At 41.4% G+C, this 57,671-nt stretch carries 61 protein-coding genes and 1 riboswitch (2 of these 62 only partly in view); of the genes, 22 read left to right on the top strand and 39 right to left on the bottom strand.

Annotation, left to right across the window (positions count from 1 at the left end; translation table 11 throughout):
- The 20 genes from parE to DFO72_RS06700 form a co-directional block, all read right to left on the bottom strand.
- Window positions 1–905, bottom strand: partial view of a DNA topoisomerase IV subunit B gene (gene parE / locus DFO72_RS06605; RefSeq protein WP_113880833.1) — the 5' end (the start) only. The gene continues 1,078 nt to the left of window position 1, outside the view; only the first 905 of its 1,983 coding nucleotides appear in the window; it begins with the start codon at window positions 903–905; the stop codon falls past the left edge of the window.
- Window positions 906–1,221: 316 nt separating this feature from the next.
- On the bottom strand, window positions 1,222–1,635 hold the full coding sequence (locus tag DFO72_RS06610; protein ID WP_113880832.1) for a CoA-binding protein: 414 nt from the start codon (window positions 1,633–1,635) through the stop codon (window positions 1,222–1,224).
- Window positions 1,636–1,706: 71 nt separating this feature from the next.
- The gene (locus DFO72_RS06615; RefSeq protein WP_113880831.1) at window positions 1,707–2,567 is read right to left on the bottom strand and encodes a GNAT family N-acetyltransferase; all 861 of its coding nucleotides are present in this window, start codon (window positions 2,565–2,567) and stop codon (window positions 1,707–1,709) included.
- Between the two features lie 68 nt (window positions 2,568–2,635).
- Window positions 2,636–3,973 carry a 5'-deoxyadenosine deaminase gene (locus DFO72_RS06620; RefSeq protein WP_113880830.1) on the bottom strand — a complete coding sequence of 446 codons (1,338 nt, stop codon included), beginning with the start codon at window positions 3,971–3,973 and terminating at the stop codon, window positions 2,636–2,638.
- A complete protein-coding gene (locus DFO72_RS06625) occupies window positions 3,970–5,142 on the bottom strand; it encodes a M20 family metallopeptidase (RefSeq protein ID WP_134177219.1) in 1,173 nt (390 codons plus the stop codon). The genes DFO72_RS06620 and DFO72_RS06625 overlap by 4 nt, the downstream gene beginning before the upstream one ends.
- The gene (locus DFO72_RS06630; RefSeq protein ID WP_134177221.1) at window positions 5,142–5,765 is read right to left on the bottom strand and encodes a DUF1989 domain-containing protein; all 624 of its coding nucleotides are present in this window, start codon (window positions 5,763–5,765) and stop codon (window positions 5,142–5,144) included. The genes DFO72_RS06625 and DFO72_RS06630 overlap by 1 nt, the downstream gene beginning before the upstream one ends.
- Before the next feature lie 20 nt (window positions 5,766–5,785).
- Window positions 5,786–6,469: a cyclase family protein gene (locus DFO72_RS06635; protein ID WP_134177223.1), complete on the bottom strand. Its 684-nt coding sequence runs from the start codon at window positions 6,467–6,469 to the stop codon at window positions 5,786–5,788.
- Window positions 6,470–6,534: 65 nt separating this feature from the next.
- Window positions 6,535–8,346: an adenine deaminase gene (gene ade, locus DFO72_RS06640; RefSeq protein ID WP_113880829.1), complete on the bottom strand. Its 1,812-nt coding sequence runs from the start codon at window positions 8,344–8,346 to the stop codon at window positions 6,535–6,537.
- A gap of 3 nt (window positions 8,347–8,349) precedes the next feature.
- Complete coding sequence (locus DFO72_RS06645; protein ID WP_113880828.1) at window positions 8,350–8,625, bottom strand: EutN/CcmL family microcompartment protein; 276 nt, start codon at window positions 8,623–8,625, stop codon at window positions 8,350–8,352.
- Window positions 8,626–8,638: 13 nt separating this feature from the next.
- Entirely contained in the window at window positions 8,639–9,346 is a 708-nt protein-coding gene (locus DFO72_RS06650; protein WP_243856078.1) for a hypothetical protein, read from the bottom strand.
- 26 nt (window positions 9,347–9,372) lie between these two features.
- A complete protein-coding gene (locus tag DFO72_RS06655) occupies window positions 9,373–9,657 on the bottom strand; it encodes a BMC domain-containing protein (RefSeq protein WP_009334686.1) in 285 nt (94 codons plus the stop codon).
- Window positions 9,658–9,677: 20 nt separating this feature from the next.
- A complete protein-coding gene (locus tag DFO72_RS06660) occupies window positions 9,678–10,094 on the bottom strand; it encodes a BMC domain-containing protein (RefSeq protein WP_113880826.1) in 417 nt (138 codons plus the stop codon).
- 104 nt (window positions 10,095–10,198) lie between these two features.
- On the bottom strand, window positions 10,199–11,158 hold the full coding sequence (locus tag DFO72_RS06665) for a hypothetical protein (RefSeq protein ID WP_113880825.1): 960 nt from the start codon (window positions 11,156–11,158) through the stop codon (window positions 10,199–10,201).
- A gap of 16 nt (window positions 11,159–11,174) precedes the next feature.
- The gene (locus DFO72_RS06670) at window positions 11,175–11,438 is read right to left on the bottom strand and encodes a BMC domain-containing protein (RefSeq protein WP_113880824.1); all 264 of its coding nucleotides are present in this window, start codon (window positions 11,436–11,438) and stop codon (window positions 11,175–11,177) included.
- 25 nt (window positions 11,439–11,463) lie between these two features.
- Window positions 11,464–12,801 (bottom strand): UbiD family decarboxylase, encoded by a 1,338-nt coding sequence (locus tag DFO72_RS06675; protein ID WP_113880823.1) that lies wholly within the window; start codon window positions 12,799–12,801, stop codon window positions 11,464–11,466.
- Entirely contained in the window at window positions 12,798–13,382 is a 585-nt protein-coding gene (locus DFO72_RS06680; RefSeq protein ID WP_243856079.1) for a UbiX family flavin prenyltransferase, read from the bottom strand. The genes DFO72_RS06675 and DFO72_RS06680 overlap by 4 nt, the downstream gene beginning before the upstream one ends.
- On the bottom strand, window positions 13,375–13,965 hold the full coding sequence (locus tag DFO72_RS06685; RefSeq protein WP_113880821.1) for a cysteine hydrolase family protein: 591 nt from the start codon (window positions 13,963–13,965) through the stop codon (window positions 13,375–13,377). The genes DFO72_RS06680 and DFO72_RS06685 overlap by 8 nt, the downstream gene beginning before the upstream one ends.
- 27 nt (window positions 13,966–13,992) lie before the next feature.
- Entirely contained in the window at window positions 13,993–15,453 is a 1,461-nt protein-coding gene (allB, locus tag DFO72_RS06690; RefSeq protein WP_113880820.1) for an allantoinase AllB, read from the bottom strand.
- A gap of 71 nt (window positions 15,454–15,524) precedes the next feature.
- Window positions 15,525–16,853 (bottom strand): nucleobase:cation symporter-2 family protein, encoded by a 1,329-nt coding sequence (locus tag DFO72_RS06695; protein WP_113880819.1) that lies wholly within the window; start codon window positions 16,851–16,853, stop codon window positions 15,525–15,527.
- A 254-nt stretch (window positions 16,854–17,107) separates the two neighbouring features.
- Window positions 17,108–17,458, bottom strand: coding sequence for a Na-translocating system protein MpsC family protein (locus DFO72_RS06700; RefSeq protein WP_113880818.1), 351 nt, complete (start codon window positions 17,456–17,458; stop codon window positions 17,108–17,110).
- Window positions 17,459–17,622: 164 nt separating this feature from the next.
- Window positions 17,623–17,720, top strand: a riboswitch (purine riboswitch).
- A 179-nt stretch (window positions 17,721–17,899) separates the two neighbouring features.
- On the opposite strand from DFO72_RS06700, the gene DFO72_RS06705 reads away from it, so the two are divergent.
- The 8 genes from DFO72_RS06705 (at window position 17,900) to ade (DFO72_RS06740) (ending at window position 26,521) form a co-directional block, all read left to right on the top strand.
- Window positions 17,900–18,388 (top strand): (2Fe-2S)-binding protein, encoded by a 489-nt coding sequence (locus DFO72_RS06705; protein WP_113880817.1) that lies wholly within the window; start codon window positions 17,900–17,902, stop codon window positions 18,386–18,388.
- A 3-nt stretch (window positions 18,389–18,391) separates the two neighbouring features.
- Entirely contained in the window at window positions 18,392–18,976 is a 585-nt protein-coding gene (locus DFO72_RS06710) for a nucleotidyltransferase family protein (protein ID WP_113880816.1), read from the top strand.
- A 16-nt stretch (window positions 18,977–18,992) separates the two neighbouring features.
- Entirely contained in the window at window positions 18,993–19,868 is an 876-nt protein-coding gene (locus tag DFO72_RS06715) for an FAD binding domain-containing protein (RefSeq protein WP_113880815.1), read from the top strand.
- The gene (locus tag DFO72_RS06720) at window positions 19,865–22,153 is read left to right on the top strand and encodes a xanthine dehydrogenase family protein molybdopterin-binding subunit (protein ID WP_113880814.1); all 2,289 of its coding nucleotides are present in this window, start codon (window positions 19,865–19,867) and stop codon (window positions 22,151–22,153) included. The genes DFO72_RS06715 and DFO72_RS06720 overlap by 4 nt, the downstream gene beginning before the upstream one ends.
- Window positions 22,154–22,161: 8 nt before the next feature.
- A complete protein-coding gene (locus DFO72_RS06725; RefSeq protein ID WP_113880813.1) occupies window positions 22,162–22,995 on the top strand; it encodes an XdhC family protein in 834 nt (277 codons plus the stop codon).
- Window positions 22,974–23,288: an XdhC family protein gene (locus tag DFO72_RS06730; protein ID WP_113880812.1), complete on the top strand. Its 315-nt coding sequence runs from the start codon at window positions 22,974–22,976 to the stop codon at window positions 23,286–23,288. Before DFO72_RS06725 ends, DFO72_RS06730 begins: the two co-directional genes overlap by 22 nt.
- Before the next feature lie 89 nt (window positions 23,289–23,377).
- On the top strand, window positions 23,378–24,745 hold the full coding sequence (locus tag DFO72_RS06735; RefSeq protein ID WP_113880811.1) for an NCS2 family permease: 1,368 nt from the start codon (window positions 23,378–23,380) through the stop codon (window positions 24,743–24,745).
- A 39-nt stretch (window positions 24,746–24,784) separates the two neighbouring features.
- The gene (ade, locus tag DFO72_RS06740; RefSeq protein ID WP_113880810.1) at window positions 24,785–26,521 is read left to right on the top strand and encodes an adenine deaminase; all 1,737 of its coding nucleotides are present in this window, start codon (window positions 24,785–24,787) and stop codon (window positions 26,519–26,521) included.
- Window positions 26,522–26,556: 35 nt separating this feature from the next.
- On the opposite strand, the gene DFO72_RS06745 is transcribed toward ade (DFO72_RS06740), so the two are convergent.
- The 3 genes from DFO72_RS06745 to DFO72_RS06755 all read right to left on the bottom strand — a co-directional run bounded on the left by DFO72_RS06745 (window position 26,557) and on the right by DFO72_RS06755 (window position 30,302).
- Window positions 26,557–28,278, bottom strand: a complete 1,722-nt coding sequence (locus DFO72_RS06745; RefSeq protein WP_113880809.1) for a glycosyl hydrolase family 18 protein — start codon at window positions 28,276–28,278, stop codon at window positions 26,557–26,559.
- A gap of 127 nt (window positions 28,279–28,405) precedes the next feature.
- Window positions 28,406–29,851 (bottom strand): phospholipase D family protein, encoded by a 1,446-nt coding sequence (locus DFO72_RS06750; protein ID WP_243856080.1) that lies wholly within the window; start codon window positions 29,849–29,851, stop codon window positions 28,406–28,408.
- 127 nt (window positions 29,852–29,978) lie between these two features.
- On the bottom strand, window positions 29,979–30,302 hold the full coding sequence (locus DFO72_RS06755) for a DUF3243 domain-containing protein (RefSeq protein WP_113880807.1): 324 nt from the start codon (window positions 30,300–30,302) through the stop codon (window positions 29,979–29,981).
- 197 nt (window positions 30,303–30,499) lie between these two features.
- Here DFO72_RS06755 and plsY point away from each other — a divergent pair, with 197 nt between their 5' ends.
- From plsY to DFO72_RS06775, 4 genes are all read left to right on the top strand, one after another.
- Window positions 30,500–31,084, top strand: coding sequence for a glycerol-3-phosphate 1-O-acyltransferase PlsY (gene plsY / locus DFO72_RS06760; protein ID WP_113880806.1), 585 nt, complete (start codon window positions 30,500–30,502; stop codon window positions 31,082–31,084).
- Window positions 31,085–31,358: 274 nt separating this feature from the next.
- Window positions 31,359–32,441 carry a sensor histidine kinase gene (locus DFO72_RS06765; RefSeq protein WP_113880805.1) on the top strand — a complete coding sequence of 361 codons (1,083 nt, stop codon included), beginning with the start codon at window positions 31,359–31,361 and terminating at the stop codon, window positions 32,439–32,441.
- 146 nt (window positions 32,442–32,587) lie between these two features.
- Window positions 32,588–33,748, top strand: a complete 1,161-nt coding sequence (locus DFO72_RS06770; protein WP_113880804.1) for a CapA family protein — start codon at window positions 32,588–32,590, stop codon at window positions 33,746–33,748.
- A gap of 67 nt (window positions 33,749–33,815) precedes the next feature.
- A complete protein-coding gene (locus DFO72_RS06775) occupies window positions 33,816–34,628 on the top strand; it encodes a CPBP family intramembrane glutamic endopeptidase (RefSeq protein WP_113880803.1) in 813 nt (270 codons plus the stop codon).
- 87 nt (window positions 34,629–34,715) lie between these two features.
- Here the strand turns inward: DFO72_RS06775 and DFO72_RS06780 are convergent, their stop codons facing one another.
- Window positions 34,716–34,976, bottom strand: coding sequence for a hypothetical protein (locus tag DFO72_RS06780; protein ID WP_113880802.1), 261 nt, complete (start codon window positions 34,974–34,976; stop codon window positions 34,716–34,718).
- 98 nt (window positions 34,977–35,074) lie between these two features.
- Here DFO72_RS06780 and DFO72_RS06785 point away from each other — a divergent pair, with 98 nt between their 5' ends.
- The gene (locus tag DFO72_RS06785) at window positions 35,075–35,368 is read left to right on the top strand and encodes a HesB/YadR/YfhF family protein (RefSeq protein WP_113880801.1); all 294 of its coding nucleotides are present in this window, start codon (window positions 35,075–35,077) and stop codon (window positions 35,366–35,368) included.
- A 94-nt stretch (window positions 35,369–35,462) separates the two neighbouring features.
- Here the strand turns inward: DFO72_RS06785 and DFO72_RS06790 are convergent, their stop codons facing one another.
- From DFO72_RS06790 to acnA, 9 genes are all read right to left on the bottom strand, one after another.
- Window positions 35,463–35,762, bottom strand: a complete 300-nt coding sequence (locus tag DFO72_RS06790; protein ID WP_113880800.1) for a hypothetical protein — start codon at window positions 35,760–35,762, stop codon at window positions 35,463–35,465.
- 33 nt (window positions 35,763–35,795) lie between these two features.
- Window positions 35,796–36,233 (bottom strand): acyl-CoA thioesterase, encoded by a 438-nt coding sequence (locus DFO72_RS06795; protein WP_009334715.1) that lies wholly within the window; start codon window positions 36,231–36,233, stop codon window positions 35,796–35,798.
- Between the two features lie 2 nt (window positions 36,234–36,235).
- A complete protein-coding gene (locus DFO72_RS06800) occupies window positions 36,236–38,548 on the bottom strand; it encodes an AAA family ATPase (protein ID WP_113880799.1) in 2,313 nt (770 codons plus the stop codon).
- A 136-nt stretch (window positions 38,549–38,684) separates the two neighbouring features.
- Window positions 38,685–38,933 carry a small acid-soluble spore protein Tlp gene (gene tlp / locus DFO72_RS06805; protein ID WP_113880798.1) on the bottom strand — a complete coding sequence of 83 codons (249 nt, stop codon included), beginning with the start codon at window positions 38,931–38,933 and terminating at the stop codon, window positions 38,685–38,687.
- 150 nt (window positions 38,934–39,083) lie between these two features.
- Window positions 39,084–39,227, bottom strand: coding sequence for an acid-soluble spore protein N (locus DFO72_RS06810; protein WP_009334718.1), 144 nt, complete (start codon window positions 39,225–39,227; stop codon window positions 39,084–39,086).
- Between the two features lie 62 nt (window positions 39,228–39,289).
- Window positions 39,290–39,421, bottom strand: coding sequence for an FbpB family small basic protein (locus DFO72_RS06815; RefSeq protein ID WP_026041570.1), 132 nt, complete (start codon window positions 39,419–39,421; stop codon window positions 39,290–39,292).
- A gap of 234 nt (window positions 39,422–39,655) precedes the next feature.
- Window positions 39,656–40,177, bottom strand: coding sequence for a peroxiredoxin family protein (locus DFO72_RS06820; protein ID WP_113880797.1), 522 nt, complete (start codon window positions 40,175–40,177; stop codon window positions 39,656–39,658).
- Between the two features lie 54 nt (window positions 40,178–40,231).
- Window positions 40,232–40,648, bottom strand: coding sequence for a hypothetical protein (locus tag DFO72_RS06825; protein WP_113880796.1), 417 nt, complete (start codon window positions 40,646–40,648; stop codon window positions 40,232–40,234).
- A 101-nt stretch (window positions 40,649–40,749) separates the two neighbouring features.
- The gene (gene acnA / locus DFO72_RS06830) at window positions 40,750–43,458 is read right to left on the bottom strand and encodes an aconitate hydratase AcnA (protein WP_113880795.1); all 2,709 of its coding nucleotides are present in this window, start codon (window positions 43,456–43,458) and stop codon (window positions 40,750–40,752) included.
- Between the two features lie 353 nt (window positions 43,459–43,811).
- Between acnA and sspO the strand changes: the two genes are divergently transcribed.
- Window positions 43,812–43,961, top strand: a complete 150-nt coding sequence (sspO, locus tag DFO72_RS06835) for a small acid-soluble spore protein O (RefSeq protein ID WP_113880794.1) — start codon at window positions 43,812–43,814, stop codon at window positions 43,959–43,961.
- Between the two features lie 149 nt (window positions 43,962–44,110).
- Here sspO and DFO72_RS06840 read toward each other — a convergent pair whose 3' ends face one another.
- Window positions 44,111–44,368: a hypothetical protein gene (locus tag DFO72_RS06840; protein WP_113880793.1), complete on the bottom strand. Its 258-nt coding sequence runs from the start codon at window positions 44,366–44,368 to the stop codon at window positions 44,111–44,113.
- 262 nt (window positions 44,369–44,630) lie between these two features.
- Here DFO72_RS06840 and DFO72_RS06845 point away from each other — a divergent pair, with 262 nt between their 5' ends.
- Window positions 44,631–44,777 (top strand): small acid-soluble spore protein P, encoded by a 147-nt coding sequence (locus DFO72_RS06845; protein ID WP_009334725.1) that lies wholly within the window; start codon window positions 44,631–44,633, stop codon window positions 44,775–44,777.
- A gap of 44 nt (window positions 44,778–44,821) precedes the next feature.
- On the opposite strand, the gene selA is transcribed toward DFO72_RS06845, so the two are convergent.
- Window positions 44,822–46,225, bottom strand: coding sequence for an L-seryl-tRNA(Sec) selenium transferase (gene selA / locus DFO72_RS06850; protein ID WP_113880792.1), 1,404 nt, complete (start codon window positions 46,223–46,225; stop codon window positions 44,822–44,824).
- Window positions 46,226–46,318: 93 nt separating this feature from the next.
- On the opposite strand from selA, the gene DFO72_RS06855 reads away from it, so the two are divergent.
- Window positions 46,319–46,720 (top strand): Hsp20/alpha crystallin family protein, encoded by a 402-nt coding sequence (locus DFO72_RS06855; RefSeq protein WP_113880791.1) that lies wholly within the window; start codon window positions 46,319–46,321, stop codon window positions 46,718–46,720.
- Window positions 46,721–46,966: 246 nt separating this feature from the next.
- On the opposite strand, the gene DFO72_RS06860 is transcribed toward DFO72_RS06855, so the two are convergent.
- Entirely contained in the window at window positions 46,967–47,200 is a 234-nt protein-coding gene (locus DFO72_RS06860) for an Rdx family protein (RefSeq protein WP_347876530.1), read from the bottom strand.
- Window positions 47,201–47,332: 132 nt separating this feature from the next.
- Between DFO72_RS06860 and DFO72_RS06865 the strand changes: the two genes are divergently transcribed.
- On the top strand, window positions 47,333–48,076 hold the full coding sequence (locus tag DFO72_RS06865) for an arylamine N-acetyltransferase family protein (protein WP_113880789.1): 744 nt from the start codon (window positions 47,333–47,335) through the stop codon (window positions 48,074–48,076).
- A 33-nt stretch (window positions 48,077–48,109) separates the two neighbouring features.
- On the opposite strand, the gene DFO72_RS06870 is transcribed toward DFO72_RS06865, so the two are convergent.
- Window positions 48,110–49,054 carry an L-threonine 3-dehydrogenase gene (locus tag DFO72_RS06870; RefSeq protein ID WP_113880788.1) on the bottom strand — a complete coding sequence of 315 codons (945 nt, stop codon included), beginning with the start codon at window positions 49,052–49,054 and terminating at the stop codon, window positions 48,110–48,112.
- Between the two features lie 56 nt (window positions 49,055–49,110).
- Window positions 49,111–50,301 (bottom strand): glycine C-acetyltransferase, encoded by a 1,191-nt coding sequence (locus tag DFO72_RS06875; RefSeq protein ID WP_113880787.1) that lies wholly within the window; start codon window positions 50,299–50,301, stop codon window positions 49,111–49,113.
- A 349-nt stretch (window positions 50,302–50,650) separates the two neighbouring features.
- On the opposite strand from DFO72_RS06875, the gene arcA reads away from it, so the two are divergent.
- The 5 genes from arcA to DFO72_RS06895 all read left to right on the top strand — a co-directional run bounded on the left by arcA (window position 50,651) and on the right by DFO72_RS06895 (window position 56,966).
- Window positions 50,651–51,886 (top strand): arginine deiminase, encoded by a 1,236-nt coding sequence (arcA, locus tag DFO72_RS06880; protein WP_113880786.1) that lies wholly within the window; start codon window positions 50,651–50,653, stop codon window positions 51,884–51,886.
- A gap of 292 nt (window positions 51,887–52,178) precedes the next feature.
- Window positions 52,179–53,636, top strand: coding sequence for a catalase KatA (gene katA, locus DFO72_RS06885; protein ID WP_113880785.1), 1,458 nt, complete (start codon window positions 52,179–52,181; stop codon window positions 53,634–53,636).
- Window positions 53,637–53,888: 252 nt separating this feature from the next.
- Window positions 53,889–54,065, top strand: coding sequence for a hypothetical protein (locus DFO72_RS30645; protein WP_166672432.1), 177 nt, complete (start codon window positions 53,889–53,891; stop codon window positions 54,063–54,065).
- A 195-nt stretch (window positions 54,066–54,260) separates the two neighbouring features.
- The gene (locus tag DFO72_RS06890) at window positions 54,261–55,814 is read left to right on the top strand and encodes an ABC-F family ATP-binding cassette domain-containing protein (protein ID WP_113880784.1); all 1,554 of its coding nucleotides are present in this window, start codon (window positions 54,261–54,263) and stop codon (window positions 55,812–55,814) included.
- 297 nt (window positions 55,815–56,111) lie between these two features.
- Complete coding sequence (locus DFO72_RS06895; protein ID WP_113880783.1) at window positions 56,112–56,966, top strand: DegV family protein; 855 nt, start codon at window positions 56,112–56,114, stop codon at window positions 56,964–56,966.
- Between the two features lie 41 nt (window positions 56,967–57,007).
- On the opposite strand, the gene DFO72_RS06900 is transcribed toward DFO72_RS06895, so the two are convergent.
- On the bottom strand, window positions 57,008–57,671 hold the 3' portion of the coding sequence (locus DFO72_RS06900) for a homogentisate 1,2-dioxygenase (RefSeq protein ID WP_113880782.1). 491 nt of this gene lie beyond the right edge of the window; the window shows 664 of its 1,155 coding nt (coding positions 492–1,155); its start codon lies off the right edge, out of view — the gene reads right to left on this strand; its stop codon occupies window positions 57,008–57,010.

Genomic DNA, 57,671 nt, shown 5'->3' on the forward strand with positions numbered 1-57,671 from the left:
ACTTTGCGGGCATATTCATTAAAAGCCCTTGTCATCGCTGTTTTAGACCCAGCCTCATGCGTACCGCCGTCTTTTGTGCGGACGTTGTTGACGAATGAAAGGACATTTTCCGAGTATCCATCATTGAATTGAAAAGCAAAGTCCACTTCAATTCCATTGCTCTCACCTTCAAAGCTTACTACAGGGTGAAGAACATCCTTTTCTTCATTTAAATATTCAACAAATGCTTCTATGCCATTTTCATAATGAAAAACGTCATGAAAGTCATTACGTTCATCTATGATTTCTATTTTCATTCCTTTTAGTAGGAATGCAGACTCACGAAGCCGCTCGCAGAGTGTTTCGTAATTATACGTGGTAGTCGAAAAAATTGACGGATCTGGCTTAAAGTGGATGGTTGTCCCTGATTGATTTGTTTTGCCCACCTTTTCAAGCGTTGTAACCGGCTTTCCGCCCAGCTCGAAACGCTGTTCATACACAAAGCCATCACGTTTAATTTTCACAACAAGCCACTCGGAGAGGGCGTTGACTACGGACGCACCAACACCATGCAGCCCGCCGCTTGTCTTGTAGCCTCCCTGGCCAAACTTTCCCCCAGCATGAAGGACAGTTAATATGACTTCTGGAGTCGGCTTGCCCATTCTGTGCATACCTGTAGGCATACCGCGTCCTTTATCTTGAACACTAATTGAATTATCTTTATGTATTTTGACAATGATATGATCCCCGTAACCTGCCAGCGCTTCATCGACAGCGTTATCGACAATCTCATATACAAGATGGTGCAAACCCCTTGCATCCGTACTTCCAATGTACATCCCAGGGCGTTTTCTAACAGCTTCAAGCCCTTCGAGTACCTGTATGGCATCATCATTGTAGTCAAAAGCTTCCTGATTTCTTGCCACGAACATACCCCTTTCATTTCCTGCAAAAACACTTGCCGTCAAAATCTCGGCAATAAGAACACCCAGTATGAGAATTCGGCTTTTTAGCCCATTTTCCTTTGATACCTCAAGGATAGAACAGATGTTCTCTATTCATATTTTACCATATAATTTAGGATGGTCTATGCTTTATTTTATCTATTTATTTGGTTTTGGCAAATAAGATCTTGGGATTTTAAAGATTTATCCTGATTATTTCCGTTAGGCAAACCCTTTATTTATAGGGATTCTATAAAAAATAAAAAACATGAGATCTTAAGCAGACCTCATGCTGAATTTACTTCGTTAGTGCATGTTCAACTTTAATGCAGCGGTCCATGATGACAGTGAAGCCTTTTTCTTTTAGAAAATCATATGCTTCCTGGTTCGCCACTCCTAGCTGAGCCCAGAAGATATCAGCATCCATTTCAGCAAACTCCCGCGCAATTTCCGGAAGAAACTCAGAGCGCCTGAATACATTGACGATATCTACATGTCCCTCGATCTCTTTAAGACTTCCTACAGCCTTTACACCAAGTACCTCATCAATAGCCGGATTAACCGGTATAATTTCATAACCGGCTTTCTGCATCGCCTCTGACACCATATAGGATGTACGTTCAGGATTTCCGCTTAACCCCACAACAGCAATCCGCTTTGCCTTTTTTAACAGTACACCCATTTCGTCCCTGCTTGGATTTTCAATAGCCATTTTGTTCCCTCCAATTTTTCTGGTTAATTATATTTTACCTAAAAACGTAAAAGCGCACTAACTTATTGCTCTTATTCCCAAATATTCAGCTTATAAAAACTCAATGCCCTTTCAACTTTAAATCCTGCTTTTTTATAAAGAAAAAGGGCTTTCTCGTTTGTTGTTCCCACACAAAGCTTAATGCTTGCGGCTCCAGCATTCACAAAAAGATCATGAACCGCCATATCAAGAAATTTCCGTCCAATGCCCTTATTGCGTTTACTGGAGTTCACACCAATGATTTCAATGCTTCCTTCTTTTTCTTCACGATTGTATTCTGCATATAAATAGCCATTTAATCCATCCGCATCACCAGATGCATAAACTTTGTGATCATCATTCACTCTTCCGATAATCTCTTTTCCTGAATAATATGTATGGGGAAACACGGTATCATGCAAATGGATAAACTCACTATGGCAGCGAGGAGGCAATAAACTGACATCTCTTAAATCAATACTGGGATATCCTTTCAGTTCCATGAATGTATGAGCAGATTGCAGCTTGAACCCGTTCCTTGAAGCAAATTCGGCAGCAGTATGGTTGGCTATATCCGCAAACAGAAAATAAGAATGCAGGTTTCCTTCAAAGTAATGAAGGGCTTTTTCCCATAAAAGTCTCATAATTTCATTTTCCTGAACAAAAGGTCCCCATAATTCTGCTGTGCCTTTATTAAGATCAGCATCTACTCCCAAAAAACCTGCAATCGCACCATCCTCCCAGACAATAAATGCAGCTGATTCGGCATCACTATTCATTTCTTCCAGACTATGAAGAATATCATCTTGGCTGGTCCCCAAATACCCTATATGGCACTGGGGCAAAGAGTTCAATCTTGCAATAAACTCGGATGCCTGCACTAGATTTGCATGATTCAAATTGCCAGCTTTCACATCATCACATCCCTTTCAATATTTTACCATAATAAAACGGCTGATTAGCTCTCAGCCGTTTTAGAAGATTAATAAACGGCTGTCTCTAATCTTTTGAGCAGCCTCTTTATGCTGATGTTCGCTTCTCTTAACACCATTTCTTTATCAACCGTTTTTAGCTTCCTATTTTCCATGACGATTTTCCCGTTTACAATGGTTGTTTCTACGTCTGCGCGAGTGGCTGAATAGACAATCCTGGAGATGGTGTCGATACCAAATGACGGATACACATGAAAATCATTCAGATTAAGAATAGCAAGGTCTGCCTTCTTGCCGGGCTCAAGGCTTCCGATTTCCTTCTCCATTCCAACTGCTTTAGCTCCGCCGATCGTAGCCATTCTGAAGACTGTTCTGGCATCCATTGCTGTTGGTCCATGTACAGGCTTCTGAATGATTGCAGCCAATCTCATTTCATTGAACATATCCAGATTGTTATTGCATGGAGCACCATCAGCACCCAGGCTGACAAAAGCCTGCTGATCCAATAAGGAAGGAATTTCTGCTACACCTGATGCCAGCTTTAAATTTGATCCCGGACAATGGCTGACCTTTACACCACGTTCTTTGATGATCTTTCTTTCTTCTTCATCAAGCCAAACACAATGCGCAAGAATCAGCCTTTCATTGGCAAGCCCAATGCTGTCCAGGTAAACTACATTCCGCATGCCTAATTCTCTTTCGACAAGCAGAATTTCATTTGCATTTTCCGATGCGTGCGTATGGACCCTTACATTGTACTGTGCAGAAAGATCCCTGACACTTGTCAGCAATTCCTCTGTGCAGGAAACGACAAAACGGGGACAGAAGGCATATTGTATTCGTCCATTATCGTGATTATGCCATTTTTCAAGCAGATCTACGCTTTGCTGGATGGACTTTAAGGTATTTTCTCTTAACGGAACCGGCACCTCTTCCCCCTTATCCATCATGACCTTTCCGGCAAGTGCCCGTATGCCGCTTTCGGAAATTGCCTGAAATGCAAATTCGGTATGATTGACTGTCTCCATGTCCACCACAGTTGTTGTTCCGCTTTGCAGCAATTCGCCAATCCCCAGCATGGCAGAATAGTAGATGGATTCTTCATCATGAGAGGCCTCTAGCGGCCAGATTTTCTGCTTCAGCCAATCAAGCAGTTCAAGATCATCAGCCTGCCCTCGGAATAAGGTCTGGCATAGATGAATATGTGTCTGGATAAATCCGGGTATAATTGTTTTTCCTGATGCATCCACTACTTTATCAGCTTTATGTGCTAAGTTTTGGCCAATTTCAGCGATGCGGTCATCCACAATATAAAGGTCGCCGAAGAAGATTTCTTCAGCTGTGTTCATCGTGATGATTTCAGCATTTTTTATCAGAATACTGCTCAATTTTCCCCTCTCCCTTGCACAGAACTTGGTTCTCCGGGCTCCAGCTTTCCATAGGTCATGATAAGCTGCCTGTAAAATTGAATGGAGCGCTGATAAGCCTCCAGACTAACCCACTCGTTTGGCTGATGGGCAAGCTTTTCGTCACCCGGGCCGTAAATCAAGGTAGGAATTTCACTCCTTGGATTAAGAACAGCACCATCTGTGTAGTAGGACACCCCGTAATGGTTTGCTGCCGATTCGCCCCTGATCATTTGCGCTATTTGAATAATGTCCTCAGCAGGATCCGTTAAAATAGATGGACGATCAAGAATGGTTTCAATACTGTATTTATAAATTTCTCCTTGATCCATCAGCAGATCAAGCTTGGATTTTAGCATGTTTTTAAAACTGGAATGGGATTGAGGAGGGACGGTTCTTATATCTGCTCTGATGCTGCATTTATCTGGAATGACATTGGTCTGCACTCCGCCTTCAATCATGGTAACAGCCAGACTGCTTTGTCCGAGGGGCTCCTTTTCTGTTTTCCATTCAATTTTCATTTCATCCAATAGCCGGACTATTTTAATCATATGATCTACTGCATTTATTCCCTGTTCCGGCATTGAACCGTGAGATGTTTTTCCATACGCTGTTATTTCAAGCCAAAGTGCCCCCTTATGGCCAATCACAATTTTTTCATTTGTTGGTTCTGCAATGATTAATGCATCGATTTTTCTGCAGTCATTCTCTTTTATAAAAGCCCTTGCCCCGCAGCTGTCGACTTCCTCCCCGGCTGTTGCCAAAAATGTAACGCCAGCAGGGGGTACAGTACTCGTGAGATAAAGCTCTTCCAAAGCGAGGAACATCGCTGCAAGACCGCTTTTCATATCAGAAGCTCCTCTGCCATATATGCGCCCACCTGCGATTTCTCCTGAAAATGGAGAGTAAATCCATTCTCCCGTTCCAGGAGAAACGGTATCCATATGGCCGCATAAGACGAGCTGTTTACCGCTTTTTCCCGGAAGCGTAACTTCAAAATTGCTTCGAGTCTCATCAAGCATTGTCACTTTAAACGGCAGACCATTTTGTTTGCATCTGTTAATAAATGCTTCAGTCACTAAATGTTCGTTTCCGGGCGGATTAGAGCTGTCGATTTGAAGCAGCTGCTGAAGAAACTGAATATCATTCATTAATCCGCCTCCACAATTTGCATTTTAATAGGGGTCACTTTAAACCCATTAACCGGTGCCATGTCCTGGGAACAGGTTGTACAGGCAATTACAACATCGCACAATGCTTTCAGCCTTATGTAATCACCAGGCTTGGAAAGAGGCTCGGTAATGACATAATCACCGGCATCATCAAGGACATTATTCATAAATATATTGATGGGATCCGGAATGACAGGAGGGTGGATATCATACTTTTTCAAAGCAGCCGCAATATTATCATGGCAATTGGGGTGATCCTCCTTGCCAAAATCAACTTTATAGCGGTAATAATCACAAGCAGGAAAGAAAAAATCATGTTTTCCAACAGTGTCTTCCACCACCTGCATCAGCGGGCGGCGGCGGTTGCTGTAAAGCCAATCTCCCGTTTTAAGCCGAATGCTGCTTAATGAGGCACGCATATGAACAGGGGAAACATGTTCCTCAGGATCTTTATAGTTAAAACAGACAAAATCCCCCACTTGTTTTCCTTCCATATCAATAATAATGAGCTCTTCTCCTTTGTGAATCAGAGCACTTCTTCCTTCATAAGGGGGGATAATAATTTCGTCCCTGATCATCCCCCTGTTAAAAACCTCTTTCATTTGATCACCAACCTTTGTTGTTATTCAATGAAAACGGCAACAGCACGCACTGGAGATCCCGTTCCCTTTCGAATCCTGAGCGGCAGTCCGAAATATAGAAATCGCATTCCTGCAATTTGATCGAGATTACAGAGATTTTCCGTATTGGTTATCCCATACTCCCTGCAAATGAGGTGCCCGGAGTATTTGGGATCATCCGGATGGTCAATGGCCGGGGCATCGATGCCTATATTGACCGCACCTTTTTCAGCCAGCCATTTTGCTGCTTGATAATTTAGGCCCGTATAGGTTGTGAGCCATTTCTCTGTACCATAAGAGCGATTATAGTGGCCGGTATAGAGGAGAACGATATCGCCTTTTTCAATAAATTGTTGTGATTTCCGCAATGCCGTCTCGAGATCACGGTCTGTAATATATCGATCAGGCTGGATGTGGGACACATCCAGGCAAACTGCGGGCCCGTAAAAATATTCAAGCGGCATTTCATCGATGTATTTGCCGCTTGGATCATATTCATAGGTTGCATCGCTATGGGTTGGCCCATGTTCATTGATTAATAGATTATTGGTTGCAAACATAAATCCTACTTGCTTTTCACTTTCTTCGTGAGAGATATTTGGGAAAATCATTGTTTTTTGATGAAGGGGAAAAACAGGCATCCCCTGATAAATTTCCTGTGTTAAATCGACTAATTTAACTCCCATGGTGTTCCTCCTTGCCTGCAAATTCTTTTACTATATGAAAAGCGGCAGGGAACGCCGCTTTTAGTTCAATTAATAATGGTCGGAATGACCTCAAACTTATCTACATCGATTAGGCCCATATCTGTAATTTTCCACTTAGGGCTTGTTACCAGTGACCAGAATGATAAATGCATAAACGGAACTTCCATGCCGCAGCCAAGAACATCTTTGGCAAGCTGCGATAATTCGTCTACCTTTTCACTCATTTCTTTTCCGGTTAATTCGTCTGTCATTAAACCGCCAATCCTTAATGGCAGGTCACCGACTACTTTGCTATCCTTTATCATCGCTATACCGCCATCCATTGCAATTACACGGTTCACCGCAGTTACCATATCTTCGTAGTTTGTCCCAGTTACGATGATATTGTGTGTATCATGGGCGACGCTTTCTGCAATGGCACCGCTTTTCAAATCAAAGCCATGCAGGAAAGTCTTGCCGATTTTTCCTGTTCTGCCGTGGCGTTCTACAACCAGTAGCGGCAGCACGTCCTTCTTAAGGCAAGGCAGCACAATTCCGTCTTTGACATTCAGAGTGAACTCACTTCCGCCAGTTAAGTTCTGAAAAGGTATAGCTTCAATTGCCCTTACTTTTGCTCGGCTGCCTGATGCCTCAATACCCAGCTCCTTTAGTGTTACAGGTTTTCTCTTCACTGACTTTTTCACACTTTCCGGATATATGTAAGGAGCAATATCTATGGTTAATTCGCCTTTTTCTGCTGCTTTTTTTCCTGCAAGATATACCTGGTCAACGGTCATATTATTCAGATCGCTGATTACGACAACATCAGCCCGTTTTCCTGGTGCAATTACCCCTACATCTTTAAAGCCAAAATGGGAAGCCGGATTTATGGTCGCCATTTGGATGGCTTCTACAGGATCAATGCCTACAGCAATAGTTCTGCGGACAATATCATTCATATGTCCGTAATTTAACAGATCAGCAGGCACCATATCGTCTGATACAAGGATTGCACGGCGGGAATCGAGTCCATCCTCTGTTATGGCACGAATACAGTCTGCCATATTTCTTTGGGAGGAGCCTTCACGCATGAACACACTTACACCATTCCGCAGCTTTTCGACTGTTTCTTCTTTCGTCGTAGTCTCATGGCAGGACACATGGTTCCCGCCACTGATAATATGGGCTGCAAGCTCTTTGCCAAACAAGCCTGGTGCATTCCCTTCAACCGTTTTTCCAATGCTGTTAGCATAGGAAACTGCGGCAACAAGGTCGTCTATTAATTCCGGGGCATGCTCATATACCGGCCTGATATTGCTGAAGCTTTGGATCTCTCCAATTCCCTGCACATTTGGGTCAGCCAATAGCTCTTTCATATCCTTGGAGGTCACATCAAATCCGGAGGTTTCAAGTCCGGGAGCATCAGGCACCGCGCAGGGAACCGTGAAAAGAATCCGGTTAGGAAGTGTCTTTGCTTCTTCAATCATCGCCTGCATCCCGTGAACCCCCAAGACATTCCCAATTTCATGCGGATCTCCGATCAGAGTGGTGGTTCCAGTCGGAATGGAAAGCTTGGAGAATTCCGTACATGTCAGCATTGCACTTTCAAAATGCATATGAGAATCAATAAACCCGGGACATACGAATTTCCCTTGTATGTCTTCCACTTTCGTTTTTGGCCCGATTAAGTCTTTTGCATCTCCAGCCATTAAAATATATTCGCCTTTCATCGCAACATCTGCTTTATAAATCTCCCGGGTGATGACATTGATGAAGTATCCGCCTTTTAGGACTACATCAGCAAACTGGCTGGAATCAAGCAGCACGTCAATAAGCTTGCGGTATTGCACTGCCTTTTTTATGTCTTTTGCATCCATTTATTAACCCCCTGTTTCTCCTTCTATACTGTCAATAATTCCGATAATGGCTGCATCTATAGGAGCATCTTTATTTTGGACGGCTCTTGATGCCATGCTTCCAGTCACATATATGACCTTTTCTCCTATTCCGGCACCAACAGTATCAACGGTTATAATGGGGTTCGGTAACAGCGATCCATCCAATCCTAAAGGCTGGGTAATTAATAATTTTGTGCCAACCAGATTATCATCTTTTCTAGTGGCAGTTACACGACCAACCACTATTCCCATTTGCATAAAGATCTTCCCCTTAAAGTAAAATGATTTCGATCTTCAGTTCCTTTGCTGTATCTCTTGCAAGAGGGGTAATGATAGCCCCTTTTGGAACAGCTATTTCATCAAGCATATTCAAATGGGCAAACCGGACTGATTCATCGGTAATAACCGTTTTCTTCAAATGCTGAACAGCAAAGTCTGCTTGTTCATTGAAATCTATTAATCTGATTCCGAGCATCTTCAGCTCTGCCATATGCTGACCGAGCTTTCTTTTTAACAAGTCCGGGCCTTTATCCATTCCTTTCAGTTTCCAATATTGGCTGAAAGGATCACCTCCAGACTTTAAAGCCGTGACCCGTTTTCCCTTTAATAAGCCCTTAAGGATGATCTGCACCAATGGTCTTTTTTCGTTAAGGGACAATATGTCTGTTATTAAAGAAAAAGATAGTATAGGCAAAAAGATTTCATCGAAATGATCAATTGACTGGTCATGAACCGCTGCAGGAGAGATCCAATCGTCATTTCCAGTCAGAAAAACTAACTCCTGAAGCGGAAATTGTTTAAGCATTTCTTTCTCAGCAGCCATTCTTAGTGTAATATCTTCCTTTGTTAACTTTTTCAAGTAAGAAAATCCTGGTTCCATTCCTATCATATGAGAGGTCAAAAGAGCCAGGATGTGAGGTTTTCTGTCTCTGCAGCTGTCATTTCGCAGGTAAAGCTCCTGCAGAGTGTTTTTTGCCATAACACTCTGCTTTTTGCTGCTCATGCTTATTCACCGATATTTTTTGATAATAGTGCTCTTTCAACTTCGCTGTGCGGCCTTGGAATGACATGTACCGAAATGAGTTCTCCTACTCTGCTGGCCGCTTCCGCTCCTGCATCGGTGGCAGCTTTAACCGCTCCGACGTCCCCTCTGACCATGACCGTTACAAGACCAAATCCCACTTTTTCATATCCGCAGATCTCCACATTAGCTGCTTTAACCATTGCATCCGCTGCCTCTACTGCGCCTACCAGACCTTTTGTCTCGATTAATCCCAATGCTTCACCCATTGTGTGTTTCCTCCTTAAATTTACTGTACTGATGGTTTATCTGTATCGTTATCCTTAAGGTTATTGCTTTCTTTCTTTTGCTTTTTTCTTTTCGGCTCCGTTTCAAGTTTCTTATCCCCCTCAGCCTCAGTACCAGGATGTATATCTTCCAGTTTAAAATTCGGAAGCAGTTTTCCCGCTAATTCACTGTGTGCACGAGGGATAACATGAGCAGAAATTACTTTTCCAATTCTCTCTGCAGCACTCACACCAGCATCGACAGCAGACTTCACAGCCGCTACATCCCCGTTGAAATGGATGGTCACGCCCAGATAGCCCTCCACTCCTATTACTTTTTCAATTCCTACAATTTCTACGTCTGCTGCTTTTACGGCTGCATCTGCTGCAGAAACTGCTGTTGAATAACCAACGGTTTCAATCAAACCTAATGCTTGCAACTGAAAAATCCTCCTCCTGTAAAATTGACAAAGCTTCTCTCCGTGCCTATAAGATGCTTTCGGGATGAATAGTGCTGATCTGTGACAGCGATTCTGGCTGACACCTATTTAATTCTGCCGAATTCCTTATAAAGCTGATCAGAAATGCGAGATACCTCATCATAGTTTCCATGAAGCAGCAAATATTTCTTCTCTATTAAAAAATTAAATTGTTCAGAAGTGCTTTTTTTCATGTAACGGTCAAGGAGCAAAATAGCCGAATAGTAGTCGATTCCCTCAATGACAGCTACACCGCCTATTGAAGAGTTCAGCCCCAATTGCTTTGTAAGCCATGGACTGGGGGATTTTTCTCTATAGATTTGAGCAGTTTTAAAGGATTTTTGGGAAAGTTTTTTAAAGAAGCTCTTTAAAGCGCTTAATAGTGATCTATGATCCTTTTCATATAGCTCCAGCGAAAAGGATTGCCCGCTGTTTTTGTCCCATGTCAGGCAATATCTTAATGAAGGAAACTCTCTTAAAAGGTCATTCAGCATAAATAACTGGCCGGGCGTGCATTTTTCTGAAGTGATTACGCCGATTGAGGCTGTTTTTAATTCCCGCTGAAAAGAGCTTTCAAGAGCAGGATGAAGGTCTGAGAAAAGCCAGACTTTTACACCCTCCGGCGTTTGTCCGATAAGCTGGCTTTCTCTTGCATTTCGATCAGGTCTTATATCAGCAAAGCCAGTCTTAGAAGAAACCGGCTGTTTCCCCTGTACCAGGGATAGGGTTTGAAGCTGTGCAATTTTTTCCTTAGCTGAAGCCTTGGGAGAAGCAAGAGAATCGGTTTGCCTACTAAGGTTTGGATGTAAATCGCCAGTCTTAACCGGTACGGCATGATGCACTGAAATTCTTTTATTCATTTTTTCCTTCTGGTAATTAGGCCGGCTAATGCCTTGTATAGTCCTCTTCGTTTCCTGCTGACTGCTTGGAGGGGACTGATTGGAAACTCTATTAATGGGGTTTACCTTTGACTTGCCGTAAGGCTTCATCACTTCTTCTACAACACTTTTAATAAAGTCAGACACACATTATGCACCTCCATTAAAGAATTTTGCGAAGTTCTGAATGAGGGCGGGGAATAACATTAGCCGAAACCAGTTCTCCTCCAGTCATTGTGTGAGCAGTCTTCCCAACCTCAACAGCTGCGGCCACTGCTGCGACATCACCCTCGATAATGACGGTGACAAGGCCGGATCCGACCCTCTTTAAATCAACTAAACTGACATTTGCTGCTTTTGCCATTGAGTCCAGCGCTTCAATAGCCGCTGTCAACCCTCTTGTTTCAATCAAGCCGATTGCCTTCATTTTTGACCTCCTTTACTGCAGAAGCTTAAAGATAGTCTTCCAGATTCACTTCAATGGGGATTGAAGTCCTTTTAAATAACTCTTCTTTTCCAAGCGGATAGGTTGCATCGATGCCCATCTTATCACTGACTCCTTTTAAATGATGGGAAGACTCAAGCGGCGATCCCTTTGCACCTTGTACGATAAATATGTCATCACCTGCCTGCACTCTTGTAGCTATGGCCCATTCAACATCGTCCGAATCAAAAATATCGACATCATCATTCACAACAACCACATGCTTTAAATCCTTATCGCTTGCAAAAGCTGCGAGTGCTGCCTGTTTGCCGTCACCATCATGCTTCTTCTCAATTTGAATGACTGCATGATAACGAGCCACCCCGCCCATCGGGATATGTACAGCTTTTATATTTGGAACCACTTGCCGGACGGTGCTTAAAAGTGTGGCTTCCCTTACAAGCGCCATTGGCAGCCTTTCTTCATAGCTTGATGGAAAAATAGTCTGTGAGATAGCATGATCACGGTATGTAACCGCTGAAAACTCTACAACCGGCTGAGGCGTCCTGGTGCCATAATAACCTGCCAGTTCGCCAAACGGCCCTTCCAGTTCTCTTTCATATGGAAGCATTCTGCCTTCCAAAACGATTTCCGCCTCAGCCAGTACTTCCAGATCGACCGTTTTGCATTGAACAACATCAAGGGACTGGCCGAGCAGTGCACCTGCTACATCCAATTTGTCGGTATGATACAAATGTGTACTAATCTGAGAACTTAATACAACAGCCGGTACCACGCCAAACATAACAGCCACTTCCATCGGTTCGCCCATGCTTTCATAATGGGCATATTGCTCCATCAGCTCAGGGGAGGTTATGAGAATATTCGTTCGATTCCCGCCAAGATATTGCATTCTGCGTATGGAGGTATATCTTTTCCTCCCAGATAAATCTTTAACTACCAATATTCCTGAAACATAATAAGCACCTGAGTCTTCCGCATGATAGGTTGGAATAGGAAACAAGTCTGCAAGATCGAATTCCCCGGTCACCAGATTCTCCTGAACAGGGCCAGTTTGCCTTAACGTGGTTGGAATGGGGTTAACAATTGAGTTGATGATTCTAGGAATAAGTTCGGCAGATTGGATTCCCATGCTGTCAGCCATCAGCTCTCTGTCACCTCCCAAACCGGCTGCCATGGAAGATTGATAGCCTTTAATTTTTTCAAATAAAAAAGGCTCTCTTCCATGTTTGGCATTTATCACTGCCCCCAGCTCGTGCATAGGATCCACCTCTTTTTTCACCCGATGAAGAAGTCCCCTGCTCTCCCATCTATCCAGCAATGCCCTCATTGTTACAGGGTTCATGCCTTTTCCCCCCATCTCTCCAGCAGCTCATGGTCAATATCCATCATGTCCAAGATCCTTGCCACCATAAAGTTGGCCAGCTCCCATATTTCCGTAGGCTTATGATAAAAGCCTGGTGATGCAGGCATTATACATGCTCCACTCTCAGCAAGAAGAGTCATATTGCGCAGATGAATCAAATTAAAAGGTGCTTCCCGAGGAACAATAATGAACTTTCGATTCTCCTTCAAGACAACACTGGCAGCCCTGCTTAATAGCGTATCGCCGACCCCATTTGCAATAGCTCCCAATGTATTCATTGAACATGGCACGATAACCATTCCGTCTGTCTTAAAGGATCCGCTGGCAACCGCAGCGAAAAGATTCCGGTTGCTGTGGATAGTGGCATACCCCTTCAGCTCGTCCATCTTGACCCCGCATTCAAATTGCATTACTTTTTCTCCCATTTCCGTAGCAATTAAATGCGTTTCGATCTCTAATTGATGAAGAGCGCGGATCAATGTATAAGCATACAATGATCCGCTTGCTCCGGTAATGCCCACTAAAATACGCTTTTTCCTTTCCGCAGAGGAGTTAGACAACCGATTCGTCTTGGGAGAATTTCTTTTTAGCCAGCTTTTTGTAACTTTCTGTTGATAATATATCTCCGAAGATATCCATGTCTCTTAAACCTGATACATGCATATCGTCATCCTGAGAAGCGGTGGCATCTGAAATGCAAATGACATTGTAGCCATGATACAAAGCATCAGAAGCAGTGCTGCGAACACATACATTGGTCCAGACTCCAGTCAGTACGACGGTATCAATTTCTTCTTCTCTCAAGAAGAGATCAAAATCGGTGTAGCTGAATGCACTATGCCGCCTCTTCTGGACCACATAATCCCCTTTGGTCTCATCAGGCTGAAGCTCTGGAATGAATTCCGAACCCCAGGTTCCCTTAACTGCATGGACAGGCCTCACGCGAAAATCCCGGTCATTTTTTCTGTGAGCTTCCTGAACATGTACAACCTGGATATTGTGCTCATGAGCGAATTGAATAAGCTCTTGAATTTTAGGAACTATTTTTTCGCCATTTTCACACCTTAATGCTGCTTTTTCGCCGATAAAGTCGTTTAACATATCAATAATGACCACACAGTGCTTTTTTCCCCTAAGTTCCAATCCGGTCAGCCTCCCTCTATTAAGTATTTATTGCTGTGCTACTGGGTCTTTTGTTTTTGCTTTTACCGCTTCGTATTTTTCATACTTCAATGTTCTCTCAAGCCTCTGGATGCTTTGGCGCGGAACATACTCACCATAGCCTGCTTCTCCTACGATGCCTTTGTCTTCATCGTAAATCACGTTTCCGCGAATGATCGTTTGGACTGGCTTTCCTTTAAGCTTCATGCCATGCAGAGGGTTATATTTAGCCATTGATTCTGTTTTCTGCTCGTCTATTACGTATTCTTTCTCAAGATCGATAACAGTGAAATCAGCATCACTGCCAATTTCCATTGATCCCTTTTTAGGATAAATGCCATAATGAATGGCGGCATTGCGGCTCGTTACCTCGACAAATCTTGATAAGGATAAACGGCCTTTATTTAAACCTTCACTGACAAGGATCGGCACCATTGTTTCTACACCAGGTATGCCAGGGAAGGTGTTCCAGATCGTTGCCCCTGGATAATCCTTTTCTGTTGCAATTTCATATGGAGCATGGTCCGTACCGACAAAATCGATTGTTCCGTCAGCCAGAGCCTGCCAGTGTGATTCGTTGTCCTCTTTTCCTCGTAAAGGAGGAGCAATCTTTGCATAGGAACCGCGCTCTGACATGGAGTCCTTTGCATTGAGAACAAGATAGTGAGGACAGGTTTCTGCTGTAACCTTAACACCACGCTTCTTTGCTGCTTTAACCAGCTCGACGCCTTCTTTTGTGCTCATATGTACCACATGTACACGTGCGTCTGTAGCTTCTGCAAAGCTGAGAATCAGTTCAATGGCCACCTTCTCAGCGAGGCTTGAACGCGCTTCAGCCCATGCTGGTCCGTCAAGGCGCCCTTCTTTTTCAAGTTTCTTGGAATAAAATGTGCAGATATCATAGTTTTCAGCATGAACACCAATTGGGAGTCCGGTTTTTGCAACATTACTGAAGATTTCCAGCATCTCTGCGTCCGATACTTTAGGGAAGGTAGGTACAGAAGGAGTCATGTAAACTTTAAAGGCAACAACCCCCTGGTCAATCTGCGGATAAATATTATCAATCCAGCCTTCACGTGCATCCTCTCCAGTCATGCCGCCCCAGAAACAGTAATCAATATAAGCCTGATCCCTGATTGGTCCGATTTTTTTATTGAAACTCTCCCCATCCCGAACGGATGGCTTGCTGCAGCATGGCATATCTATAATGGTGGTTAAGCCTCCGGCTGCTGCAGAACGGCTGCCAGTTGCAAAAGTTTCTCTATGAGTGAAGCCTGGATCCATAAAATGAGTATGCGGATCAATACAGCCTGGAACGACTAATTTTCCTTTAATATCAATCACCCTGGCTGCATTTAGAAAAGAAATGTCATTCGTGTAGCCAACAATTTTTCCCTTGTTTACTAGAATATTTGTTAAAACCTGACGATCTCCCTGGGGAATGTTTGCATTTTTCAAAATTAAATCCATTTCTCCTGCTCCTATCTATTATTTGGATTTCTGCCTACCGAAGAAGAGGCAGATGATTTCAGCAATTGCATTTAAATCGCTTCAGCTGAATGATCTCCTTTCAGCTGTTCGATTCTTTCACTTTCACTTATATTTAAATCTTTATAATTAAATACCAAATTTAATAAAATTGCTGTGATGCTTCCCAGCACGATTCCATTTTCAACCAGCAAGCGTGCGCTAGTTGGAAGACTTTCAAAAATTTGCGGGACAACTGCCGAACCAAGTCCGATTCCTATGGAACAGGCAACGATAAGCAAGTTTTCATTTTTGCTGAAATCAACAACAGAAAGCATTCTGATTCCGGATGAAATAACCATTCCAAACATTGGAATCATTGCTCCGCCAAGAACAGCCATAGGGATAATCGTGGTCAGAGCTGCCACTTTAGGCAAAAGCCCCAAAACCATTAATATAACGCCAGCTGCGATAACTACATTTCTCGTTTTTACTTTAGTTAGCGCTACAAGTCCCACATTCTGTGAAAAGGATGTATAAGGAAATGCATTAAAGATTCCTCCTATTACAACAGCCAGCCCCTCTGCACGCAGCCCTTTTTTTATGTCTTTGGAGTCCAGCTTTCTCTCGCAGACATCTCCGAGAGCCAGAAATACCCCAGTAGATTCAATCATGCTCACAATGGCTACTAAAGTCATTGTAAGTATGGCCGAGGCATTGAATGTCGGAAATCCGAAATAGAATGGCTGAACGACATGAAACCAGGAAGCCTGGCTGACTTCAGCAAAGCTGACGAGCCCCATAAAGTAAGCAGTGATCGTTCCGGCCGCCAATGAAAGCAGCACAGATATAGCTCTCATATAGCCTTTAAAGAACCTGTTCATTAAAATAATCAGAACCAGTGTAAAGGCAGCCAGGAATAAATTCTGGGCACTCCCATATTCTGGGGAACCAAGCCCTCCTGCAGCATTATTCATTGCAACAGGGATCAAGGAAACCCCAATAATAGCTACCACTGAACCGGTTACGACCGGCGGGAAAAATCTCATTATTTTACTCATAAATTGAGATAAGATCATGACGATGATTCCCGAAGCTATAATGGCCCCGTAGATGGCTGTAATGCCCTGCAAATTCCCGATGGCAATCATGGGTCCGACTGCTGTAAAAGTACATCCAAGAATCACCGGGAGCCTTATGCCAAAATGCCTCCCCCCTATTACTTGAAGCAATGTAGCAATCCCGCAAGTAAATAAATCAATTGAAATTAAATAAGCAAGCTGCTGGGCCGTGAGCCCTATTGCCGGTCCAACAATCAGTGGAACAATAACAGCACCTGCATACATGGCCAGCACATGCTGAAATCCCAAAGTCCCTACTTTCCAAGGATTTAGCTTTTCCAAAGACTTCCCCTCCAGGTATAATTCTTTGTTATGCCTCAGCCTGACTCCAGCGGATAAAAACAGGCATCACCTCCCAAAAGAAAAAAGAGTATAAAAAAAACCGCAGCAATAGATAACATCAAAGTACACATAGATGTTCTATTACTGCGGTTTCATTCAGCTTCCGTTAAACAAAAGGCAAAGGAACCGCTCCGATATTCAGGTTTAAGAAAAACTGCGGCATGCACAGCTTCCCCAAACATATTATAAAACTGCTATTTTTCAAAATAAATAACTGTGCATGCTTCTTCGGTATCAGGATCGTAATCTTTTAAAATCGTTTTGACTTTCAAATGGAGAGAATCTTCAATCAGACCCTTTAAAAGCGATTTAAATTCAACAATCAATGCTGAATCAACCGATATTGTCAGGTGATGAAAGTTCTGGCTTAGCATATGCAGTGCCTGTACACGCTTATGCTGAGCAAATATGATGACTCTATCATCAAAAGTTTCAAGACGCTGTTTTTTGACGCCTGTACCGTAGATCTCCTGATTGACACGATTATAAAGAAAAGCGAGATCTTTTTTTAATGATTGATGAAATTTTGAGGTTATTACAGTCATGTAGTCCTCCTGTTATTCACTATATTAAACAAGGCAGTTTTATAAGTCAATACAATTTATCAGAAAATTCTTACTTGACAAAATATTAACTTAACTATTACACTACAAATCAACTCCCCCTCTATTTCTATAATTGTCTTGTTAATACCTTCCTCCAGCACACTGAAAAATCAAATAGAATTTTTCGTATAACCTCAATAATCGGTTTGAGGGTTTCTACTAGGAACCGGAATTCCTATCTACGAAAGGCATTTTCCTGTGGACAGCAGCAAGGAACCTTTTGTGCAGGAATTTTTTTGTGCTTATTAGTCTATTTAGAAGAATATGCATAATATCATAATTTAAATACCTCTGCTTGCTCGCCAGGCTATAATCCCTTAATACTCACACTATTTCTCATTGTCATTTTTAAGTTTCAAAGTTCTATGAGGAGGCGAAGATTTGAAAAGTATTCAGTTTATTGTTAACGGAAAGGAACGTACGGTCGTTTGCCCGCCTGCTAAAACGCTCCTGGATGTCTTGAGGGAAGATTTAGGATTGACTGCCAGCAAGGAATGCTGCGGAAAGGGAGAGTGCGGATCATGCTCTGTACTAATCAATAAAGAGGTTGTATGCTCCTGTCTAGTCCTCGCTGGTCAGGCGCAAAACCAGGTGATCACAACTTGTGAAGGAGTCGGCCTATCGCCAAATCTGGATGTAATTCAGGAATCATTTATTGCTGAAGGGGCAACACAGTGCGGTTACTGTACCCCAGGAATCATCGTATCAGCTAAAGCATTTTTAGATGAAGTTGACACGATCCCATCTGCAGAGGAAATTAAAACAGCTTTAGGCGGCAATCTATGCCGCTGTACAGGCTATACAAAAATTATCAAGGCAGTTCAGACCGCAGCTTCAAAAAAAATATCCGAACCGGAAACAGCCAGATAGTCCATGACACATACAGCTATTGTTCTTGCTGCAGGCCGATCCAGCAGAATGGGCACTTTAAAAGGACTGCTGCCGTGGCAAGGAACGACATTATTCGAGCATCAGCTGCAAAACCTCAGGGAATCTGTATTTTCTGACATTGTTGTCGTTTTGGGTTACAAAGCCGAAGAATTTATTCCAATCGCAAATAAATACCCGATCAAAATCATAATGAATGAACAATTCCATGAAGGAAAATGCTCGTCAATCATTTCCGGAGTTAAAACCGCAGGCAAGTCAGCAGAAACGATTCTTATTACAACTGTTGACCAGCCGCTTCAATCTCTCACCATTAACAGGCTTGCAGAAACTCTTGTGAAAAGCGGCTGCCTGATTGCAGTTCCTAGCCATCAAGGCAAAAGAGGTCACCCTATCCTCTTTTCCGCCCAATTGAGGAATGATCTTTTATCTATCAAGGAAGAAAGAATGGGCTTGAGATATGTAATTCAAGAGCATGAAAAATTTCTTCTTGAGGTGCCCGTGGAAAATGATCAGATTCATCTCAACCTGAATAATCAGGCAGATTATACAAATGCGCTAAAAAAATGACCTGGGAGGTAAATCAATGCTCGTATCACAAATTGACATGATTACCCCTTCCTCTCTATCCGAATGTCTGAACCAGCTATCAAAGGCAGGCAGGAAACATAAATTAATAGCTGGCGGTACAGATGCAGCAGTCCGGATGAAGGAGGGCAAATGGCGGCCAGAGATATGGATTAATATTAAAAACTTAAAAGAGCTGCGGTATATCGAAGAAAGGGAAGATTTTATCCATATTGGCCCCTTGACCACACATACCGATATGATTCAATCACAGCTACTGCAGAGAAAAGCGGATGTTCTCGTGGAAGCAGCCCGTGAAGTCGGGGCCACCCAAATGCAGAATATGGGAACAATCGGGGGTAATATTGGTACTGCTTCCCCTGCGGGCGATACGCTTCCGGCTTTGTATGTTCTCGGTGCAATGCTCGAACTCACCTCCCTGACGAATAAACGAACCCTTCCAATCGAAGAGTTTTTCACTGGTCCCGGCAGGACCGTTTTAAAAGAAAATGAAATGATTACAAAAATCTTAATAAAACCGCAAAAACCCAATGGTTTAGGGATTTTCCAAAAGCTCGGCCCCCGAAAAGCACAATCCATTTCCATTGTAAATGTAGCCATTTCACTCACAATGGACAATGACCGCAAATGCGCGGAAGGAAAAATCGCCTTCGGTTCTGTGGCGCCGACTATTATCCGTGCACGCAAGTGCGAATCAATGCTTACCCTGGGGCAGCTTAACGAGGAATTAATCCAGAATATCGCCAAAATTGCCTGGAAAGAGGTCATGCCCATTTCAGATGGAAGAGCAACTGCTACATATAGAAGAGATATGGCAAGCGCTTTACTGGAAAGAGGATTATATCGTCTAATCAGGAGGTGGGAAAATCAGTGAACACCAAATGGGTTGGAAAAAGAGTACAAAGAATTGATGGCCCGGAAAAGGTAACCGGGGAATTAAAATATATGACAGATTACCATTTTGATAATATGGTTTGGGGCAAGGTCCTGCGATCTGAATATCCGCATGCCAAAATAAAATCCATTGACATTGAAGCAGCTAAAAACCTCCCAGGTGTTATTTGTGTACTTACCCATAAAGATATTCCCGGCTTTAATGGATTCGGGATTGTTGTTCCCGATCAGCCTGTTCTGTGCTCAGATATCGTTCGGTGCACGGGGGATGCCGTAGCATTGGCTGCAGCAGAAACACTGGAAATTGCCGAACAGGCACTGACCTTAATCAAAGTGGATTATGAGCCTTTGGAAGTTGTTGCAGATGCTGAATATGCCTTAACCGATTCTGCTCCAAAGCTCCATCCTGATGGCAATTTGCATAGCCATGTAAAAATAAAAAACGGAAATATTGAAGAAGCCTTCGAAGAAGCTGACATCATTGTTGAGAATACCTTCTTCTCCCCCCGCCAAATGCATGCATTTATCGAAACAGAAGGCGGCTGGGGAGTTATGGATGAAGAAGGATTCCTCACAATTCGCTGCCCTGGCCAATACGCCTACCGCGATCGAATGCAGATTGCAAGGTCCCTGGCTTATAACCCTGAAAGAATCAGAGTCATTTCAAGTCCTATTGGCGGAGCATTCGGCGGGAAGGATGAGATAACGGTTCAAATTTATCTGGCCCTCCTTGCCATGCATACAAACGGGCGGCCTGTAAAAATTCATTTAAGTCGTGAAGAGTCTGTCATTGCCGGCATAAAAAGGCATCCTTTTAAAGTGAAAATGAAAACAGCTGCCAAAAAAGACGGCACATTGGTCGCTAACCAGGTAACTGCTATTGGAGATACCGGTGCCTATGCTTCACTCGGAGGGGCAGTCATCGCTCTGGCTATCGAACATTCATGCGGCCCTTATAAAATTCCAAATGTGGATCTCGAAGGCTTCTGTGTTTATACCAATAATGGCATTGCCGGTGCCTTCAGAGGCTTTGGCGTTAACCAGGTATGTATGGGAATTGAAACCCATATGGATATGATTGCAGAAAAACTGGGAATGAATCCAATTGAACTGCGCAAAAAAAATGTCTATCATCAGGGCGAAGTTTCAAGTGTCGGCCACATTGTCAAATCCAGTGTGGGCACCTATAAAACGCTTGAAACCGCAGAAAATTGCGATCTCTGGAAGAACCGTGAAAAGTATAAATCCGAAGTGAGTGAGCCATGGAAAAAACGGGGAGTGTCCCTCGCAACTTCCTTTCATGGCATTGGAATGGGCATTGGCCTGCCTGATTATGGAGCCGCCACTATCGAACTTCTGCCCGACGGAAAATTCCTAGTAGGAGTCGGATGTGAGGAAATCGGCGGAGGCAATAGCACTGTGTATGCCCAGATAGCGGCTGAGATGCTGAACTGTGATATCAGCAATATCATGATCGTTCAAGGAGATACACAGAGGACACTTGATGGCGGTACTGTAACTGCCTCCCGGTCCACCTATACCGGCGGAAGAGCTGTTGCCGCCGCAGCACCCAAGATGACTGAGCTTCTTATTCAAACAGCTGCAGAAATGCTGAATTTACAAGCATCAAGGATTGACATAAGACCAAACCATATTGCAGCCGATGGACAAATCATACCCTATAAGTCTATCCATAAGTACCTTTATGATCATCATCAGTCTGCAAGAGTAGAAGGACACTTCTACCTTCCAAAAGAAAAGGAAGAAATCAAAGGCTCAGGCGGTGCTCCCCATCATTTATACGGATATTTAACCCATGTAGTGATGGTTGAAGTAGATACTTTAACTGGTGAAACGGATGTTTTGCGGGTTGTTTCCATCCCTGATGCAGGAAAAGTCATGAATCCCCAGGGGCTGGAGGGCCAGGCTGAAGGCGGAGCAGTAATGGGGATCGGCTATACTCTTTTTGAAGATGTACTGATAGAAAATGGTTATCATAAGACACGGAATTTCACTGATTATATCATCCCTACTATTCGCGAGACACCATTGATTGAGACCTTCCCTGTTGAAAAGCCCGAACAATCAGGGCCTTTTGGGGCAAAGGGAATTGGAGAGGTTGTAATGATTCCGATTATTGCTGCTATCATGTCAGCCATATGTGATGCAACAGGGGCTAGAATCTTCCACCTGCCTGCTACTCCTGAAAGAGTTTTTAATGCATTAAAAGATCTCAAAAAACAAAAAGTCCAATCTGCAAGGTGATGCAATTGATGAGCCGCAATTTATTTGCCCAATTAGAAAAGTCCATCAACAACAGAAAAGACACTTTTCTTATTACCATTACAGACTATCCTGATAACAAGACCCTCGGAGCCAAAGCGTTATTATGGCCAGATGGAGGCTTCTGTACTGATGACTCACTGCTGCCACAGGATGTGAAGGATCTATTAATAGCACAATGCAGTAAACTAGTCGCCAAAAGACGGTCCGGCGCAGTGAAATTTGTGTGGAAGGACAGCAAAATTGAATGTTTTGCAGAATACTTCCCTGCTCCGCTCCATTTGATAGTGGCCGGGGCGGGCCATGTGTGTGAACCCGTGGCAGAAATGGGGCGTATGCTGGGATTTTTCGTCACAGTAATAGACGATCGGGAAGAGTTCGCAAACAGGGAACGTTTTCCATTTGCCAGTGAAGTGGTTTGCCAATCCTACCTGCATTATTTCAGAAATGTGGATATTTCGGAAAAAACCTATATTCTCCTTCTTACAAGAGGACATAAATATGACGTACTCAGTTTGAATGAACTTTTAAAAAGGAACAGCCAGGCAGGATATATAGGCATGATAGGCAGCAGAAGGCGCATTTCAGGTGTTTTTAAAGAACTTCAGCAGGATTTTCCGGATGAAAGCTTTGACAATCTATATACCCCTGTGGGACTCGATATCGGAGCAGAAACACCTGCAGAGATAGCAGTCAGTATCATGGCAGAAATTCTGAAAGTAAAAAATCAAAAATCTGGAAACTCTTTAAATACACAGATTAAAAAGTATGCAAAGATGGGTTTCCATGAGGGGGCCGGCAAATGGACCAAATGCAGCTCATAAAGCGAGCCATGGAAGTCAGGAAAGGAGGTGAGAAAGCAGCGATCGCCACAATTATTCGCACTAAAGGGTCCACTCCGAGAAAAACTGGAAGCCGGATGATTGTGTTTCCCTGCGGAAGAATTGAAGGTACTATCGGCGGGGGCTGCGGTGAAGCAGAAGTGATTGAGAAGGCCTTAGAAGTCATCCAATCCAATACTCCAAGTCAAAAGCGTGTTGATTTAACGAAAGGGCTATTTTTTGAAGATGGAGGAATCTGCGGCGGAATTATGGATGTCTTTATTGAACCTATTTAGCAAAAATATGTATAACTCCCGCCTATTCCATGGTCAAGTCAGTTTGTATTGCAGAATGGACATTTACCATGAAGAAGGAGTGACTTTTCATGTCGATAATCGAAAAGGATCTTGGGTCGGGCCTCCCGCCTGCCTCTGATGCGGACCTCTTAGAACGGCTCTTTAAGCTATCCGCACGAAACACCAACGTAAAAACAGAACTTCTTGCGGGCGTTACTTCGTTTATGACAATGAGTTATATAATCTTTGTCAACCCGATTATCTTAGCTGACGCAGGAATACCAAAAGAAGCCGCACTGGCTGCAACCATTTACGCAAGTGTCTTCTGTACTCTTCTAATGGCCCTGTGGGCAAATTTCCCTGTAGCGGTTGCCCCTGGCATGGGGCTGAATGCCTTTTTTGCCTATACAGTGGTCCTTGGTCAGGGTCTTTCCTGGCAAACAGCCCTTGGAGCTGTATTTATATCGGGAATTGTATTTTTAATTTTGACAGTTACAGGAGTCCGCCAAAAGATCGTTGATGGTGTTCCGGATGTTTTAAAGTCAGCCATAGGTGTTGGGATTGGTTTATTTATTGCTTTTATTGGCTTAAAAAATGCAGAACTTGTGGTTGCAAATGAATCCACATTTGTCGGCTTAGGAAGCATAACAAGCCAAGGTCCGCTTCTTGCACTTTTTGGATTAATTATTGCCGCCCTCCTCATGGCGAAAAAAATAAAAGGCGCCTTGCTGATTAGTATTTTGGGTACAAGTGCGCTGGCCATGATTGTTGGCTTTATTGCCTATCCAAAGGCTGTAACTGATATTGTATCCCTCAGTCTTCCAAGCATGTCTGATACGTTTTTAGCTATGGATATTATGGGCGCAGTAAAATATGGCATCATCTCAGTCATTTTCTCCTTTACTATTGTAGAATTATTTGACAACTTAGCTACCCTCATCGGATTATCAAAAAAAGCTGGCCTCACTGATGATAATGGAAAAATTGAAAATCTGGATCGTGCACTTCAGGCAGATGCAGTTGGCACGATGGCAAGTGCAGCATTTGGAAGCACCGCCTTAAACGCTTATGTGGAAAACGCAACCGGGATCTCGGAAGGCGGACGCACTGGCTTAACTGCTTTAACTGTAGCTGTTCTATTTTTTCTGTCACTCATTTTTGCTCCGCTCATTTATTTCATACCGTCTGTAGCCACAGCACCTATTCTTATCCTTGTTGGTGCCTTAATGCTTAGTGAAATAAAACATATAAGCTTCGATGACTTCACTGATGTCATACCTGTTTTTTTAACAATTGTTCTGATGCCTTTAACTTTCAGCATCGCCCAGGGGCTGGCATTCGGCTTTATCTCTTACACACTGCTTAAGCTTCTTACAGGCAAGCATCATCAGATTCACTGGATCATGTATTTTGTCAGTGCAGCCTTTATCATTAATTTCATTATGGGCGGACACTAATCGGATGTTTGTCATTTTCAAAAAAAGCGAGGAGTTTACATGAAGCTAACCATAGAAAATTTACGAAAAAGAATTGACGTGGCAGCCAAAAGGACTCCTGCCGATCTGGTTATAAAAAACGGGAAGGTAATAAATGTATTTACAAGTGAAATCATCGAGGAAGACATAGCAATTGCCGATGGATTCATAGCTGGCTTAGGAAGCTATGAAGGGAAGGAAATTATTGATGCTGGGGGCAGCTATATAGCCCCCGGGTTCATTGATGGGCATGTCCATATTGAGTCAGCGATGGTTACCCCCCCTGAATTCAGCAATGTTGTCCTCCCTCATGGAGTAACGACTGTTATTGCAGACCCTCACGAAATAGCCAATGTCAGCGGAACAAAAGGCATTGATTTCATGCTGGAATCTTCAGAAAAGATCCCGCTCGATGTATTTTTCATGCTTCCATCCTGTGTGCCTGCAACTCCATTTGAAAATGCCGGCGCTTCCCTCAGTTACAAGGATCTTGAAAAATATTACGGTCACCCGAGAGTGCTCGGTCTTGGTGAAGTAATGGATTACCCTGCTGTTATGAACAATGAACCAGAAATGCTAAAAAAACTGGAAGACGCTCATAGCAAAGGAAAATGCATCGATGGGCATGCAGCAGGGCTTAATGCAGATGAAATTAATATATACATGTCTGCCGGCATTAGAACAGACCATGAATGCATTAACCCTGAAGAAGCGCTGGACCGAATGCGCAAAGGGATGTATGTTATGCTGAGGGAAGGATCGGCGGCCAGGGACTTATTAGCACTTCTCAAATCTGTCAGCGAAAAAAACGCACGGCGCTGTTTATTCGTGACGGATGATAAGCATCTGGATGACCTGATCAATGAAGGCAGCATTGACCATAATGTCAGAATGGCCATTAAGGAAGGGATGGATCCTATCCTTGCCGTTCAAATCGCCACGCTGAATGCATCAGAATGCTTCGGCCTGAAAAATAAAGGGGCTATTGCCCCAGGTTATGAAGCCGACCTGATTTTTCTTAGTGATCTTAGGGATGTAAAGATTGAGAAAGTAATGAAGAGCGGAATACTTGCTGCAGAAAATGGGGTCATTAATGATCCAGTTACGGACAGCGCCGAACCTCCACCTGCCATTTTGGACAGTGTCAAAATCGGCAGCCTAAACGGTGAGGATTTAAGCATAAATATTGGAACTGGGAATGCCAATATTATTGGCATTATACCGAACAGCATTGTGACCAGACATCTGGTGGAAAAGGCCGATTCGCTTAATGGCTATTTCCAGTCTAATACTGATAAAGATTATTTAAAATTGGCTGTGGTGGAGCGGCATCATCTTACCGGAAGCATCGGGCTTGGCATAATTAAGGGACTAGGAATTACAAGAGGAGGGATTGCCTCAACGGTCGCCCATGATTCCCATAATATTGTGGCAGCTGGCACCTCTGATGAAGATTTACTGGCGGCCATTAAGCATACGGCAGCAATGAAAGGCGGCCTGGCTGTTGTCCAGGATGGAAAAATCCTTGCTGAACTGCCCCTGCCTATTGCCGGGCTCATGAGTGGCCGGGATTCTTCATTTATTTTCGGACGTTTGTCTGAGTTGAATCATGCTCTTAGAACAGTCGGATGCAGCATGGAATTCAACCCGTTTTTGACGCTTTCATTTTTAGCGCTGCCAGTAATACCTGAGCTCAAGTTAACTGATAAAGGATTATTTTCCGTCAGCTCCTTTAGCCACATTAAAGCAGAAGTATAGAAAAGTGGAAGGGCCGGGGTTTCTCCGGCCTTATTTCATTTCTTAGTGACTTCCTTATTATTTAATGTTAATGCTGCCCAAGCTGTTTCATCTGCAAAGTACCTGCTCCAGCTTGCCACACCGGCCAAATTATATTTCTTTGCCAATTCAGCCCGTTTGGTTAATGATATTTCATCTTCAAGCCACACTTTATATGTGATTTTATCTTTTTCTGAAAAATGCTCAGCATAATTTTGCCCGCTTTCCGAATCATATACTGGGGTAACGTTGTTTTGACTGAGCCACTCTTTTACTTTACTCATAGAAAGTGCTTTAGAAGAAACATCCCCGTTTGATTTTTGTTCCCATAGTCTCGTATATAGCGGCACTCCCAATATTAATTTTTCATTAGGGACAATCTCCAGCAGATGTTTCAGGTTTTCTTCAACCCACGGCAGGCTCGCTACGCTTCCTGCAACCTGTGAGCTTCCCCAATGCTCATCATAAGCCATGACAACTAAATAATCTGCTATTCCGGCAAGTTTATCCCTTTCATAAAAAGCCGACCAATTACCGCTCGATGAAATGAATGTGATATCCAGAGACACGACTAAACCTGCTTCATGAAAGTACGGAGTTGCTTCCCTCACAAACTGTGTAATTAATGGCCCATCCTCCGGGTTAACATTTTCAATGTCTAGATTCACCCCATTCAATTCATACATTTGACTGAAATGCAGAAGCTGCCGAATCATATTCTGCCTTGTTTCAAAAGAACCAAATGCTTCATGTGTTAAATCAGGGTCAAATGCATTTGAAAACAAGCCCCATATTTGGTATCCCTGTTTTCGTGCCCACATTGAATAATCTTTCGAACCCAGGTTTTTGATGGAACCTTTTCCGTCCGCAAGCTCAAACCATGTTGGGGAAATGACATTGATGCCCGGCATCTTCGGGATTTTTGCAGTATTAGGGTTTTTTGTATATACAGCTTCCCAGGTCAGCTGTATAGGGCCTTCAAGTTCTGGCACTGTATACACAGATTCTTCAAGGGAAATAGCCATCTGTTTGCTCTCACCCTTTTTTATGTATTTTTTCTTCAAATAACCAGCTGTACCGTCTTCTTTTCTAATAAAATAGTAGTCTCCTTTTTCTTGTTCTATTAAAACATTTTCCTTTGGAGATACTGAAGCCGTGTACGGAGATTCCAGACTGTCTTCCGTCCGCAGCCGAAGCAATTCTTCATGAATATCATTTTCCTTCACCTTGCCGGAAACCATTGACTCCCCATTTTTGTGAACCCATATTGCCCCTGTATCAGAGAGAATTGAATAAGTAATTGGATAGAAAGACAAAAGGGGCTCGATTGCCAAATATTTGTCATTTCCTATCTGTTTAGCAGCTGTAAAATCCAGTTTCCTAGGCTTATCATTCACATAATAGCTCAAAGATTCAGACGGCATCTGCACTACTTTATTTTTTGTGGCGATTATGATGGATTGTGAGTCTTCATCAAAAATTATGCCTTCATCGACAAATTCCTGCAAAAACGATAATGGCAGGTAGATCGATTCACCTTCTATATAAGCATTACCGGCTTGTTTGCCCATAAACAATATCGGATGATTTCCTTTAAAGTAAGATACCTTTTCCTTTGAAGCAAAAGGATATAAAATCATGAGTACGGTTGAAGTTATCAGTGTAAAAGCAAACAAAAGCCCCGCAAAAATAAGTTTTTTAGCGAAAGGCTTTTGTGGACTTGTTTCAATTTTATACATTCCTTTTCCTCCCTTACATCCATCGTATCGGAATAAACAGAAATTGGGAAGAAAATTTAGAATGTCTTCAACTTATTTCCACCCCTCCTATATAAAGAATGAATATAGGAAAGGTTTCAAGTTTTTATCAGTATGTTGTAAAGTGAGTAAGATTCTGCAGTCTGTAAGTAAAATATTTTACCAACGGCATTTTTTCATTGGAAGGATAGTTCTTCGTATAAATTGCACCGTTATTATTCCAAAGCATATTAAAATAGCTGTCGACATCCTTCATAACCTGGGATTGGTCAGAAGCGCTGATTTTTAAATTTGTCTCCAGGTTTAAATCATCCAGATTTCTTTTTGTAAAATTTGCTGAACCAGCTATAATTGTACTATTTTCTTTGCCGGTTACATACATGATTTTCGAATGGTATTGCTCAAAGCCCGTATTGTACCATCTGATTTTTATGTTTTCATGGCCTAATTTCTCTAATTCAGCAGCGACAGGTATATTGGGAAGCCCAATTTTCTCAGAGCCGAAAGCGTTCTGATTTGGATCCAGGATCATTTTTACTTTAACTCCCCGATCAGCTGCATTCTTTAGAGAATCAACCACTTTCCGGTCAGCAAGATAGAACATGCCAAGCCAGATGGTTTCATCTCTGTCGACTTTATTGATTTCTTTAATAATGTGTTTATAGATTTTCCCTTCAGTCAGCACCTGGGCCTTAACAGTCCCGGTTTTTTTGCTGTCTTTAGGATTAAAATCTGTCAATTTGCCTGTTGCTGAATAATCGACCACCGCCTGCTCGGTTTTTACGAGATCAGCCAGGATTGGCCCTTTTACTTCAAACGCGATATTTGAATGATATCCGCTGGCATTGTGGGGATTTCCGGATGATACAATCCCTGTTTTCTCAGTTACAAAAACCTTCCGGTGATTTGCTTTAATATTCATGAGATCGAGATATGACCGAAATGTCACATCAGGAGCATTTTCTGCGAGCGGATTGGGAAGCCAGCCTTTACCTCCCTGTCCAAGCCACTGTATAAATACACGCCAAAATGCCGAATAAATTGGATTAGAATCTCTCAAAGGAACTAATGAAGTATAAACTACATTTATTCCATTCTCCTTCAGCTTCTTGAATTCGGGTACATTATGTGATCCATATGTGCTGTTAATCCGATCTGTAATCACTGTAATATCCATACTGGGGTGGCTTTGTTTTTGTTCAATGAGCTTATCAGTTATTCTACCGCTAATATCCGGATAATCTTTATCCCCATCATTAAAACCATTGAATAAGAACATATCCATCACTATAAAATCCTCCGCCTCACCAATGGCTTCTAATATCCGCTTAAAGATCTGCTGATCGCTTTCTCTTCTGCCGTTATCTTTTTCAAAATTTAAATCGTATAAAAACTTAATATCTTCTACAGTGTAAACTTCCCCTTCAAAAGAAAGGCCTTTTGGCAATGGTTTATTGGACTGATAGATGATGGTTGCTGCCAATACCAGCACAAGGCTCAAAATAGGTATCCATACCGTTTTTCTATTTAACTTTCCCAGAACCCTTTTCACCATGACTCCCCCTACCCTTTAGACTGCGATAACTATATATAGACCATTTTTGACTATAGTAAACTCATCTATTCGCCTTCACACAATTAAAAGACGAAGGCCTGTGCCTTCGCCTTTAAAGATATATATTTTAACCTACAAGCTTTACCAGCATATGAGATAGTTTATGCTTTTCTTCTTCAGTTCCTACCTTCCACAGTTCCTGCAGAAGCTTTTCTTCCCGGTTTCTTGGATCTTCTTTGGAAGCCAGATAATCGCCTACCTTTTGAGCTGTGTTCGCGAGCTGTTCCTCATCCATGCCCATTTTCTGGCCCAGGGAGACCTTTCCGCTTAAATATTCTTTAAACCCGTCAAAGCTTGAAAGAATTTCATCTTTCTTTTCGCTTTCCATATTACTTAGCTTTTCCTCTACATTGCCTGCTTGTCCATTTACTTTATTCATATTCTGTTCCATGCTTGAATCTCTCCTTTAAATGGATTTGATTACTGTGACAATCTACTAATACCCGCTGTTAATCATATCAAACACAAGCCGGAGAGTTTGAAAAGCCTCGCTGAAAATAAATTGGACAACTTTTTATTTGCACATGGTATGCTGGTTTGCTCACATGGTACAATATACTAACATAGAAAGTATGAAGGAGAGTTTTTATGATTTATGGAATTATCATTATTTTAGCTTACTTACTTGGCTCCATTCCTTCTGGTTTAATTGTAGGAAAACTTTTTTATGGAGTGGATATCCGTGAGCATGGCAGCGGAAATTTAGGCGGTACCAATACTTTCCGGACCCTTGGAGTTAAGGCCGGCATGATTGTGACCGTAGCTGATATCTTAAAAGGCACCCTTGCTGCATCGCTGCCCTTTTTCTTTGGATCGGACATGCATCATCTTGCTGCAGGCGTTTTTGCAGTTATTGGGCACATGTATCCGCTGTTTGCCGGCTTTCGCGGTGGAAAAGCAGTCGCTACATCAGGGGGAGTGCTGTTAGCCTATGTACCCTTAATGTTTCTTATCATATTGGGTGTTTTCTTTCTAAGCCTTTACATAACAAAGTACGTGTCCTTGTCCTCTATTCTGGCAGCACTGGCATCCATCATTTACGCACTAATTATATGGGACATTCCACTAATTATAGTAGTATCTATACTTGGCATCTTTGTTATTTACAGACATAGGGAAAATATTAAACGAATCAGGGATAAAACCGAGCCCAAAATAAAATGGCTTGGCTGAAAACCAGCCAGCAAAACCATGCAGCAGACTAGGTCTGCTGTATTTTTTTTATCTTATTTTCTATGTTTGAATTATTTTCTGATATTTCAGTCTAGTTTATCTGAATAAAGTATTAAAGTAATATTATACTAATTACAAAGGCCTAGAGACTAAGACCATAAAGGTTTATAAGGTCAATTTTTATACATAAAGAAACATAAATTGATATCTTTCGCCATACATTAGTTTAGGCTGAAATTTCAGCCAAAAACGTTAAAGTTAGGATGAATAATAAATGGATAAAACTCAGGCGCTGCTGGAAAACGTTTCCTTCCCATACTTTTTCATTGATCATAACTTACGAATACTCACTTCATCATTAATAAGTGCTGAAGGTGTGTTTACTGAATTACTGGCATCAGAAGATATCAGCAGATTCAACAATCTATTAAAGAAAAACGAGTCTGGCATTTTTAAACTTATAATAGGTAATAGCATACTTCCATATAGAATTTATCTGGAAAAAGATGAAGCTGCTCACTATCATCTTTTTTGTTTTCCCCTCTCTTCAGAAGAGGAAAAACTAAGAAAGATGGCAGAGCACATGCAAAAGAAGCTGCACCGCGTTAATCACCAATTAAAAGAAAAAAAGAAACACTTAAATACCGTGAAAGAGATTAAAGAAACTGTTTTGATATCTGATTATTCAGCTGATGCTGGACAGCTAGCAGGTATTGCACATGAGATCCGGAATCCGCTAACAACTGTAAAAGGATTTTTACAGCTTTTGAAGCCTTATTTGTTGGAAATTGGAAAAGAACAGTACGCTGAGATTGCAATTGAAGAACTTAATCGGGCAAATGATATCATATATGAATTCTTAAATGCATCAAAACCTCCTCAAAACATAAGAAATGAAATAGAAGTCAACCGATTAATTAAGGAAATGGAAATATTTTTCGAAAGCGAGGCACATATAAGAAATATTAGCCTTTCTGTATGCCTCTGCCCTAATAATCCCATTTTCTATGGTGATGTGAAGCAGATAAAGCAGGTCCTGATCAATATTATTAGAAATGCAATGGAAGCCTGTGAAGGTATTCCTGCTTCAGAAGGAAAAATAGAACTTAAAGCAAAAGCCCTTAACCAAAAGGTATACATCACCATCCATGATAATGGATCGGGAATGACAGATAGAACAATAAGCGAATTGTTTGTCCCATTTTATACAACAAAAGAAAAAGGAACCGGCATCGGTCTATCCATATGCCAAAAAATAATTGAAGGGCATGATGGCAAGATTAATGTCCAATCGAAAATGTCACATGGCACTGTCTTTGAAATTGAACTCCCGATGATCATCAATAATAGTTATTAAATATATTTGTAAAACAAATATCAATGCAAATCGAATTATGACATTTAAAATAAAAAATAGCAGAAAAATGATGAAAATTGAAAAATTTCATAGTAAAATTAGACTATTAATATATCTTGATACTCTATATTAAGGGGATAATTTTTATGAAATTCAGTAAAGCCTTCTTACTATCCACAGCCATCGGTACAATGTTAATTATTAGTTCGGCCTTATTCATCTATCAATTGCACACCGAGAATAAAGCGGAGGCAGCTGAAGCAAAACCTGCTAAATTGCATATGGTAAACAGAGAAACCACAGCGGTTAATAAAATGCTTACAGAGAAGGCTACATTGGGAGCAATTGGCGACATACTTATTCATGACAGGGTGTATAATGTTGCAAAAACCAAAACAGGCTTTGATTTCAAGCCAATGTTTGAACATGCAAAAACACTATTAAAAACGCCCGACATCCTGCTTGCCAACCAAGAGACTATATTGGGAGGTCCGGAAATAGGAATTTCCAGTTACCCCATGTTCAATAGCCCCCAGGAGGTTGGAGACGCCCTCATTGAGGCTGGTGTTGACATTGTTTCAACTGCCAATAACCATTCACTCGATAAGGGAGAAAAAGGATTGAAAACATCCCTGGATTATTTGGATCAGATAGGGCTGCCACATGTGGGAACGAACAGAACACCCAGTGAACAGCAAACCTTGAAAGTAATAAACAAAAACGGAATTAAAGTTGCTTATCTTTCTTACACATATGGTACAAACGGAATTCCCGTTCCGGCAGGAAAAGATTATCTCGTAAACCTCATTGATAGAACAGCAATGAAAGAGGAAATTAACCGGGCAAAAGATGCAGCTGACGTAGTTGTTATGAGCATGCATTGGGGAAATGAATACCAGCTTCAGCCCACAGAGGAACAAAAGGAACTGGCAGAGGTCCTCGCAAATGATGGTGTAGACATTATTTTCGGACACCATCCACATGTACTGCAGCCAATGGAATGGATTGACAGGAAAGACGGACGGAAATCTCTTGTTGTATACTCTCTAGGCAATTTTTTATCCGGCCAGATTAATGATTACAAAGACATAGGCGGTATTGCAACTGTGGAGATTACGAAATATATTGATCAAAACGGGGTCGATATTGAACTTTCCAATCCGGGTTTCATCCCGACATACGTAAGTAATATACAGCAAAAAAAATATCGGGTAGTACCGTTGAAGGATGCTGGCGGCTATGGCCTTCCCAATGCAGAGTCCAAATACAACGAAATTATGACACATATGCTCGATCATGTTCAATAAAGCGCTTTTTGGCGCTTTTTTTTGTGTAAAAATGGTAAAATATTTTGTAGATAGAGGAGGTTAAATCATGAAAACCGCTTATGTTACTAAGTCTTTTCCTTATTTGCAATTATGTATTTTCATAGCAGCAATATTGCTATTTCAATACAAACTTTTTGCTTTCGCTTTCATGCTTTCTTTTGGGCTTATCATTTTTTTACTATTCATTTCAAAGCGGGAGCGTGTTTTTTCCTGGATCATTGCAGGGTATTTAACAGGGAGTCTACTGTTTCTATATGGCGATAAATTGCTTGATGCACTGCCGTTTCAACACTCCATATTAATGATTTTCAATCGGATTCTACTGTTGATCCCTATCATTCTTCTTGTTTATATCTCAAAAAAATTTAATAAAACTGCCATCCCTTTTTGGCGGAAGCCGGATTGGAATTCCCATATATTTTTTCCATTCATATGGAGCGGCTTTCATTCATTAAAAATAAAATACTTTCTTCTGATTGCTATCATGATTAATTTTGCTTCATTTGCCTATTCAATTTTTTCAGCGGAAAACTCCTTAACCAGGGACTTTCTCATATTCCTGATTGGCTTCTCCATCATTAATGGAATGATGGAAGAGCTTTTGTGGAGGGGAATCATTTTATCTAGAATGTTGGAGCTTTCAGGAGAAAAGGCAGCTGTACTTTTTTCTGGGCTGGCGTTTGGTTTTTCGCATATAATGCTGGGCTACTCTTTTATCTCATGTCTGCTGTTTGCATTTGGAGGAGTTTTTTATGCTGCCATTACAGTTAAATCCCGAAGCATTTTTCCAGCTGTCATATGGCATATTGCCATGAATCTTTTTATGATTCTAAGCGGATTCATCCCTTTTTCAGGTTAAAAGAAGGACTGCTGACAGCAGCAAGTCCTTTTTTATGTGTTGGATTTAATATGCATAGATGGATAAACATCATACTTTGCCAAATTATTAATGTCCTCCTCCAAATACCAGCTCCTGAAGAAAAATCATGCCAACAGAAAGCAAAACCAAAACGGCCACCAGGGGGACGAAAAGATTTTTGCTTTTATGAAAGATAAATGTAAGGGCAAAATACAAAAAAGCTGATACAGTTAAAAAAAGCCCTGATTCAGTTAATTTTTTAGCACCATCGGCTTGAATGAACACCTGGAGGGCTATGCCTGTAAACAGAACGGCACCTAAGATATTAAAAAAACGAAATGAATTCACCTTATCACCCCATCAATTCATTTTACGAAAACATTTTATTCGCGCATAAAGTAAAACTGGCCTATAATATGACTATCACCCAGGAGGAGGAATTTCATATGAACATACATATTGAAGATCAGGCTGCCCAATGGTATCAGGAAGAAATGCTCTTGAATAAGGGTGACTTCGTCCGCTTTTTTGCAAGATATGGCGGCTGCAGTACTGTCCAGCAAGGATTCTCATTAGGAGTCTCTAATGAACACCCACATAATGCAGGAGTCCAGACTGAAAAAAACGGAATTACTTACTTTATTGAAGAAAAGGACATATGGTACTTTGATAATCATGATTTATTCGTGACATTTAATGAGAAAGCACAGGAACCTGAATTCAAATATAACAATGGGTAAAAGAAGCAGATTCGGCCTGCTTCTTTTTTTTCAAAAGATAAGAATAAATTCTGAAGTTAGATAACTGTCCAGCTCCGGGCGCCTTCCGCTTTTCTTATAGCAGCCGTTCCAGCTGCTCCCAGAGCTTCTCCTTTTGAAGGATTTCTTTCTGCCTGGCACCAATCAAATCATAGTGCGAGTACCCATCATTACGATAGTCAATCCACTCAGGCTTCAGGCCATGTACTTCTCCCCATTCTATCAATTTCTTCAGATCCGAACACCCGACCTTTGTGACTGTTTTACAGCCCGGGAAGCGATCATCAATCCAATAATGGGTTAAAAAAGCAATTTCTCCACGATCTATTTTCATCTTCCATTCTTGAAGATCTTTTCTGCGAAGACCGAATGCCATATATTTTCTCCATCCTTTAAGCAGTAAGCAAAATTATTTGACAGCACTCTCAGGCTGCTTTTTAGCTTCTTCGTATGCTTCATGCCAATCAGGATATTTCTTTTTAATTGAGATCGGCCGGAAATTATCCTTTTTGACACAAACATGCTTGGACAAGCCTGTTACCGCAAGATCTCCTTCATCATTGTAAATCTCATATCCATAGCTGACGCGGAACCCGTCATACTCTTCAATCCAGGTTTTTATCGTCGCGGTTTGACCATAGCGCAATGGTTTTTTGTAGGAAGCCAGGATATCCAGAACAGGCGAAATGATGCCATCCTTCTCCATTTCAGCATAACTGAACCCCAGATCTTTTATGATCTGTGTCCGGCCAAGCTCCATCCATACCAGATAATTGGCGTGATACACGACTCCCATTTGATCTGTTTCTGCATATCTTACTTCTATTTCTTTTGTTGAAATGAGCATCCCTATTCCCCTTTGCTTATCTTATTTAAAGCGATTTCGAAATCTTCTTTTTCCAAAATGCTAACCTGCTCAATATCCTCTTCACTTGCTGATACAATTCTCATTGCCTGTGCCTGAATTGCCTCATCCGCAAGGTTGGCGGCAAAGCGTCCATTCCCATTTACTTCGACCTTTGATAAGGTGCGGTTAAGGTAGTCCCCCGCTTCTTCCGTAAGCTTATATTCATATTGTCCAGCATACGAAATGATAATTTCCAAAAGCTCTGCCGTTGAATAATCCTTAAAATGAAAGAACTTTTTAAATCGGGACTTTAACCCGGGATTGCTTGACATTAGCTTCTCCATCTCATTTGGGTAACCCGCTAAAACAACGACAAGATTTTCGTTATGTCTTGTCATTTCATCCACTAATGTATCGATGACTTCTTTTCCGAAATCTCCTGATGTCTGTGAAAGTAGTGAATAGGCCTCATCGATGAATAGGACGCCGCCTAACGCCTCTCTTATCTTTTTCTTTGTTTTGATGGCGGTTTGGCCTACATAGCCAGCTACAAAATCAGCACGGCTCGCAACCATCAAATGTCCTCGTTTAAGAAAACCGCATTCCTTCAGCAATTCTGCATAAATCTTGGCTACAGTGGTTTTCCCTGTCCCCGGATTACCGGTAAATACTGAATGCAGCTGGATAGGGACTACAGGCAGCCCTCTTTCACGGCGCAGCTGCTGCATCTTTACAAATGACACTAAGTTATGAACTTCTGTTTTGACTGTTTCAAGTCCGATTAACTGGGCAAGCTGCTCTTGTGGATTCATCAGCTTTTCTTCTTCTTCACTTTCAAAATCTTCTTTCTCCAGGAGTGTATATGACATGATGTTTTCGTTCTTTTCAGCTTGGGATCCTTTTCTAAAAATGGCATCAAGGACAATGTTTCTGACAGTCCTGGCATTTCCGAAGGTATCATCAACCCGCTCTTTTTCAATTCGTTTGCCCAGTTCCTGCATTGCTCCTTCCGTCAGGACATAATCATTATCCTCGGACAGCTTTTCAGCAATCTGGAGAAGCTCCTTATTAGAATAATCAGGCAGTGCAATAAAATTCGACTCTGGGAAACGGCTCCGAAGGCCAGGATTGCTGTCCAGAAATTGTCTCATCTCTTCTGGATAACCGGCCATGATAACCGCAAACTTTCCACCATATTCAGTCCCGGTCATTAGCGATACAAGAGTATCAATGGCTGTTTGTCCATAATCGCTGCCGGTCTGTCCCTCGCGCTTTAAGCTGTACGCCTCATCAATGAACAGGACTCCACCGATTGCCTTTTCAACAGCCGCCTTGACATTTTCCTCTGTTTGCCCGACAAATCCGCCAACCAGCTGTGACCGATCTGCTTCGATTACTTCTTCCCGCGGCAATACACCCAGGCTATGATAAATCTTTGCCAAAAGCCGGGCGATAGTTGTTTTGCCTGTACCTGGATTGCCAGTTAGAATCATATTGAGGCTGAGTTCATCTTTTGTTTGAAAACCAAGTGACTTACGTTCGTTTTGATATTTTAAAAAACGGTAAAAATCATGAACTCTGCTTTTGACCGAGTGAAGGCCAACCATTTCATTAAGTTCATCCAGGGGATCTTTTGGTAAAACAGACTCATCTTCCTCCGCATCAAATATCTCTTTCCATTCATTTTTCAATCTATTAATGGCATTCAAGTGCTTTTTCATATCGGTGTAGTAGGTTGAAGTATGAAAAACACCGGAAATAGATTGCTCATATTCTTCAGATGCTTTTAAAAGAAAAGCTGTTTCTTCAATAGCTTTTTCAAGTATTTCAGTCAGCTTCCTATATTCAACATCCTCATAGGCATGCTGCTTTTTCTGCAGATCTTCTAACTCATCATCTGATTTATTGATAAAGCTTCTGCAAATTTCTATAAATTGCTCAGCTGTCTTTTTTTTTGCTGCCCTGTTATCGGTCTCCCGAATCGGCGGGAAGGTCAGGGTTTCAAGAAGATTGCTTTTATTTTTCCACTCCGATTTTCCTAATTGGGCAGCCGCCATACTATTGCCGATGTCCAGTTCAACAGCTTTCTGCAGCCATGCACTGGCAAGAGTATCATCAGTATACCTGCTTAACCGGGAAATAGCGGCAATGGCCAGTAATTCCGAAAGCAGCACGGGATCTGCCTTTTCATTGATGTTTTTAATAACATTAAGCAATTCTGCTTCATTTTGTATGTATCCGTATTGATCAAGCTCATTTTTCCAATGATCAGCCTGACCCTCTGCAGGTTTTGCCTGTCTTTTCTGCTGTGTCATCGATTATCACTTCTTCTTCTTAGTTTGCACAACTTATCTTACCATATTTCTATAATTATCTATAAGGATGCGCTTCTAATCATGATCTTCCAACAGAAAAAGACCTAATCACATTGGATCAGGTCTTTATAGGATGTTAATAATTATTGTTCCCGTTATTGCCGTTCTGCTGTGCCTGATATTCGTCCTTTATTTCTGAACGGAATGAAGCCAGGCTTTCCCTGCGGCGTTCATTTTTTGCTTCAATCCTTGCTAGATCCTCAGCATTTGCATACTTCATTGATTCTTCAGCTTCGTCCATATTCTCGATAGTATGAACGATCATGGATTGAAGCTTTTCGACGTTATCGCTGCGGTCATCTGGATTTGGTCTGTTATGTGCCATGGTTTGTTCCTCCCTTTATTAGGTGATGGTACAAATTTAGTTTGTGAAAGAACAAGAAAAATATTGGCGGAAATGTGTGGGCAGCTTGCCTGAAGGTATGCCTGACTTTTAAAACAAAAACCTGCCAAAAGAATGGCAGGTTAATTACAATTATTCGCCTTTAGTTTGAATTACTTGAGCATGCTGTCCGGATTTGTCCTGCATTTTTTTGCCTTTATTGCCGCCAAATCCGCGTGATTGTGTACCAATATGGTTCGGAGCAAAATGATTAGGGTGTCTTTTTTGATTACTCATTGATATCCCTCCTCATTTTAAGTATGGTCAAATGCAGAGGGTTTCATGAATGGCAAGTAATTCTATTCAGCCTTATTAAGACGTTTAAGCTCGAGGCGTTCTTCGATTTTTTCCATTGCATCTTGATCTTTAAGCAGCTGGCGTTTATTTTCTGACACTAATTCAGCAAAGGAGCGTTTTCTAGGCTTTCTCATAAATCTTTCACCTTCCTTTAATACCATTGTAACAGTCATTATCTCCAGAAACTCTTTAAATTATTACAACTTTTCGAAAATTTAATCCGCACATACCCAGAATACGTAAAAAAGTACATAAGGTTCGCTGCTATTGGTAAAATATTCAGAAAGATGATTCTCCCAATTTAATTTCCTTTTTTTTCAGCGGCCTAAACCCCTAAAAAAAAACATCTGCTCTCTGCAGATGTTTTTTTACATTTCATCTATATACTGATTCATAATCTCCAGGGACATCGCACTTAAGTATTTATTCCGTATAATTCCTTCTTCATCAATAAAAAAAGTGGTAGGAATCGTTATTATTTGATAGGCATTAGAGGCTTTTTCACCTTCATCGAGCAGTATTGGAAAATTCACGCGCATTTCTTCTGCAAAGCCGGCAACATCAGATTGAGGATCGATGTTCACTGCTAAGATAGCCACTTGATTTCCCTTTTGATTATAGAATTTTTGAATATCAGGCATTTCAGCTTTACAAGGAGGACACCAAGTTGCCCAAAAATTGAGCATGACTTTCTTTCCTTTATAATCTGAGAGCTTTACCGTTTCGCCCTGAAGGTTTTTCAATTCAAAATCTGGGGCTTTCAAGCCAATTCCTAAACCAGTTTGATTAACAGGATGACTCACGACTTCATCTTTTTCAACTGCCTGCACCACAATTATTGCAGTAGTAATTATTAATAACACAGCAGCCGCAAACATTCTTTTGAACATGCTATTTTCCCTCCCGGCTATTAAAACCATTTGCTTCCTTGATTGTATTTTAACCTAGAATAGCAAAATTAATAAGGTTCTGAACAGCCAATAAGACAGCATAAATGTGACAGATCCGTAAACAATTCCATACATCCATTTTTTGAGCGGATAGTTGTATTTCTTAATTTCCATTACTATATAGATAAATGCCAATATAGTCCCTAAAATGGCTCCTTTCCTTCCACCTGAGAAATATAAAATTCCTATAGGGCTGGTTAGAATATTTTCTGTTTGAAAGAGAATGGAACTAAACTTAAAAGTAAAAAAACCAATGAGCATTGAATTAATCATGACATTCAGAAAGATTTTTTTAAATTCCACGTGGTCTCTTAATGCATTTGCAATAGTAAAATAAGCTACTATACCTGAGAGCAGGACTAAAATCCATTCATACTTCACTAATAAAGGTCCAATCAAAAAAGCACCCAATTTCAGCCCCTCCAAAGTTAATATACATTTAAGATACCTAAGCCCGTATATTTTGTAAATAAAAAACCGCTATGTGAACGAGCACATAGCGGCAGTTTAAATTAATTTGCCAATTTATCACGAAGAACCATTTGCAGGATTCCGCCGTGACGGTAGTAATCAATTTCAACTTCAGAGTCGAAACGTACAAGAACTTCAAAAGCAGTCTGATTCCCGTTTTCATCTGTAGCTGTAACCTTAACAAAGTCGCGCGGTCTAACATTTTCATCGATTTGAACATCGATCGTTTCTTTTCCTGACAAGCCAAGAGTTTCTGCACTTTCGCCTGCCTTGAACTGAAGAGGAAGAACACCCATTAGAACAAGGTTTGAGCGGTGGATACGCTCATAGCTTTCAGCAATAACTGTTTTAATACCAAGCAAGTTCGTACCTTTTGCAGCCCAGTCACGGGAAGATCCCATTCCATAGTCTTTGCCGGCAAGAACTACTAAGCCAGTTCCATCTTCCTTGTATTTCATGCAAGCATCATAGATGGAAGTTACTTCGCCAGTTGGCCAGTAAGTTGTGAAGCCGCCTTCTGTGCCTGGTGCGATCTGGTTGCGGATACGGATGTTTGCAAATGTACCGCGCATCATCACTTCATGGTTACCTCGGCGGGATCCATAAGAGTTAAAGTCGCGTGGTTCAACACCATTCTCGCGAAGGTATTTTCCTGCTGGTGTATCTTTGCCGATCGCACCTGCCGGAGAAATATGGTCAGTTGTGACAGAATCACCAAACTTGCCGACAACACGCAATCCTGATAAAGGTTTAACTTCATCAGCATTAGGAGTTAAGCCTTCAAAGAACGGAGGATTCTGGATATATGTTGAATTATCATCAAATGAATATAACGGCTCATTGCTTGTCTGGATTTGGTTCCAGCGGGCATTATCATCAAATACATGCTCATATTCTTTACGGAACAATTCAGGTGTAACAGTCTGTTTAACCACTTTATTAACTTCAGCAGTAGATGGCCAAATGTCGTTAAAGAAGACATCGTTGCCATTCTTGTCTTTTCCGATTGGCTCGTTTTGAAGATCGATATCGACCGTACCAGCCAGTGCATAAGCGACTACTAATGGCGGAGAAGCCAGGTAGTTAGCTTTCACAAGCGGATGGATACGTCCTTCAAAGTTACGGTTACCGGAAAGAACAGATGTTACAAGAAGATCGCTTTCAGCTACAGCCTTTTCGATTTCTTCTCTTAATGGGCCGGAGTTACCGATACATGTTGTACAGCCATAACCTACAAGGTTGAATCCAAGCTGTTCCATGTATGGAAGAAGTCCTGAATCACGCAGGTATCCAGTAACAACCTTAGATCCCGGAGCCAAAGAAGTTTTTACGAACTTAGGAACTTCCATTCCAAGTTCAACTGCTTTTTTCGCTACTAAACCTGCTCCAACTAAAACATAAGGGTTTGAAGTATTTGTACAGCTAGTAATTGCCGCAATTGCAACAGCACCCGTTTTCATCTTGGTTGAATCGCCATTTGCAAATTCAACAGTGATTTCTTTGTCGATTTCTTTCTTATCCAAGCCGAAGCCCTGGTTGCCTTGAGGAGCTGTAATAGCGTCATTGAATTCCTTTTTCATAGCTGAAAGCGGAATTAAGTCCTGTGGACGTTTAGGACCTGAAAGGTTCGCTTCGATTTCGGAAAGATTGATTTCAACTACATTCGTATATACTGGCTCTAGAGATGGATCAAAGAACATTCCATTTTCTTTGCAGTATTTTTCTACAATTTTGATTTGCTCTTCTGGACGTCCAGTCAGGCGCATGTAATCCAGGGCTTCCGCATCAACTGGGAAGAATCCGCAAGTAGCTCCGTATTCTGGTGCCATGTTAGCAATTGTAGCACGGTCAGCCAATGGAAGCTGTGTTACCCCAGGGCCGAAGAATTCTACAAACTTGCCAACCACTCCCTGGCTGCGCAGTACTTGAGTTACCTTTAATGCAAGGTCAGTAGCAGTTGTTCCGTTAGGAAGCTCGCCAGTAAGCTTAACCCCTACAACTTCAGGCACAGGGAAATATGAAGGCTGGCCCAGCATGCCTGCTTCAGCTTCAATACCTCCTACACCCCATCCAAGAACGCCGATACCGTTGATCATAGTTGTATGGGAGTCAGTACCTACAAGAGTATCAGGGAAAGTTTCGAAATCGCCTTCCGTTGTTTCAAGAGCATGAACAACATTCGCAAGGAACTCAAGGTTTACCTGGTGAACAATACCAGTTGCAGGCGGAACTGCACGATAGTTGTCAAATGCTTTTTGTGCCCAGCTTAAGAACTGGTAACGCTCAGCATTGCGCTCGAATTCAAGCTCCATGTTGGCTTCAAGAGAATCAGGTGTACCATACTTATCTACCTGTACAGAGTGGTCAATAACTAGATCAACCGGTTTCTCAGGATTGATTTTGTCAGGGTCCCCGCCCATGTCAGCCATTGCCTTACGCAATGAAGCCAGGTCAACCACTGCCGGAACTCCAGTGAAGTCCTGCAGAATTACACGTGATGGTTTGAAAGGAACATCTACTTCTTTTACTTCAGAAGTTCCCCATTTTGCCAGGTTTTCAACATGCTCTTTTGTAATTACACGGCCGTCATATTGACGAAGTACTGATTCCAATAATACCTTAATAGAATAAGGCAATTTGGTAACATTACCTACTCCAGCTTCTTCCAGAGCGCCTAAATGATAGTAATGATAGCGCTTCCCGTCCAGATCAAAGGATTTGCGGGAATTGAACACATCATTCTTTGCCAAATGTATTACCCCCTCTTTCAATAAACATCATATACCAAGTGTTAGGTAATTGTCGAAAAGTTTGAATTTTCATCCATCCTTACTTTTCTCACAATTCCTATATTAATACAACCTGTTATATAAGTAAATAACAAGAAAGTTATTGTTTTTGATAAGTTTTTCTTATCATAATTTCTTATTTACTTCATTTAGCCTTTTAAATGCCGTAATTGATAGCGTTTTTCAATTAGAAGATAAAACCTGTTCTTGCTTGGTTATTATACTGATAAAACGAAAAAGAGGAATCTCTTGTCTAAAAAACAACATAAATTGACATCATCCATGGAAAAATACAAGTACGGAGGTGATTCGCTATGGCTAAAAGAAAGGCTAATCATATTATAGAGGGTATGAATGCTGCAACAGGGCAGGGCATGGGCACCGGATACAATGAGGAATTTGCCAATGAACCCCTGACAGAAGCGCAAAAGCAAAATAATAAAAAGAGAAAAAAGAATCAGTAAATAAGAAAAACGGAAGCGCCTTGCCCACCTTCGACTCGGGGAGGCAGGCTGCTTGCACCAGACAGTTATGAAAATCCACAATATTGTTACAGTAAATTACCCGGCTGGTATTGCAGCCGGGTCTATAGGTTAATTTTATTCATAACATTCTAATATTGGTTAACCTCATCAACCATGGATCGCAAGTCCTGCTGGAATCTCTCCAATTGTGCCCGCTGATGATCGGATGCAACCTCAAGTGCATTTTCAATTTGAGCGTACGCTTCATTTACCTCCTGCTTAAGATGTTTAAGCTGATGGCCGTAACTGGCAGAATCTTTTACAATTTCAGCATAAAGCTCCTGTGCATCTTCCATCCCCTGCTGTGCTGCCTGAAATGCCTGCTGTTTATCTTTATGATATGGCATGCTTTTTTCACTCCTAATAAAATTTGTACCATTAAATTGCGCAATAGAACCATAAAATATTCCGCGAAATCACTCAGGTGGAAATCTTGAATTTCAGCCACAATTTGCAAGGCAATTTTCCATGAAAAAGAGCCACACTAACACATGAGATGATGGTGAGTTCCACCTTCTATCTTATTTACCCTGAGCTTTAAGACGGCAGCACAGTATGGCCGCTGCCTGGAGCGGAAGTCAGCATTCTATATTATGAGGAGGACATCAAATGAATAAAAATAACGGCAAAGACATGCGAAAAAATGCACCCAAAGGGCATAATAACGATGGACAGCCTGAACCATTAAGCGGCTCAAAAAAAGTGAAAAACCGTAACCATACCAGACAAAAACATAATTCCCACCATGATATGTAGTGTTAATCAAAAGCAGCTGCCTTTAAATCAGGCAGCTGCTAGAATTAAATAGCAGTTAATGCTTTTATTATGATGTCCTCTTCATTTGCAGTTACCGCCCGCAGATCAATCAGTATTTCTTCTTTATGTATCCTCACTATTATGGAAGGAGTACAATCAATCCTTAACTGGCGGCCAATATGTTCCGCTGAATAATGCCGGTGCTTTAAAACGGCAATCCAGGATGGCAGTTCAACATCGGGCATTGTGCCTCCCCCAACTTGCCCTGTGCTTTCTCTCATAGAGCATTCATAATCCTTCGCTGCTGCTTTTAGTCTGTGAAGAAATTGTGCTGTTCTCGTTTCGAGTTCACCACTGGTCGTCAATACATCATGGACTACCGGAATATTATTAAGCCCCGCCTCCCCTTTTAAGTAATCAATAAGCGTGCCTTCGAGCGCTGCAATTGTCATTTTATCAACTCGAAGAACCCGGGCAAGCTGGTGTTTTTTCAGTTTCTCGATTAAGTCCTTTCTCCCGGCAATAATGCCTGCCTGCGGGCCGCCTAAAAGCTTGTCCCCGCTAAAAGAAACGATATCTGCCCCCATTTTTATCACATCGCTTATGGCTGGCTCATTTCCGATTCCTTTGCTTTTAAAATCAAACAGTGCACCGCTGCCCAAGTCTTCATAGAATATGATGTTTTTTTCTTTGGATAACTGGGCAAGTTCGTCAGTTCCAACTTCTTTGGTGAAACCAATGATTTTAAAATTACTCGTATGTACCTTCATAATCATGGCTGTATCTTCATTGATGACTTGTTTATAATCTTCTAAGTGGGTTTTATTCGTTGTTCCTACTTCAACAAGCTTCGCACCGCTCTCTTCCATTATGCTTGATACCCTGAATGAGCCTCCGATTTCAACAAGCTGACCGCGGGAAACTATTACTTCTTTTTCTTCAGCAAGAGCTTTTAGGATGATATAAACGGCAGCAGCATTATTGTTAACTGCCATCGCTGCTTCTGCTCCTGTCAGGTCTTTGACCAGGCTTTCCAGGTGACTATGCCTGGATCCCCGTGCTCCTTCACCCAAATTATATTCCAAATTGGAATAGTTCATGGCAATTTCAAGCATATGTTCGGCTGCTGATTTGCTTAAACGTGCCCTGCCAAGATTAGTGTGAAGAATAGTGCCAGTGGCATTGATAACCCTTTTTAGTGTATATCCATACCGAACAGTGATTGCCTCTTCGGCTTTTTTAAATATAGCTTCCGTAAACTTTTCCGTACCTGGCTCCTCACCCGTCCAATTCCCGCCGAGAATGTTATCCCTGATTTCAGAAATAACCTCTTTTAAAATATTCGTTGTATGTATAAAGTCAAGTCCATACTGTTTCATTAAATAAGTAAAACGCCGGTCTTTTTGCAGTTCATGAACCGGTAAAATATTTCTGACTGTACTTTTCATAAAGATCCCTCCAGCACTTGCCTGATTATTATATCATTTTTCACTATTTTGCAGGAAATGAATACTATAGATTGAAACAAGGGGGTTTTGAAATTGAACAAAAAGGAAGATTTCCATCCGTTTAATTTGGATGAATTGGAAAAATGGATGGAGGATTATTACCTGGACCCGCTTTCATCGTATTTGGATCAAATTACTTTTCGCATCGACTTATATGATACGGAAGCGGAAATTATCGTTGAGGCGCTTTTAACAGGATGCGTTTCAAAAGATGTAACCGTTTCCTTAAAGGAAAACACTGTGATCATTAAAGCGGTTAAAATAGATGAAACTGACCCAATTCGCTGCGGCCAGCCATGTATGCGGAAGGTAAAACTGCCTTTTTCAGTTATTAAAAACAAGGTAAGTGCAGATTTTTCCAATGAGATATTAGAGATTTTTATAAATAAAAATGAAGCTGGGCCAGGATGCGATAGAGATATCAGCATCAGTTGAAAAACTGAGATAGAGGTAGCCTTTTTGCCCTTTGTTTACATAAAGTGAAACTTAAATCAGTGGGGTTCTATCCCCCGCTGATTGTTAGTTGAACCAATCGGGCCTTTACGGGCAGTTTGACCCCCGATTATCCTCCATTGATTCATCTGAGTCTTAAAAAAGCGGGAGTCTTACTGCCCGTTAGACTGCGATAAAATTGATATGGATCAGTAAAAAACCTCCTCCCTAGGGAGAAGGTTTGGCAGTTTATCCCTGCATCTTTTCAATAATTTCTTTGGTTTTAGGAAAAATGCCAGTATCGAGCTTAGAATAAAGCTTTTCTCCATTTACTGTCACTTCAAAAGCTCCGCCTTTACTTGGAACCAGTTCCATTTTTGAAATCTCAGAGCGAAAATGTGTAAAAAGTTCTTCCGCGAAACTCGCGGCTTTTGGTGCGTAGTTTCACATCATGCAAAATTCAACAGTTACTTCATATGCCATGTTTAAACCCCCGTGTGTAATTTGCTAAAATGTAAATATAATGACATTTTAGTATAACTATTTCATTACTGCAAATTGATTTGTTTTTCCTTCTTAATCGCTAAAAAAGAAAAAAATTCATGGAGTGATCTTATGGATGCACAGAAATACTTAAAACGGATTGAAGTATCGGCTGAACGTAATCTGGATCTTGAATATCTGAAAGAACTCCAGAGCAGCCATATGCACAAAATCCCTTTTGAGAACTTGGATGTAACAAGAAAAATTCCCATTCAGCTGGACACAGATGCGTTTTCTGAAAAAATTCTTGAGAGAAGCCGGGGAGGCTTTTGCTATGAATTAAACGGTCTTTTTCAACACCTGCTGTCAGAACTGGGATTTCAATCCCACTTAATTTCCTGCACCGTCAAAAAGCCGGATGGATGGGTCAGAGAAGATTCACATGCAGCCATACTGGTTTTTTTAAATCAAATTCCTTATTTGGTGGATGTAGGATTTGGTGATTCCGTCAGGCAGCCTTTGCCTTTAACAGGTGAGGAAAAAACAGATGTAAGCGGATCTTACAGGATAAGAGATTCCGGTAAAGGAATATATGATCTTCAAAGACTTGAGGATGGTGAATGGAGAATTCTTTACCGTTTTTCTGATAAGCGAAAGCAGCTGGATGACTTTTATGATGCATGTTTGTTCAATCAGACTTCTCCTGAATCCCATTTTACACATGGCGACCTGGCCACTATCGCGACAAAGAAAGGCCGTGTTACACTCTCAGGATTGACTGTCACTAAGTCTGAAGAAGGCACAAAAGAAAAATATGAACTAACCGAAGAGGAAAAAAAGGAATTTCTCTGCGAGCAATTCAAAATAAAACTATAAAAGGGACAGCCATACGGCGTCCCTTTTGCTTTATCATAATTTTGTTCTTAGTTTATCAAGCATATCAGCAGTCATCTTGGCTAAATCGAAGTCTGCTTTGAATCCCCACTCTTCTTTTGCTGCTCTTGCATCAATCGAATTCGGCCAGCTGTCGGCAATCGCCTGGCGCACAGGATCAACCTCATAGGAAATTTCAAACCCGGGAATATGCTTTCTGATCTCTGCCGCAATCTGTTCAGGTTCAAAACTCATTGCAGTTACATTGAAGGAGTTGCGGTGAATGAGTTTATCTGCATCGGCTTCCATTAAATCAACGATGGCATTTAATGCATCCGGCATATACATCATATCCATATATGTGCCCTGGTCGATATAAGAAGTATAGCGGCCATTTTTAATCGCTTCATAGTAGATCTCAACAGCGTAATCAGTCGTTCCGCCCCCGGGAGGAGTAACGTAAGAGATTAAACCTGGGAATCTCAAGCCTCTAGTATCAACACCAAACTTGTAATAGTAGTAATCAGACAGTAATTCGCCAGCAACCTTGTTCACGCCATACATAGTAGTTGGGCGGTGAATGGTATCCTGCGGAGTGTTGTCTTTTGGCGTAGACGGACCAAATGCGCCAATGGAGCTTGGCGTAAAGAATTGTGCGCTGCACTCTCTAGCCGTTTCAAGTGCATTCATAAGCCCTCCCATATTTAAATTCCATGCAAACACGGGGTTGGCTTCAGCTGTTGCTGATAACAGGGCTGCCATATGGATAACTGTATCCACATTATATTTTTTGGCTGTATCCAGCATTGATTTTGCATCAGTAACATCAACCATTTCAAACGGTCCTGAATGGGCAGCTTCAGACTCATTTTTTCTGATGTCTGTTGCAATAACATTATCTGTTCCATAGATTTCTCTTAATTTCAAGGTTAGTTCAGAGCCGATTTGACCTAAAGCTCCAGTAATCATAATTCGTTTCATCTTATTCCTCCAACATTTCCTCTTTGCCTTATAGATTTTTCTTTAAATAATCAAACTTAAATAATTCCCATTTCTTTGCCGACTTTTTCATAAATGGCAATAGCCTGATCCAGCATTTCTTTCGTATGTGCTGCAGAAGGCATATTTCTTACACGGCCCGTTCCCCTCGGGACAGTCGGGAAGACGATTGATTTCGCATAAACGCCTTCTTCATTGAGTTTTTTGCTGAATTGCTGTGTTTTTACTTCATCTCCAACAATACAAGGAGTAATTGGTGTTTCACTGTAGCCAATATCAAATCCTAATTTTTCCAGGCCATCCTTGAGGTAATTGGCATTTTCCCATAATTTTTCATTCAGCTCTGTGCTTTCCATCAGCAGCTCAATGGCTTTCGTGCTTGCTGCTACATCAGCAGGTGTTAATGATGTTGAAAAAAGGAATGGTCTGCTGCGGACTTTCAGCCAATCAATCAAGTCCTTTTTGCCGGCCACATATCCACCAACAACACCTATTGCCTTAGAAAGTGTTCCGATCTGGAAATCGATTTTATCGGAAAGGCCGAAGTGTTTAACAGTCCCTGCTCCTTTTCCAAGTACTCCTGAACCATGTGCATCATCCACATATGTGATCAGATCGAATTCTTCGGCGATCTCCACGATCTCAGGAAGCTTTGCGATGTCCCCATCCATTGAGAAAACGCCGTCAGTAATGACCATGATTTTGTTGTACTGTCCAGATTCTTTTGCTTCCTTCGCTTTTGCCCGTAAATCTTCCATATCAGAATGATTTACGCGAATAATCTTAGCTTTCGAGAGACGGCATCCATCAATAATGGACGCATGGTTTAATTCATCAGACAGAATGGCATCATTTTTATCCATAACAGCTGAAATAGCTGCCATGTTACAATTAAAACCAGACTGGTATGCGATGGCTGCTTCTGTATGTTTGAACTCAGCAAGCTTTTCTTCAAGTTTTGTGTGAAGTTCAAGCGTTCCATTTATAGTGCGGACAGCACCTGCTCCAACCCCATATTTCTCAATTGCTTCGAAGGCGGATTTTTTAAGTCTTTCATCAGTTGCCAAACCTAAATAGTTATTGGATGAAAGATTGATTAGTTTTCTTCCATTGATTTTGATTATAGGGCCATTTGGGCTTTCAAGAGGGTCGATTACGTTGTAAAGTCCTCTATCCTTTAAATCCTCCAGGTTTTCCTGTAAAAAAGCATCTAAAATTTTGCTGGTCATCTCAGTATCCCCCAGTACATTTTTATTGAATGTCGTCAACTCATACACAACTGTATTTTCAGAGCGGACATTATTTCATTAAACAAATAAAGCTATGTAAAGGTTTTTCAATTTATACTTTAACACATTTTTTCAATTTGTACACTTATGAAGGACAGATTTTCTATCAGTTTCTTTAATACTGCCTGATAGGTAGTTTGCCCTTTTAATTTCAAAAAAATTTACCCGGAACATTTTAGCTCTGTTGAATAAACATGCACACAAATGATCTGTTTACTCTATGAAAACACAGGGAACCAATCAAACATAGAACAATAGGTCAGGCATTAAGCCTTTGGAGGTATTTAATATGAAACATCCGCTAAATGTAACTTCGGAAATAGGAGAATTAAAGACGGTCCTTCTGCATAGGCCGGGTAAGGAAATTGAAAATCTCACACCTCAATATTTGAAAAGACTTTTATTCGATGATATTCCCTTTTTGCCCGCCATTCAAAAAGAACATGATTATTTCGCCAATATACTAAGCAATCGGGGAATTGAGGTCTTATATCTCGATAAATTGATGACAGAAGCCATACAGCAAGACGAGACTAGAATCTCTTTTATTGAAAAAGTCTTATGGGAAAGTCAATCGAATATAAATGGTTCCTACGAAACAGTAAAAGACTATCTCTTATCTCTTCCGCCTGATGAGCTGGTAAAGAAAGTGATGTCAGGTGTCGTAAAATCGGATATTGATCAGGATAAGAAAATTCATCTTCATGAACTGATGCCGGATCATTATCCTTTTTATCTGGACCCAATGCCCAACCTTTATTTTACCCGGGATCCTGCTGCGGTTATAGGTGAAGGCATTACCATTAATCGAATGCATGAACCTGCAAGGAGACGGGAGTCCATTTTTATGGACTACATCATGAATCATCATCCCCGTTTTAATAAACATGAAATCCCTGCTTACTTTAAACGTGATGATCTCTACTCACTGGAAGGTGGAGATGAACTGATATTGAGCGATGAAGTGGTCGCCATTGGCGTCAGCGCAAGAACTTCTGCACAAGGGATAGAAAAACTTGCAAGGGAACTATTCACCCGCCAGAAATCCATTAAAAAAGTTGTGGCAGTTGAAATCCCCAAAATCCGGGCATTCATGCACCTGGATACTGTATTTACGATGATTGATCACGATAAATTCACGTACCATCCTGCTATTGAAGATAAAGACGGCAGTATGAAGATTTACATACTGGAACAGGATGAGAATTCCGATCTTCTTAAAATTACAGAGAAAAACTCTTTGAAAGAAACATTAAAAGAAGTTCTTTATCTTGATGAATTAGTGTTAATCCCTTGTGGAGGAGGCTGCCCAATTGCATCGGCACGCGAACAATGGAATGATGGATCGAATACACTCGCAATTGCTCCCGGTGTAGTTGTAACTTATGACCGGAATTATGTCTCAAACGACATCCTCCGTCAAAATGGGGTAGAGGTCATTGAAATTCTCAGCTCAGAACTCTCAAGAGGACGGGGTGGCCCAAGATGCATGAGCATGCCGATAATAAGAGAAAATATTAACTAGTAATTCGGGCGGTTCCGGAACCGTCCGATTTTTTTATGAGTACTATTTTATTCCAGAGATCCCTCCTTCTCCTTCCCTCCATCAAAAAAACAAGTTCTTTTAGAAAAAATCGGAAATATAAATATACTAATGTCCTTTTCAAACAAGCATTCGCCTGCTCTTTTTGTAGAATGTTTTTCTTAATAATTTATATTTATTTATAATAATTATAAAAAAGTATTGATTTCACTTTGAGAAGTGTTATCATTACAAATATAAGCAAGTTATTAAACTATTATGAGGTGATTATAGAATGACAAAAAAGAATAATCTTACGACAAGCTGGGGCGCCCCAGTTGGCGACAACCAAAATTCAATGACTGCCGGCTCAAGAGGGCCAACATTAATACAGGATGTACACTTGCTGGAAAAACTCGCCCATTTTAACAGAGAACGTGTGCCTGAGCGTGTTGTTCATGCAAAAGGTGCCGGTGCACATGGCTATTTTGAAGTTACAAATGACCTCACTAAATATACAAAAGCCGCATTTCTTTCTGAAGTAGGCAAAAGAACGCCTTTATTCGTCCGCTTTTCAACTGTTGCGGGTGAATTGGGCTCAGCTGATACTGTACGCGACCCACGCGGCTTTGCGGTTAAGTTTTATACTGAAGAAGGCAACTACGACCTGGTAGGGAACAATACGCCTGTATTCTTTATCCGGGATGCAATTAAATTCCCTGACTTCATTCATACACAAAAGCGTGATCCAAAGACACATTTAAAAAATCCGACAGCAGTTTGGGACTTCTGGTCCTTATCTCCTGAATCGCTGCACCAGGTAACCATCTTAATGTCAGACCGCGGCATACCTGCAACCCTTAGACATATGCATGGATTCGGCAGCCATACATTTAAATGGGTAAATGAACAAGGTGAAGGTGTCTGGGTTAAGTATCACTTTAAAACTGAACAGGGCATTAAAAATCTTAGCGTGGACGCTGCAGCGAAAATGGCTGGAGAAAACCCTGATTACCATACAGAGGATTTATTTAATGCAATTGAAAATGGCGATTTCCCATCATGGAAACTATGCGTGCAAATCATGCCGCTGGAAGATGCGAATACTTACCGCTTCGATCCATTCGATGTAACAAAGGTATGGTCACAGAAAGACTATCCATTAATTGAAGTAGGACGCATGGTACTGAATAAAAACCCTGAAAACTACTTTGCTGAAGTTGAGCAGGCTACTTTCTCTCCTGGAACGCTCGTGCCGGGGATTGATGTTTCACCTGACAAAATGCTCCAGGGACGTCTGTTCGCCTACCATGATGCACATCGCTACCGCGTAGGTGCGAACCATCAGATGCTGCCAATCAACCGCCCTAAGAACGAAGTCCAAAACTATCAGCGTGACGGTCAGATGCGCTTCGACAACAATGGCGGAGGTTCTGTTTATTACGAGCCGAACAGCTTTGGAGGACCTGCTGAGGCACCGGAGCACAAGCAGGCTGCATACCCTGTTTCCGGTTTAGCCGAAAGTGTTGCCTATGATCATAACGATCACTACACACAAGCCGGTGATCTATACCGCTTAATGAGTGAAGAGGAACGCTCCCGTCTTACGGCAAACATTGTTGCTGCCATGAAGCCTGTAAAAAAAGAAGAAATTAAGCATCGCCAGATTCACCATTTCTTTAAAGCGGATCCTGATTATGGTACACGTATTGCTAAAGGTCTTGGCCTGGCAGTTCCGCAGGGAGTTAAGTGAACCAATAGAAATAGCGAAAGGTGCCAATAACCTGATTGGCACCTTTTTTCCGGGTGAAGTGTTAGTGTGACCCCCTATTTGCTGATCCCCCAACATTACTTCCGCCTCATTTCGTCTTCCTTGTGCAAGGTTGGCTTCATGTCCATCTTAAGAAGCTTCCTGGTCCCCCCTGCCCATTCAAGAAAGAGGAGGAACTAAACGAAGCAACAGCCAAAATGGCAGATGCCACCCCTGAAGAGCATAAGGAGCATCTTGAAAAAATGGCCAATACCGGGACCATCTTTAATGATGGCGGCTTTTTATTCTCTGGATATTAAAATTGAGAAAGCAGCGCGGGTGGCCTCTCTTTGGAAATGGTCATTCAAGGTTATCTTGGGAATTGGAAAAATCCGCTCATTTGCAGGGAATTATGTGGATTCCCTGATTTAGCAAGATTCTTTCCGCCTATTTTTCAATCCCATAAAATCAACATCCAGCTTTAATAGAGCCATTAATTAAGAAAAGGCAGACTTCAATTTACCCCTATAATCGAATTACATTTTTCACAAGAAATAACTTTAGATAGAAAAAACAGTCTAAATCTAGTAAGATATCCACATGGAATATTAGAGAAGGGGTAAAAAAATGAGCGTATTAAATGTACAAAATTTAAGTCACGGTTTCGGTGATCGTGCGATTTTCAATGATGTGTCTTTTCGACTTTTAAAAGGTGAACACGTTGGACTAGTTGGGGCAAATGGTGAGGGTAAGTCTACTTTCATGAATATTGTTACCGGGAAGTTACAACCCGACGAGGGGAAAGTTGAGTGGTCACGAAAAGTTCGTGTTGGTTACTTAGATCAGCATGCTGTACTAAAAAAAGGCACTACGATGCGTGACGCTTTGAGTACTGCTTTTCAATATCTTTTTGATGCTGAATCAGAGATCAATGAACTTTATGCAAAAATGGGTGATGAAGGTGCTGATATCGATGCATTACTTGCAGAAGTTGGCGAGCTACAAGAAACTTTAGATAGTAATGATTTCTATCAAATTAATTCAAAAGTTGAGGAAGTTGCTCGCGGCCTGGGATTAGACGATGTTGGACTTGATCGTGATATAGATGATCTTAGCGGTGGGCAACGTACGAAAGTTTTACTAGCTAAGCTTTTGCTGGAAAAGCCTGAAATCCTATTACTGGACGAGCCTACAAACTATTTGGATGAACAGCATATCGAATGGTTGAAGCGTTATTTACAGGAATATGAGAATGCATTTATCTTGATTTCACATGATATTCCATTCTTGAACAATGTTGTTAACTTGATCTATCACATGGAAAACCAAGAGTTGAATCGCTATGTTGGTGACTATGATAACTTCTTAAAAATATATGAAATGAAAAAGCAGCAGCTAGAGGCTGCATTTAAGCGTCAACAACAAGAAATTGCAGATTTAAAGGATTTCGTTGCTCGCAACAAGGCAAGTGTTGCGACTCGTAATATGGCGATGTCTCGTCAAAAGAAGCTCGACAAAATGGAAATTATTGAATTGGGGAGAGAGAAGCCGAAACCAGAGTTTATTTTCAAAGAAGCTCGTGCAGCCAGTCGTTGGATTTTCACGACTGAAGATCTTGTTATTGGTTACAATGAACCACTTTCTCGCCCTCTGAATTTGAAAATGGAACGCGGACAAAAAATTGCATTCGTGGGTGCTAACGGTATTGGTAAGTCTACTCTTTTAAAAAGTATTCTTGGATTGATCAGTCCCATTTCGGGTAAAGTGGAACGCGGTGAGTATCAATCCATCGGTTACTTCGAGCAGGAAGTTAAACAGTCCAACTACAACACTTGTATTGAAGAGATTTGGAGCGAGTTCCCAAGTATGAATCAGGCTGAAGTTCGTGCTGCTCTTGCAAAATGCGGATTAACGACGAAACATATTGAAAGTAAAATCGAAGTCCTTTCTGGTGGCGAAAAAGCCAAAGTTCGATTGTGTAAAATTTTAAACACAGAAACGAATTTATTAATTCTAGACGAACCTACCAATCACTTGGATGTGGATGCAAAAGAAGAATTAAAGCGTGCTTTAAAGGCATATCGCGGAAGTATCTTAATGGTATCCCACGAACCAGATTTCTATAGTGAAATTGCGACCGATATTTGGAATTGTGAGGATTGGACTACGAAAGTTTTTTAATTTCAGTAAACAAGTTTAAATGGTATTAGGTCAATAAGTAGACACAATCACACTCCCCTGCCGCGCAGGGGATTTTTCATTTCAGGCGCCCTTTTTATCAGGTTCAAACATTGTTCACAAAAGATTCTTATTTACCTTTAAGTGCTCCATATAAACATTCTCCTAAGATACTCAGGCCATTTCCTATATATGGATCACTCAAAAGCAATACAGGCACTGATTTCTTCGTGTATAATAAGGGAAGTTTTCAATAATGGAAGCGGTTAATAAATAATTGGCAAAGGACTTATAACATTCATGACAAAAAAGAAGATTGCCTGGATTACAGACAGCACTGCTTATATTTCTAAGGAGCTGCTCGAACACCCTGATGTTTATATTGTGCCTCTATCTATAACATTCGGTGAAGAGTCATTTGAAGATGGTATTGATTTAAACACAGACCAGCTGTACAGCCGTATCCGGACTGAAAAAGAAGTTCCAAAAACTTCACAGCCTTCTGCCGGGAGATTTGCGGAACTATTTGAAACATTAAAGATTGAATATGATGCTGCGGTTGCTGTACATGTTTCCAGCAAATTAAGCGGTACGATGAACAGCTGCCTGGCTGGATCAGAGCTGGCGGGGTTCCATGTTTCCGCAGTTGATTCAAAATGCATGTCTTATGCCATTACATCTTTAATATACAAAGGATTAAAGCTTGCTGAGAATGATGTGCCAGCACAAAAGATTGCTGAAATCCTGCAAAGTGAGGCAGATAAATCTGAGAATTATATTTTGCTTGGCAGCCTTGAGCAATTTTATAAAGGCGGCAGAATGTCAGGAACACAATACCTGCTGGGAAGCATATTAAAAATAAAGCCAATAATCCGCATTAACCGGAACGGGGAATTTGAATTGTTTGATAAAGTCCGTTCGGATAAAAAAGCAATTAAAAGAATGGTAGAATTGCTCGGGGATGCATACGAAAACCACACCATTCCCCAGGTTCAAATCATGCACGGAAATGTGCGCGGCAAAGCGGAGGAATTGGCGGAGGAAATCCAATCATACTTTTCCCGCCTTGATATTATCATTGGTGAAATTAGCTCAACCATTGCTGCCCATGCAGGGGAAGGAACAATTGCCATCATTTGGCAGAATGAGAAATAGAAAAAGCACTCTCCCTAAGGAAAAAGGGAAAGTGCTTTTTTCTATTCAATCCATGTATACATATACTTTTCATCTTCTATTAACTTAGCTTTTTTCACCAATTTTAATGGCCTGAATGTATCAATCATAACAGCAAGCTCAAGAGTTTCCTTTTTGCCAATGCTTGCTTCTGTCTTCCCAGGGTGAGGACCATGGGGAATCCCGCTCGGATGAAGAGTGATGGAGCCTTCCCTGATACCCTTTCTGCTCATAAAGTTGCCCTCTACATAGTAAAGCAGTTCATCACTATTGACATTGCTGTGATAGTAAGGGGCAGGGATGGCCTCTGGATGGTAATCATATAATCTAGGAACAAAAGAACACACAACAAAGTTATGCCCTTCAAATGTCTGATGTACTGGCGGAGGCTGATGAACCCTTCCTGTAATCGGTTCAAAGTCTTCAATATTAAATATCCACGGATAGAGATAGCCGTCCCAGCCTTCCACATCAAGCGGATGATGATTCAGAATATGAGAATGTAAATATCCCCTTGTTTTCGTTATAACTTCATGTTCCCCTTTTTGATCATATGTTTCTAAGGTCTCCGGTCCCCGAATATCTCTTTCACAGAATGGACTATGTTCGAGCATCTGCCCATATTCATTCCTGTATCTTCTTGGTGTTGTAATTTGGCTGAATGACTCTACCAGGAGCACTTTAGTC

The organism is Cytobacillus oceanisediminis (assembly GCF_004366035.1).
Taxonomy (GTDB): Bacteria; Bacillota; Bacilli; order Bacillales; family Cytobacillaceae; genus Cytobacillus; species Cytobacillus oceanisediminis_C.

What these genes read in the sequence shown, in the direction of transcription:
- DFO72_RS06875 (WP_113880787.1), bottom strand. Translation starts at nt 50,301, where the DNA reads ATGACCAGCAAAATTTTAGATGCTTTTTTACAGGAAAACCTGGAGGAT.
- DFO72_RS06845 (WP_009334725.1), top strand. Translation starts at nt 44,631, where the DNA reads ATGAATAAAAATAACGGCAAAGACATGCGAAAAAATGCACCCAAAGGG.
- DFO72_RS06650 (WP_243856078.1), bottom strand. Translation starts at nt 9,346, where the DNA reads ATGGCAAAAAACACTCTGCAGGAGCTTTACCTGCGAAATGACAGCTGC.
- DFO72_RS06735 (WP_113880811.1), top strand. Translation starts at nt 23,378, where the DNA reads ATGTCGATAATCGAAAAGGATCTTGGGTCGGGCCTCCCGCCTGCCTCT.
- DFO72_RS06870 (WP_113880788.1), bottom strand. Translation starts at nt 49,054, where the DNA reads ATGAAACGAATTATGATTACTGGAGCTTTAGGTCAAATCGGCTCTGAA.
- DFO72_RS06865 (WP_113880789.1), top strand. Translation starts at nt 47,333, where the DNA reads ATGGATGCACAGAAATACTTAAAACGGATTGAAGTATCGGCTGAACGT.
- arcA (WP_113880786.1), top strand. Translation starts at nt 50,651, where the DNA reads ATGAAACATCCGCTAAATGTAACTTCGGAAATAGGAGAATTAAAGACG.
- DFO72_RS06775 (WP_113880803.1), top strand. Translation starts at nt 33,816, where the DNA reads ATGAAAACCGCTTATGTTACTAAGTCTTTTCCTTATTTGCAATTATGT.
- DFO72_RS06755 (WP_113880807.1), bottom strand. Translation starts at nt 30,302, where the DNA reads ATGGAACAGAATATGAATAAAGTAAATGGACAAGCAGGCAATGTAGAG.
- DFO72_RS06630 (WP_134177221.1), bottom strand. Translation starts at nt 5,765, where the DNA reads ATGAAAGAGGTTTTTAACAGGGGGATGATCAGGGACGAAATTATTATC.
- DFO72_RS06655 (WP_009334686.1), bottom strand. Translation starts at nt 9,657, where the DNA reads ATGGGTGAAGCATTGGGATTAATCGAGACAAAAGGTCTGGTAGGCGCA.
- DFO72_RS06820 (WP_113880797.1), bottom strand. Translation starts at nt 40,177, where the DNA reads ATGTTCAAAAGAATGTTTGCGGCTGCTGTGTTATTAATAATTACTACT.
- DFO72_RS06790 (WP_113880800.1), bottom strand. Translation starts at nt 35,762, where the DNA reads ATGGCATTCGGTCTTCGCAGAAAAGATCTTCAAGAATGGAAGATGAAA.
- DFO72_RS06625 (WP_134177219.1), bottom strand. Translation starts at nt 5,142, where the DNA reads ATGAATGATATTCAGTTTCTTCAGCAGCTGCTTCAAATCGACAGCTCT.
- DFO72_RS06730 (WP_113880812.1), top strand. Translation starts at nt 22,974, where the DNA reads ATGGACCAAATGCAGCTCATAAAGCGAGCCATGGAAGTCAGGAAAGGA.
- DFO72_RS06815 (WP_026041570.1), bottom strand. Translation starts at nt 39,421, where the DNA reads ATGAGAAAGCCTAGAAAACGCTCCTTTGCTGAATTAGTGTCAGAAAAT.
- DFO72_RS06895 (WP_113880783.1), top strand. Translation starts at nt 56,112, where the DNA reads ATGACAAAAAAGAAGATTGCCTGGATTACAGACAGCACTGCTTATATT.
- allB (WP_113880820.1), bottom strand. Translation starts at nt 15,453, where the DNA reads ATGGATTTAATTTTGAAAAATGCAAACATTCCCCAGGGAGATCGTCAG.
- DFO72_RS06715 (WP_113880815.1), top strand. Translation starts at nt 18,993, where the DNA reads ATGCTCGTATCACAAATTGACATGATTACCCCTTCCTCTCTATCCGAA.
- tlp (WP_113880798.1), bottom strand. Translation starts at nt 38,933, where the DNA reads ATGGCACATAACAGACCAAATCCAGATGACCGCAGCGATAACGTCGAA.
- DFO72_RS06610 (WP_113880832.1), bottom strand. Translation starts at nt 1,635, where the DNA reads ATGGCTATTGAAAATCCAAGCAGGGACGAAATGGGTGTACTGTTAAAA.
- DFO72_RS06810 (WP_009334718.1), bottom strand. Translation starts at nt 39,227, where the DNA reads ATGAGTAATCAAAAAAGACACCCTAATCATTTTGCTCCGAACCATATT.
- DFO72_RS06745 (WP_113880809.1), bottom strand. Translation starts at nt 28,278, where the DNA reads ATGTATAAAATTGAAACAAGTCCACAAAAGCCTTTCGCTAAAAAACTT.
- DFO72_RS06675 (WP_113880823.1), bottom strand. Translation starts at nt 12,801, where the DNA reads ATGAACCCTGTAACAATGAGGGCATTGCTGGATAGATGGGAGAGCAGG.
- DFO72_RS06765 (WP_113880805.1), top strand. Translation starts at nt 31,359, where the DNA reads ATGGATAAAACTCAGGCGCTGCTGGAAAACGTTTCCTTCCCATACTTT.
- DFO72_RS06840 (WP_113880793.1), bottom strand. Translation starts at nt 44,368, where the DNA reads ATGCCATATCATAAAGATAAACAGCAGGCATTTCAGGCAGCACAGCAG.
- selA (WP_113880792.1), bottom strand. Translation starts at nt 46,225, where the DNA reads ATGAAAAGTACAGTCAGAAATATTTTACCGGTTCATGAACTGCAAAAA.
- plsY (WP_113880806.1), top strand. Translation starts at nt 30,500, where the DNA reads ATGATTTATGGAATTATCATTATTTTAGCTTACTTACTTGGCTCCATT.
- DFO72_RS06725 (WP_113880813.1), top strand. Translation starts at nt 22,162, where the DNA reads ATGAGCCGCAATTTATTTGCCCAATTAGAAAAGTCCATCAACAACAGA.
- DFO72_RS06795 (WP_009334715.1), bottom strand. Translation starts at nt 36,233, where the DNA reads ATGCTCATTTCAACAAAAGAAATAGAAGTAAGATATGCAGAAACAGAT.
- DFO72_RS06710 (WP_113880816.1), top strand. Translation starts at nt 18,392, where the DNA reads ATGACACATACAGCTATTGTTCTTGCTGCAGGCCGATCCAGCAGAATG.
- DFO72_RS06700 (WP_113880818.1), bottom strand. Translation starts at nt 17,458, where the DNA reads ATGACTGTAATAACCTCAAAATTTCATCAATCATTAAAAAAAGATCTC.
- ade (WP_113880810.1), top strand. Translation starts at nt 24,785, where the DNA reads ATGAAGCTAACCATAGAAAATTTACGAAAAAGAATTGACGTGGCAGCC.
- DFO72_RS06800 (WP_113880799.1), bottom strand. Translation starts at nt 38,548, where the DNA reads ATGACACAGCAGAAAAGACAGGCAAAACCTGCAGAGGGTCAGGCTGAT.
- DFO72_RS06750 (WP_243856080.1), bottom strand. Translation starts at nt 29,851, where the DNA reads ATGGTGAAAAGGGTTCTGGGAAAGTTAAATAGAAAAACGGTATGGATA.
- DFO72_RS06645 (WP_113880828.1), bottom strand. Translation starts at nt 8,625, where the DNA reads ATGCAAATGGGAATAGTGGTTGGTCGTGTAACTGCCACTAGAAAAGAT.
- sspO (WP_113880794.1), top strand. Translation starts at nt 43,812, where the DNA reads ATGGCTAAAAGAAAGGCTAATCATATTATAGAGGGTATGAATGCTGCA.
- DFO72_RS06670 (WP_113880824.1), bottom strand. Translation starts at nt 11,438, where the DNA reads ATGAAGGCAATCGGCTTGATTGAAACAAGAGGGTTGACAGCGGCTATT.
- katA (WP_113880785.1), top strand. Translation starts at nt 52,179, where the DNA reads ATGACAAAAAAGAATAATCTTACGACAAGCTGGGGCGCCCCAGTTGGC.
- DFO72_RS06635 (WP_134177223.1), bottom strand. Translation starts at nt 6,469, where the DNA reads ATGGGAGTTAAATTAGTCGATTTAACACAGGAAATTTATCAGGGGATG.
- DFO72_RS06890 (WP_113880784.1), top strand. Translation starts at nt 54,261, where the DNA reads ATGAGCGTATTAAATGTACAAAATTTAAGTCACGGTTTCGGTGATCGT.
- DFO72_RS06770 (WP_113880804.1), top strand. Translation starts at nt 32,588, where the DNA reads ATGAAATTCAGTAAAGCCTTCTTACTATCCACAGCCATCGGTACAATG.
- DFO72_RS06785 (WP_113880801.1), top strand. Translation starts at nt 35,075, where the DNA reads ATGAACATACATATTGAAGATCAGGCTGCCCAATGGTATCAGGAAGAA.
- ade (WP_113880829.1), bottom strand. Translation starts at nt 8,346, where the DNA reads ATGGATGCAAAAGACATAAAAAAGGCAGTGCAATACCGCAAGCTTATT.